This window comes from Arthrobacter sp. R4, from assembly GCF_051365025.1.
GTDB lineage: Bacteria > Actinomycetota > Actinomycetes > Actinomycetales > Micrococcaceae > Arthrobacter.
The window spans coordinates 1-56109 of the sequence record NZ_JBLWIJ010000037.1 but is presented as its reverse complement, the minus strand read 5'-3'; the positions used below and the strand labels follow the sequence as shown (position 1 = coordinate 56109).

Genomic DNA, 56109 nt, shown 5'->3' with positions numbered 1-56109 from the left:
GCGCTTTCGCGCCGGTCGCGCAACCGCTGCGCGACGTGCAGAAGTTGGTCAGGTTCGTCCATGATGACCGATTCGAGCTCGGCCGAGGCCTCTTCATCGGACTCAAACTCAGCCATGATTAGCGCTTCTTCGATGGTCCATCCTTTGCCCAGGGCGGCGGCTCCCGCATCCGAGGACTTGGCCTTCAAGGCGCTTTCCACGGTCGTCTTGGTACGCCCGGTCTTCTTCGCGATCGCGGCCGCCGAGACACCGATCAGGGACAGCTGGTGGTAGGCGTCGGCTTCGTCCGCTTCAGTCAGTTCAGCGCGCTGAATGTTCTCCACCACCTGCGTCACGATACGTTCGGCCTCCTCCGGGGATTCGATGATCATCACCGGGATCAGGGGCCGCTGCGCTTCCACGGCGGCGCGGGTGCGGCGCTGGCCCATCAGCACGTGCACGGTGCCGTCGTCTTTGCGGTGGGCGATCACCGGTTCCATCACGCCATGTTCGGCGATGCTGGCGATGAAATCGGAGGTCAGGGCGGCATCCTTCCGGACGTTGACGTCGACGGTCAGAGTGGCCGGGTCGAGCATTTCAAGCGTGGGTGCTGCGTTCATGTGGTGTTGCTCCTTTTTTGCCGAAAGGGTTGGTGGGTGGGGCGGCTCAGGTGACCGGCCAGCTCCCCTCTCCCCCCGTTGTTTTTGGCTGCTGGCGAAGCTTGCGGAGCTGTGCCCGTGCAGGCCCGTCTACCCGCAGGGCAAGACCCGGAAAATCTTCGGAGGAAATAAGCGACGAAGGAGCGCCGGAGAAGACTTTTGCGGGGCGCAGGCCCCGACGCAGGAGGGGCTAGAGGGGCCGGAACGGGCACGTACAATCCGTCAGGACAGCAGCCAAAAAGCGTCGCAGACATATAGGTCCAGGGACGGCGGAGCCCTGCGGAGCCGGCACTGGACCCACCAGCCGGCCGCGCCAGCGGACGCCCAACACCTGGTTGCAGCGCAGCGGAAACCAGGGCGAGCCCCGCGAGCCTCGGCGAACATGACGAAGGGCCGGCACGTTGATGACGTGGCCCCGGCCCTTCGCGGTTTTCCTCGGCAAAAAGGAAACGTGATCCGGATGGACGCCCACTACAAGAAGATCAGACCAGCCGCCCTCTCACGGCAAATACTTGCCCTCACCGGCCAGCTCGAAGCCGTCACCACTGCTAAACAACCGGCCCTGACCAGCCCGCCGTAAACGAACGGTGGAACCACTCCGGCAGCCGGAGGATTTCATCTGAGGCAACGCCTAAACGTTCCCGGAGGTATTGACGTGAGGCAACAGAGATCCTGCTGCCCTCTTCATAGTCGCGGGTACGGGCAGCTCGGCACCATCGCGTCCGGGATTCTGCTTACAATCGAGACCTCAATCAACTACTGAGGGACCCATGAAGAAACTCGCCACAGCCCTGTTCGCTGCCGGACTTGTTGCCTCCGCAACGGCCTGCACCGGTTCGAACCAGCTCTCCACCGCGGAAACCTGCGAGCGGATCCAAAGCGTTGTGTCCAGCCCTGCAAACAACGCGGGCAAGACGGGGATGAACCGCCTAGCCAACCAGATTCGGCCTATCCATGCGGTGGCTTCCGATGAGCTTAAACCCGCCCTTCAGTCGATCCTTGAGTACACGGACGAGCAGGCAAAGGAAACCCCGGACGAGGCCAAGCTTTCCGAGCTCCAGGCCGGTTACGAGCAGGCTGGTAGTACCTACAGCCAGTTCTGCAGCTAAGCCTTTCCCTTTAAACCGGTCCCTGCTGCCCTTCCTAGAGAGTGGCCGGGACCGTGTTCGCTCCGCAGAGAACCACCGCGACGCGCTCCCCGGGCCTGGGTTCATACGCGCCCGAGGTCAGGGCGGCATACGCCGCGGCAGCACCGTGTTCCACCGCCACCCGGTAGTCGTTCCACAGGAGCGAACGCGCGGTGACGATGTCGGCGTCGGACACCATAACGCTTACGACGCCGGCGCGGACCGCGACAGAGAAGCCGATGTCGCCGCTGCGCCGGGCTCCCAAGGAATCGGCAGCGACGCCGGACACCGCCACATCGGCCGGCTCACCCGCTGTGAGGGCGGCATGGAGCGTCGGCGCGTTTTCGGGTTCATTAACGCCCACCACCTTCGCGTGGCCTTCCACGGCTGCGGCGATTCCCGCACTTGTGGTGCAGCGTCAGTGAGTGCTGCTTCGTTTACATCTCGTAGTGACGGTGGTCTTTCCGAGGCCGGTCCACTGGTCCGGTTGATGGGCCTGCGGTGAGCAGGCTCAGTTCCAGGATGTCTTCAAGGGGACTTGCGTCAGGGGCAACGGTATCGTCCTCGGTCATGCGGAATTGATCTGCCACGCTCGGGACTCCTTGGCTGGACGGGACGGCGGTGTCCTTTCACAGTATCGGCAGTTCCTGCGCGCGGGCTGGAAGTCGCGGCGCCCGCGCAGCGTTTACGCGGCCGGCGGAGCGCTAGCGGGGGAGGCCGCCGCCGCGCACCTGGGGAGGGTCCAAGAGGAGGGCCGGACCCCTTTTGTAGTGGAGTCCGGCCCTGTCGAAGCTAGCGCTTCAGGCGGCGGTCATAGGCCTTTTTCGGGTCCCGGCTGCAGTCTGCCAGCAGGCCGCGGTTGACCAGTTCGCCCAGCAGTTCCGCCAGCCGGTACCCGGTGGTGTCCTCCAGCGCGAGCTTGAAGTACCGGGCAGCGAAGCTGGACTGTCCTTTGAGCCATTCGAGCCAGCCGATCAGGCACAACATGGGGGCGCGCTGCCCTTCCGGGGTGGCTTTCATCAGCTCGAACGCGACTTCCTGTGCCGTGTCCACGCGCGCCCAGTCGGGGCGGGTGGGGAACACTCCGAGCATGACGGAGGTGAACTGCTCGGGCGCGTGCGGGACGATGTCGCCCATCATGTAGTCCCGGATGGTGGGGTGCTGCAACGCTCCTGCCAGCTGATGCGCGGTCTCGGTCGTCAGGCTCTTCGGATTGTCGAGCACCTTGGCCCAGGCAGCACGGCTGGCTTCGAGGTCTTCGGGCCAGCCGTCTGGCTTGTGCGCTGCGATAGCCTCGCGGGCCGTCTCGTCTCCCGTGAACGGTGCCGGTGCGATGAAGCCGGTCACGGCGCTCCCCCGGTAGATCAGGGCGGCGTTGCCGTTGCTGGTGATGATGGTGTCCAGCGACTCATCGGGGCAGCAACTGGTGTCTGTGCAGTGGTAGTTCCGCCACAATTCCGAGGTGACCAGCCATGCGTCCTGCAGGGGCATCCCGGCGGTTTCCAGTTCGGTGCGCAGTGCCTGCACGTGCCCGGCGTAGGGACGGCCGCCGTCAGCGGGGTTCTCCTCGGTGTAGATGACCAGCAGGCTGCCGGTGGCGGCCTCGTCAGCGGTCAGGTAGCTGACGATGGTTTCGGCGTAACCAATCGGCTCCTGCCCGAACGGGGCATCCACGCGCAGGGTCGCGCCGATCTTGTTGCCCTGCATGGTCAGTGCGACAAAGGACTCCGTGGGGGTCTGTCCCAGCGTGTGCGGAATGAAGGCCAGGACGTCGGCCGGGCCGGTGAATTTGATGAAGTCGTTCATGGTGTTGCTCCTTTTTTGCCGAAAGGTTTGGTGGGTGGGGCGGCTCAGGTGACCGGCCAGCTCCCCTTCTCCCCCGTTGATTTTTGGCTGCTGGCGAAGCTTGCGGAGCTGTGCCCGTGCAGGCCCGTCTACCTGTAAGGGCAAGACCCGGAAAATCTTCGGAGGAAATAAGCGACGAAGGAGCGCCGGAGAAGACTTTTCCGGGGCGCAGGCCCCGGGAGGAACGACAGGGGCTAGAGGGGCCGGAGCGGGCACGTACAATCCGTCAGGACAGCAGCCAAAAAGCGTCGCAGACAACACAGGGCCAGGGGGTCCGGAGCTCTGCGACGGCGCCACCTGGCCCCAACAGCCGGCCGCGCCAGCGGACGCCCTTCAACTGGTTGGAGCGCAGCGGAAACCAGGGCGAGCCCCGCGAGCCTGCCCTTCCACCCCTGGCCACGGACAACCAACGACGCCACCAGGCCTGGCTTGCCGCCGGCGGCCGCCGCCCGGCACCTGTTGATTGCGGGATGGGCGGTCCGCCGCCGCCAACCACCAGCGAAAGCCGGCCGCGACGGCGGACCGCCCACGGTGACCTGCCCCGAAAGACCGGTCACCATCGGCCTATTCGCGACGGTCGTGCAGCGGGACGGCTCCGTAGTGTCCGGCTGCGCGGCGGAACCTGGCGTCACTGCTGAAGATGAACGTTCCGCCGAACATGTACCAGGGTGCAGGTTCACCTGTCGGGGCGACGGGCTCGGCGTGGACCACTGTCTCGCGGAGGAAGTGCTCGTTTTTGACGAGCCGGACGGCGGGCCGTTCCTCGGTGGCCTCGAAAACCGGGTCGACGCCCTCACCAATGACGGTTACTTCCATGACACGGGCGGAGATGCCCCGGTTAGAGAAGTCCGTACCCAGGGAGTCGCGGTAGATCAGGGCGGTGATTCCCTTGGGGGCGGTGGTGTCGTTGCTCATGTGCTGCTCCTTTGAAGTCGTTCGGCCGCTGTACTGCCCGGCCCCGGCCGGGCAGTACAGCGGCAGATCAGCGCTGATTAGGCCGCTTCCGTGAGGGTGCAGGGCATCCGGTAACGGCTGGGCAGTTCGGCGGCGGCTTCGGGCAGGTCGTCCGGTCCGTGGGCCTGCCCGTTCTTCCAGTGGAAAAAGGCCTGCTCACTTATCGCGGTCCAGAACCTCGCCTTGGTCCGATAGAAGGTCGTTCGTACGTCGCCTTCGCAGTAGGTGGCCATGCCGAACAGATTCCCGATCTCGTCGGCGGTACGGATCCCGGCGACCATGACGTACGGCCACTGGCCCAGGTCCCACCCGTCACACCCCCAGCTGGGGATCACGACCCAGCCGTGTTCACTGATGACGTCCATCCAGTCGTAGCCGTCGTTCATGTGGTAATCGACGAGCACGGGCACATCGTGGACCGTTTCGCCGGTGTCGACGGTGGTCACGGTCCTCTTAGTGACTGCGTTCATGCGGTGTTGCTCCTTTTTTGCCGAAAGGGTTGGTGGGTGGGGCGGCTCAGGTGACCGGCCAGCGTCCCGTCTCCCCCGTTGTTTTGGCTGCTGGCGAAGCTTGCGGAGCTGTGGCCGACGGAGGCCTGTCTACCCGTGAGGGCAAGGAGCGGGAAATTCCCGGAGGAAATCAGCGACGAAGGAGCGCCGCAGGGACATTTCCTGCCCCGCAGGCCCCGACGAAGGAGGGGCTAGAGGGGCCGGAGCGGACACGTACAATCCGTCAGGACAGCAGCCAAAAAGCGTCGCAGACAACACAGGGCCAGGGACGGCGGAGCCCTGCGGAGCCGGCACTGGACCCAACAGCCGGCCGCGCCAGCGGACGTCCAAACGGGTGCGAGCCCTGCGAGCATGCACCATCACTACCGGTGTGGCATGCTCGAAGGCGTAAGCAGCAGGATGTTTACACCCCAGGGCAGAGGGCCCATTCCCACCGGTTGCGGCCCTCTGCTTTGCCCTGGACGGTCATTGGAGTGTTGATACGAAGGGAATCCCGATGGGTCTGTGGAGCTGGTTCGCCCGTCGGCGCAAGCCGGCAACGACTGCTGGTCACTCCGTCTTCGCAGCGGCCACTGAGCCGAAGGAGCAGGAGCCGTTGACTCCTGAGCAGGTGGCAGATCTTAAAGCGGCGTGGGCCGAACTCGCCGAGGCGGCAAAAGAGTCATCTGCCACCGGTTTTCATGCCTGCTCACGGGGCGCGAAGCCCTGGCAGGAAGACCCGGCAGCTGTGCGGACCGTGGCGGCATTGCTCCGCCGCGCCGACGCGGCGGACGCTGCAACGGAAGGTCCTACAGCCAAGTAAAAACCAGCACGGACGTTCGTGCTGGTTTCTCCTTTAGGCTGGGCCCATGGCCGAGTCCCTTCCGCCGGCACTGCACCCACCGGTCGCGGTTGCCCTGGCGAAACTCGTCAAGACCTTCCCCGGGGCGAACGCACTGCCCGGCGGCCTATGGGCCGAACCCAAGTTCGACGGTTTCCGCACCACCGCCTTTAATGACGGCGGCACGGTGACGCTGTGGTCCAGACAAGGGAAGGAACTTACCCGAATCCTGCCGGACGCAGCTGCCGCCCTCGCAGAGCAGGTGCCTCCCGGAGTGGTCCTGGATGGTGAAACCGTCATTTGGAACCGGGACCGGCTGGATTTCGATGCGCTGCAGCAGCGCATGGTCACCTCCAGGGCCGCGCTTCCGGCCTTGACCAATGAGCTGCCCGCTTCGTTCGTTGCCTTCGATGTGCTTGCCGTTGCCGGGCAGGACACCCGGGGTGTGCCGTTCACCGGGCGCCGGCAGCTGCTCGAGGAGCTCGCCCGGGACTGGGCGGCGCCGTTGCACCTCTCCCCCATCACCAGGGACATGGACCTGGCGAAGACCTGGCTGCGGGATCTTCCCGCGACAGGAATCGAAGGTCTCGTGTTCAAAGGCTCCCAGCCCTACGAGGCCGCCAGGATCTGGCTGAAGCTCAAGCACAAGGATCTTTGGGACGTGGTGTGCGCGGCCGTGATCGGGTCCGTGGCCCAACCACAGGCCATCATCGCTGGCCTGCCCATCGGCGGCGAACTGAAGATTGTCGGCCGCTCGACCGTCCTGTCCACGAAGGCCGGGCGTGAACTGGGCCGGCACCTCCACCCGGCCGGACCCAGGCATCCCTGGCCCGAAGAGATCAGCGAATCCTCCCTGAACAGATTCAGCAAGGACAAAGGTCCCGTCCGGCTGACACTGATCGAACCAGTCGTGGTCGAGGTATCAGCCGACGTCGCCTGGTCCGGCACGTCCTTTCGGCACCCCGTCACTTGGAAGCGTGTCAGGCCGGAGCTAGACCCTGCAGAGGTCAGGGTGCCCCCTGAACTGAACAACAGACACCGCTGACGACGGTGCTGCGGCGGGTTATACCCAGTGTGGACAGCTTTGAGATTCATCCTCCGGTCTCCACCTGCCCACAATGGGCATAACCCGCTCTGGTACTGGTGCGTCGGCCTTTGTCGTACCCCCACCTCATAGTTGATGGAAGCGGCACCCAGTGGATGCCGTTAAAATTTTCCGGTGTCGTTCGAACATATATTCTAGTAAGCGTGGTAATGGGTCCTGAGCAGGCCAAGGCGCTGCACGCGCGGTACGCCAGACGTGCGCAGCCATTCGGGCTCACCCTGGAAGAGCTTGATTTCAAGAACTTCCCGGTCCACAACGTCTACCCGGGGATCCCGGTCACGGCCTGGCTGCGGTTCCCGAGCTGCGCCGAGCTCGTTGAGGGCGAGGTGTTCGCCTGGACGGCGAAGGCCGTCGAGGTCAGATGGAAGGACGGACCCCTGACCTATCGCACATGGGTCTGGGCGTCCGCGGTAACCCGCCGTGCCGGGGCAAACAACAGGAACCTAGGAGAGCGCATAAAACGTGACAACAACAGCCAATGAAACATCCCTGAAGGTCCCGGTCGATGTGCGGTTCAGCCCCACCGGCGGGCCCCTAGCCGTCCGGTATGACGGGCGCCTATGGGTCATCACCGAAGAACCAGTGCACTGGTTCGAGCGGGACTCCTGGTGGCAAACCCGCACCAGCGCACCCGTCGGTATCGGGAACATCGTTGACATCGAGTTCTGGCGCGTGCAGGTCCGTCTCTCCTCCAACTCGGCACTGCGGACCTTCCTGCTGCGCCGTGAACCAGCCTCCACCCAATGGCTGCTGGACGCTATCACTGATGCCAGCTGACCCGTACTGCTCCCCCCACCCCGCCGTAGCTCTTTGGACGCGGGCCGCAATGAGTTGGGCCTGCCCACGCTGGACCGGGCCTGGGAACGGCTAGACACCGGGCTCCGTTCGCTGAGTTCCCTGCTGACTCGTTGTCGTTAGGTCTGGGTGCCGGGCCGGGGCCTGATCCTTGCGGCAGTCCTTATGTCCGCGATAGCGACGTCACGGGCTTGGAGAGATCGTCGCATCTGGTTAAAGACGGGGGCTTCTCCCCAGGGATCGCAGATCGAAAGAACCGCAGAGAATGGGATTCCTTGGGGCGGAAGCGCGAACCCGCTTCTGGATAGAGATTCCACTACCAGCCGGAACTGCGATGATTCTCCCACCCCCTGTTTTTGCGTACGTCGCGTCCATTTCTTCACGGCGCCCCATTTTTGGCCTTCCTTCACTCTTTCTCGTTCGAGTCCGGAACTGGACTTCGAATTGAAGAACCCGCCGTACGAGAGCTCACCGGTTTCGTGGTTGACCTTTTCCTGCCGCAAATAGGCTTCGAGGTTGACGCGGACTGCTTCGCTGCCGTACCTCAGATCGAGAGGTGGGCGGTACACCAAGGTAAGCGTGGCTTCGCCAGCGCATCGTCCCTGGGCTCGTACCAGCGCCTGTGGCCATTGAAAGTCGAAGGTTAGGGCCTTCTTGTTTTTGAGTCGTCCTTCGAAAACCAGAGTTATGGAGTGGTCGTCGGTCAGAAGCGTGTCTTCGGAGATTTTAGGCAGCCCGAAGCCGACGAAGTCTTTCGATACATGCGCCAATTTTCGATGCGCCATATGAGTTGGGGAAGATGCTCCATGGATAACCAGCGCTGTAAGGGTTTCCCTCTGAACATCACCAGCAATCTTGTGCTCTATTTGTCCCAGGGTCTTGGCAACCAGCGGGGCAGCGTAACTGGTGCCGCAGTCTTTTACGGTTTGTCCCTGGCTGCCAAGTGAAATGAGCTGGTTAGCGGGGTCTGCCGCCCCACCTAGGTGACAGAGATCTGGCTTGGTTCCTAATGCCAGTCCCGGCCCACGACGGGTGTAGACACTAGGCACAAGGTGCCCGGTCGGTGTCGTTTTCGGATCCAGCGCCGCAACCACCAGGGCTCTGATGCTGTCAGCGGGCTGATGCATACGGTCCATTCCTGAGTGCCGGTAGTTGGCCAGCATGGCCAGGGCGTCATCGGCTTGGGTGGGCCACGCAGGACGAAACTGCAGCTGGGGGAGGTTGCCAGTGGGAAGCACGAAGAGGACGTCGTGCTTGTCGGCTATTGCATCAAGGCGGGCTGCGAAGGGGCTGTAGGTGTCGTCCCGGACCAATTCATGAACAACCAGCGACATGTTGAAAACACGGGCACCTGCTTCTACGGCCGCCTCGATCTCGAAGTCCAGCTGTTCAAGAAAGTCCATGAATCCATTGGGATACGCCTCCCCGTACCCCTGCCCATCCGTGATGTGAAGGCCAAGGTCGAAAAGCTTGCAAGGACTCTCGCTAAGTTCCTCATGATCGTTGAGCGAGTGCGTGTCTGCCACCAGCGCTCCGACAAATGTGCCGTGACTGGTGTCCTGGGAAGCGGGGTCTCCTGCCATGGTCCGGCCAACCACCCAGGGTTCCAAGGCAGGTAATGTTGCCACTCCAGTGTCAATCACACCAACCACGGGATAACTTCCCCCGTTGACCGGCAGTTCAAAAGAGGGGCTGCCCAGCGGCCCATCCATCGCCGTAGCGCTCCGTGTGGGTTCAATGATTGGCGGAAGCCAAACCCTTCGAACAAAAGGTTCGTCCTCCACCACTCCCAAAACTCTCCGAATAGTCCCAACGTCGGGAGTAGCACCCCGTTCTGCCACATTCAGCCGCAGGAATCCCCTGTCACTCCACCACGTCGTAACCTCTTCGAGCACCAGAGACGAATCGATTGCCTTAAGCCTTCGCTCAAACTCTTTGAATTCCTTGGCACGCCGGGTGGAGGTGCCGCTCCTCAGCTCCCCCACTCCAACGAACATCTGAACGAGAAAATACTGTCCCGACCGCGGGTTACTTAGCCAGGTGACAGCCTCATCCAGCGAAAATTTGCGCCGGTCACTGGCGTCATAGGGAACGACGTTGGAAATTGCTCCTACTTCGCTGCGAAGACGGCTGGGGTTGGCTTTCAGTTTCCCGCTCTTGTCCGCCTTCATTCTGGTCTCTGGCTCGGCTTGCGCTATGTTTCGAATCACGCTGTCCATCGCACCGGCCGTGAACTCAACCAGCAGTTCACCAAAATCCGAAACCCCGCAGACGGGAGCAACTTCCGGTTTCAAAAGCGCTTGCGTAGGACGGTGAGACTTCGCCAAGGCAGTCGTCCTCAGGGCGACGCGGGCAAACCCCGTCGAGCGGCCGGCTGATGCCATGGAAGCCCTGACGCCACCAAATTGAGTGATCAGGTCGGCTTTGTGATTACCGAAGTCTTCGTCCCGTTGCGCAAAGAAGTCTGTCTTCGATCCACCGGGATTGATCTGCATGTCATCGACGTACGAGGCGCTGTTCAGGACAATTTGGATGGGATTGTTGTTGGCCATGACGACTTCCTACTTCCTTAGCCAGCGACTGATCGTCGACTGCGTGGTGTTGAAGAGCCGGGCCATCGATTCCTGCGTGAACCGTATCTCCTCGTCGCTGCTAAGTCGTCGCGCCAGGGCCTCCGAGCCTTCCGCAAATATTGCTTGTCTTGGAGAACCGGAGTGGTCGGCGCTCAGCAGGGAGTTCACGCTTAGCGCTTCCAATAGCGACTTACGGCCAGCTCCGTTCATCACGAGATACCGCTTTATCGAACTGCAGAGTGTCTCGATTTCGGCGCCGCTTCTCCCGTCCGTCAACCAAGCCAAAAGACTGATATCGACTTCCTCGACAGGAACTCCACTCAAGAAACGGCTGACCATCCGCACCCGCGACTCGGCACCGGGGCGTGGTATCGCAACGCGTGAATCGAACCTCCGCCAGATGGCGGCGTCGAGGAGATGCTCGTGATTTGTGATGGCAATCGTGAATCCACGCTCACGACGCTCGTCAAGGCACTGCAGGAGGGTGTTAACCACTCTCTTGATTTCCCCGAGCTCGTGGGGATCATCGCGCACCTTTGCCACCGCATCGAACTCGTCCAGCAGCAGGATGCAATCGTATCGATCAGCAAATTCGAACAGATTCGCGATGTTTCTCGCCGTCGTTCCTAAGAACGACGAAATCAGCCCGTCGAGGCGGGCAGTCACCAATGGCAATTCCATCTGGGCAGCAATAACCTTGGCCAACGCAGTTTTACCGGTTCCTGGTGCACCGTACAGCAACAAATTCAAAGGTGGACGGATCCCTGCCTCGATCAGCATTGAAGCGCTTTGCCATTCAGCGACCAGAGCCGCTATGGCCTTGCTCAGCGCAACCTCAAGAATCGGTTCCAGCCCTGTTTCCGCATCCTCGGGGAAGACAATGGAAGCCAACGGCGCCCCTGATTCTTTATCCACTGGAGCGTGTACCGAACGGGACATTCGCTCACGTGTGGCAGTTGCCAAGGCCACACGTGTCGGCGCAAGTGTATCCGTAGCTTGTTTGGCTTTCAGGACCAGCGAAAGTGCCTCCGCCTGGTCCTCTAAACCCTGTTTGGAAAGCGCGTCACGAAGCTTTCCGATGTTTCGCGTCAGTGTCGGATTGGGAGTCCTCATTGCTGTTCGGCAGATGGCCAGGACTGTGGGGAAGTTGTCCACGAGATACTCTTTCACGCCGTTAGGAGACTAAATATCAGACAGCCTAGCACGAATAAATAGTCGACAGACTGCATGGTAGTGGCATCTTTGTGCATAATCTGCCGCGCCTGCGGGTAGCCGCGGTTGGCTTTCCCGCTCCGGACAGCGATAATTTGAGGCATGACATCCAAAGAGAGCAGCAACAGCGCAAAGCCCGGTAAGACCGCCAAACTCAGCGAAGGCAGCCGAGGGTCATACATCGTTGTCGCTGCACCTGGGCCTCGCCCAGCCAACCCGCCGAGGATCTCGGCGCCGGCAGCGGGCAAGAAGAAGTAATGCCCGGAGAGGCAGGAGCCTTCCTGGTACTGGTGGCCCTGATCCCTGGCTGGTGGTTTATTCGTCAGCGCGAACGGAGGACAGGGGACCAGCGGGCGTCGAATCTGGACGAACTCCTGCAAGTGCTAGTTGCCGGACTGGCGACCACCGGTATCTCACTCTCCGCCCTTATCCTTTGGCCCTGGGAACGATTGGCGTGGCTGGTGGACGTACCCCGCTTGCTGCGTGAAGGAGACAGCTATGTTCCGGACAACCTAGCTTCCGTGGTGCTTACCGCCGGGGCGGTCCTGCTTGTAGCCATTGCCATGGCTCATGGGGCCGCCCTATGGATGCCCCTGCCCAAGCGACGTCTGAACGACCGCTCCAGCATGTGGGTGAACGCCTTGTTGGCCGATGATACAAAAAACCACAAGTACATCAGCGCCGAGCTGATAGACGGCAGAGTCTTCGAAGGGTATCTGGAAGGCATTACCCCTGAAGGTGCTGCAGACGAGCAAGTAATGGCCCTCGGAGCACCCTTGTTTGTGAAGCAGAACCCGGCCAAGAGCGCCAAATCCTATTCGGCAGATCGTATCGCCCTGCCCGTTTCTCAACTGAAGTACGCGGCCGTTGTTCTTCGTCGTACCGACTAAACACACTCACACCAATAAGAACTCTTTGGAAATTTGACAGGTGATTGACCCCCACTGCTCTCTTCGCGGAGATGGGAGCAATAACCGGGATAGGTCACCCCGGGATGGTGCGGCTCGTTTGAGTCATGAAGGAGCAGAGAAATTTTCAGTGCGTGAGGGGTCCACCGGGCCCCTCACGCTCTTGCTTTAACCCCAGCCCAAAACCCGATCGCTGTCTAAACGGCACGAACACGACTCGACACTGCGGGGCAAGGCCGCCTCTGTAAGAAGCCGTCGCAAAGACAGGACTGGGCGGGGCCACCCTGCCCGGAACCTTTCCACCCCGCTACCTCGCCGCAAACTGAGGCAGTCCAAGCAGGGCGACATCAAGGAACGGACACACCCACCGATACGTGCGCTTCTTACCAAGAGACCTAGCCGAGTGCAGGATGATCGCGAACGAATGGCTTCACCGTATATTGCAGCAGTGCCCAGATCTTGCTCTCTTGCCCCTGGGTGATCTTGTCCTTGTGGCGCTTGTTGAACATGTCCAGAAGAAACTGGTAGTCATTCACGCCGTTATTGCCGTTGTACTGATTAGCCGGGAAAGCCCCATTTTCGTACAACCACCGCAGGATTTCACGTGAGAAGTCTTCGTCGAGGAAGACTTTCTCCCCCGCGAGGATCTTCTTCCTGAGATCGAACAGCCCCCGGAACACATTGACCTGAAGGTTCAGCTCGCTGCTCTGGAAGTGCTCTACGCATTTGCTGCCGATGTATTCCAGCGGCCGCCCGGTATACAGATTTTGGATGGTGTACATATACCGAAGATGCTGCTGGCCGCAGACGCATTCGCCCTCCTGGAGGGGATCCTCCTCCACCGCTGTCACAGTCCACTCGTGCACAGCACGGAAAAACTCACCCGCTTGTGAGTTCTCCTCGATGACCTTCTTCAGCGTTTCGAAACTGTTCACTGCCACTGCATTCCCCCATCTCCGGGAAAAACTCTACAGCGCTCTCTGAGGGGCCTTCTGCACCGCTGCCGCCAGCTAAACACGAAAATGGTGTCTTTTTACGGCATTTTGGCACTTGGAACAGCCGACAACCGGAACCCCAAGTCACACCGCTTCGGGGACAGATTCCAAAACATCGATCCTGCTTAGTGCTCGAGTGAGTGATGAAACGCTCACACTGAGCCGCTCAGCCGTTTCCCTCAAAGTCTTTCCTTCGTTGCGCAGCTGCCGAGCCGTTTCCAGTTTCCCCGGCGTCATCGACCGCGGGCGGCCGCCGAGCCGGCCCCGCGCCTTAGCCGCGGCCAGCCCAGCCTTGGTTCTTTCCGACAGCCGGGATCGCTCGTATTCCGCGAGGGAGGCGAACATGTCAAAGATGAGCTTGCCGTGGGCGCTAGTTGTATCCAGCCACGGTTCAGCCAGAGAACGGAAGCCTATCCCCCGCTGGCCCAGCACTGTGACGATGTCCGCAAGGTCGGAGGTGCTACGGCCTAGCCTGGTCAGGTCCGCAACCAAAAGCACGTTGCCCGGCTGCAGATAATCCAAGCAGTCCTTCCACCGTGCCCTTGCTTGGGTAGCGCCGGATGCGTACTCCTGAAAGACGCGGACTGCTCCGGCCGCTACCAACGCGTCCACCTGCGAATCGAGCGATTGACCACGAGTACTGACCCTCGCATAGCCGACTGTGTTCCTGGACATGTCAAAAACCCTCCCATCGCCCTTTTGACCGGTCTTCTTTTCGGCAACCAGTTTTGACTAAGACTAGGAGTGCTATTTCGACTTTTTCTGTGGACTTGTCCGTTAGGTGGCGGCGTTCTGTTTTCGCTCGGTGTCGCTAGTTCCCGATGACGAGGACGCTTGCTGCTGCGTCCACGACGTCATCGGTGATGGTTTCGAGTTGGTTGATCCTGAGTACGCGGGGTTCGCGATGTCCGCAGGGTGCCCTAAACGGACGCGGATGAAGGCTGAGGTCGGATCAGCAGGTCACCGGCCGCTGATGAATTCTCCGACTTTTGTTTCGCCCTCTTTGTCATACACCGGGATGGGCTTCCCCCGGTGCGAGTCGATCCAGGCCATAGCCTCTTCAGGACTGCTGAATGTTTTCCCCTCTACATTGCCGCTGGCTTCCTTGAGATCGTTTTTGTAGACGTAGCCGGACTGTCCTGTGGTGGCTGCGACGGCGATGAGGTCTGGTTCGCCGCGTTCATTGATCACGCCATAGGTTTCGCCTTTTGCGTTACGTGCCCACTCGATGATTTCCTCGTGGACGTACTTCGCGGTGAGTTTCCATCGTGTGTCCGGTTCCGTGACGATGGTGAAGCGTTCCATTCCAGCGGCATATTTCACGGTATATATGGCGTCGCTAGCTTCGCCGCCGATGTCTTTCTGGGTGCAATTGCTGGAGGCGCCGTCCGGGTACGTGAAATTGCCCGTGCTCAGGCATATGAGTTCCACGCGTACTCCGGTTGCTCCTTCCGGCGCTGTTCCGAGGTCGATGGTCGCTTGGCCAGTGTATGTTCCCTCAACGGTTGATCCCAGCGGGGTTACTTTTTCGCCCCCTGGTAGGACGAGGATCCCTGCTGCAGCGGCACCAACGCCGCCAAGGACGGCCACGCCGGCTACTATCCCGGCGCCCCACAGCCGAGCACCACTTCGGGATTTGCCGGGGGCGGCCTGTTGCACGCGAGTGACCAGCTCTGCCTCTAAAGCATCACTGAACCGTTCATCGAAGTGCAGTCCATTCATGACTGATTTCCTTCCATCGCGGGAACGTAAGAGTGCTCGACGGAGAGTTTCATCCGTTGACGGGCCCTGTGCATGCGCGTTTTTGCTGCCGAGGGCGTGATAGCCAACAACTTGGCAGCCGAGGCGAGGGTGTAACCCTCGAACACCACGAGACTGACGAGTTGCCGGTCCGTGAGGTTGAGTGATCGCAGGGCCTCAGACAGTTCCTTATTCAAGGCATCCTGGGGACTTCCGGCGAAGAATTCCTCCATCACATCCGGCGCGTCCTCCGACCGCGGAAGCGATTCAACGAGTTTTTGGTGTCGCCGGAGGGCTCGGCTGTTGTTCCGGGCCACGTTGACGGTGGTGACCAACAACCAAGGAAGTATCGACCCGTCGACCAGTCGGACTTTGTTTCTTAAACGCCATAGCTCAAGGAATGCCGTAGCCGTAACGTCCTCGGCAGTGTGGTGGCCTACGGAAATGCGGTACGCGTGACGAAAGACTCGGTCTCGGTGCCGACGGTACAGCGCGGAGAACGCGGCGCTATCGCCGGCAAGACTACGCGCCCATAGCTCTTCGTCCGCAGAATTAACTGTCCCCATGCACTGTATTGTCCGGGAACACCCAAAAAGGTTTCACCAAACCGAAAAACATCCCGAAAGTCTTTGTCCGCAAGTCGTCCCGTTAGCCGGTCCTCTCCGGCGGGCCGGAGGGGAAACCGCTGGCTCAGGAGACCCGTGTCATTCCGACTCTGGATGCTTCCCGTATGGCTCCCCCGAGAAACTGCCCGATGAGGTGCGGCAAACGGACGCCGGCCGCAGCTCTTAGCTGCCTAGTGTCTTGAAAATCAAAAGCTTTTCAAGACATTGGTATGGACCTGAGGAGGGTTAGCAGCTGGCTGAGAAGCCGGGCTCGCCTATGTCTCGGAAACGCGTCTCACTATAAATCGTCTCAGCGGTGGCCCGTGACGGACTTTCTGAGCCAGAATGGCCTAATGAGGCAGTTGGGTTATACGCGGGTGAGTACGTCGAGCCAGGATGCCCAGCTGCAGCTCGACGCACTCGTCTCCGCCGGCGTGCAGAAGCGCGACGTTTTCGCCGACGTGACCTCCGGAAGTAGGACGGCGATCGAGCGGCCCGGGATGAAGAGGCTCCTCGAGTACGCAGAGGAGGGCGACACCGTCGTGGTGTGGCGGGTCGATCGGCTGGGCCGGTCATTGATCGACGTGCTAAACACCGTGAACCTGCTGAGAGAACGCGGCGTCCAGGTCCGATCCATCTCAGACGGTATTGACCCAGCGACCTCGACGGGCCGGCTGATGCTTAACATGCTCGCCACGTTGGCCGAGTATGAGCGCGAGCTGATCGTCGAGCGAGTCAATGCCGGCATCGCCGCTGCCAGGCAGAACGGAACACGCTTTGGCCGGCCGCTGACGGATCCGCTTGTCATTGCGGACAAGCTGGCGATCGCGCAGGATGCCCGGGAGAAGGGACGCACCGCCGAGGACGCGGCCCGCCTCGTGGGCTGGAGCCGTGCGACTCTTTACCGCCACCAGCAAGCCTTCGCCGCGCGCGAGGGCATCACGATGTAGGTGTTCCTGACCGGCGAAGAGCGCTGGAGAGTCCTTCGACTTCACGTCGAGGACCAGATTCCCCTTGCCGCCCTCGCCCGTGAAACCGGGATCAGCACCCGTACTCTTCAACGTTGGCTTCGGCTCTACCGGGCTGGTGGTGCGGGTGCTCTCGACCTGGGACCGCGCGCCGATGCCGGCACGCGGCGCTTAGACCCAGGAATGGTTAGGTTTATCGAGGGACTTGCACTGACGAAGCCCCGCCCGAGCATGGCAACGCTGCACAGACTCGCCGTGGCCGAAGCGGGCAGAAGAGGTGCGCTGGCGCCGAGCTACTCCGTTGTCCGCGGGATAGTCCAAGCACTCGACCCTGCCCTGGTGACCCTGGCTCTTGAAGGTCCCGCATCCTATCGGGACCGGCATGAACTTGTCCTTCGCCGCCGCGCCGACCGGCCCAACCAGATATGGCAAGCGGACCACACCCAACTCGACATCCTCATTAGCGGCGCCACCGGTAAACCCGACCGGCCATGGCTGACGACAGTGATCGACGATTACTCCCGGGCGCTCTGTGGCTACACCATCTTCACCGGTGCACCATCAGCACTGAACACGGCCCTGGCACTCCGGCAGGCCATCTGGCGCAAGAGCGACCCCAGCTGGGCAATGTGCGGGCTGCCCGACATCCTGCACGTGGACCACGGCTCCGACTTCACCAGCCACCACCTCGAACGCACCGCCATCGAGCTGCACGTCCGCATCATCCACTCGACCATCGGCCGTCCCCAGGGCAGAGGAAAGATCGAACGGTTCTTCGGAACCATAAACACCGAGGTTCTTCCTACCCTCCCCGGGCATCTGGGAGCGGGCAACAGGAAACCACAACCCACACTCGATCTCCCGGGACTGGATCGCGCCATCGGAAGCTTCGTCGCCGCCTACAACGACCGGCCCCACAGCGAACTTGGTGTCTCACCACGCGATGCTTGGGTCGCGGACGGTTGGCTTCCCCGGATGCCCGAATCCCTGGAGGACCTCGACGGACTCCTCCTGACAGTTCCAAAGAACCGAACCGTGCAACGCGACGGCATCCACTTTCAAGGCCAGCGCTACCTCTCGCCCACTCTGGCGCCCTTCGTGGGGCAAACCGTCACCATCCGATACGACCCGCGGGACGTATCCGAGATCCGCGTCTATGACCACGACACCTTCGTCTGCGTCGCCATTGACGAAGATCACCCCAACCTTCGTTTGAGCCTGCGTGACATCGAGGCCGCACGCAGAGCGCGCCGGAGAGAACTGCGCCGCACCATCAACGACCGCATTCCATCAGTCACCAGCCGTGACGAACCGCGCATCACTGAACCAGTACGGCGAAGGCGCCGACTGCGCACCTACGAAGAGGACTAATGATGAACCCCACATTCATCGTCACCAAGGAACACCGACGCTTCAACGAGTTCGCCAACGCAGTCCGAAAAGAACGAACAATAGGAATCTGCCACGGGGACGCCGGGGTGGGTAAAACACTCTCCGCGCGCCGCTACGCAAACTGGGATGACCTTGAGCCGTACATCACCGAGTGGGGACCACGCGGCGATCAGGACGAAAAGCACTACAGCCTGGCCAACCGCTCCCGCACCGTCTTCTACACCCCGGACGTACTCTGCCGTCCCAAAACACTCATGGAAGACATACACCGATACCAGGTGAGAATCGGCTCGTGCATCGACGAACACCTACACAAACTCGATGCCGCACCACGCTCAATGAACAGAGTGACCACGCTCGTGGAGCTGCTCATCATCGACGAAGCCGAACGCCTCAACGCGACAGCCCTTGAACTCCTCCGTGACAACCACGACCGAACCCACCTGCCGATGATCCTCATCGGCATGCCCGGCATAGACCAACGATTCCGGCACTACCCCCAGCTATACAGCCGCCTCGGCTTCTCCCACCGATACCGCGCCCTCGGCAGAGACGAGCTCCTCTTCGTTCTGGACCGACACTGGAAACGCCTCGGCCGCACCCTCGACCCGGACGACTTCACCGACGCCCAGGCAATCGCCGCAGTAGAACGCATCACCCGCGGCAACTTCCGGCTCCTCGAACGGCTATTCCCACAGATCACACGCGTCCTAAAAATCAACCAACTCGAAACCATCACCGACGACGTCGTAGAAGCAGCAGCAAGCATCCTCGTCATCGGCAACTAGCGACAAAGAGCGAACACAAAAAGCCGCCACCTAACGCCAACATCCACAACTTTTTCCGGAGGCTTGCCGGACATCGGTCAGAAACGGTCGTTTTCGACAACTACCTGTGGCCCTGCGATAAATCCCTTACAGCCAGCGGATGGGGGGTTCGTTGTGACGCTGTGGGCCCATTTGCCTTCCAGATCCTGATGCATCGGGACTGCGCCGGCATCGATTTCCACGAGGCGATTGGGTTGCTGCCATGGGGTTGTGGCCGACTTCAGCACGCCAGGCCCCTCGCCTATCGTGAACGGCCAAGTTCAATAATTACGTCTAGACATAATTATTTTTTAAGGCGGTCCCTGACTGCTTCATCCAAGAAGTCGATGATCGAAAGTCCATGCTCAGCCACATAGTCATCCAGCTCATCTCTTAGCTCGATTTCGATCTTCGAGGAAAATGGTTCCATCCGGCGCTTGCTCCGAGGACGGCCCGGACCGGGACGCCTGGTTGAGGATGATCGAGGAGCATCCTGTGCCAATTCTGATGACTGAGCTCGCAAAGGTTCCATAGACTGCGCTTGGCCGCTGTCGCTTCGGGAGGTCAGAACATCGACTACGTCCGCAGCGGGTGCCTTGCGGATTGCTGATTTTCTCTCAAGTGGCATCAGTTCACTCCATCGATAAAGCGAGCATGCTCGACGAATTTTTCGGTCATGATTACAGCTCCCCTGCTGTTGAGCTTTGTAAGAGGCGATCTCGAACTAACCGAGTCCTGCATGGCGGTCCTCAGCGGAAGGTGAGGACTCCTGACATCCTGGCCATAGGCAGCCTCCAGTTCCCCGATTTGGAAGGCATGCTCTCCTGTGAGGGGCGAACTCGTCTTATTGATGATGATTCCCAGGAACTCAAGTGCCGGATTCAAGTGCGGTAACGACTGCACCTTCTTCACTGTCTCCAGGAATTCCGTGACGCCTTTAACAGAGAAGGCCGCAGGCTCCGTTATGGCCAGGACTCGATCAGCCCAGATAAGGCCATTGAGCGTAAGACGACCCAACGCGGGAGGAAGATCCAGAAGAATGTGATCGTATGCCTCCAATTCCTCAGCGCCCCATGCAGCGGTCTTCAACCGCAACTCAGGAGTCATGATGCTTTCCGATTCCAGCCGCGCAAGCGACTCTGAGCTGGGGATGAGATCAATGCCAGGCCAAGAGGTTTCGGTGATGGCCTGACCCAAGGTGCCGGCATCTCCCCCGTACAGAACGTCGAAAATGTCGAACTCGCCTGAGCCTTCAAGTGCTTCGGTGACGTTAGCTTGAGGATCCAGGTCAATTACCAGCACCTTTTTGCCAATCAACTTCAGACCCGTAGCGAGACCGAGCGTCACAGAAGTCTTACCGACTCCACCCTTTCGGTTACCTATCGCAGTTACTTTCACAAAGTCACCTCAATCGCAATTAATAAATCTTTCCGTCTGCCCGTCTATCAATCCATCAATCTTTACGTCATGACGTATTTATTAGTGCTTGACTAGCACCCGCAAGTGCAAGTGAGTCGAAGCGGGGACAACCGCCTATCAATCTATCCGTCTATCTTTACGTCATGACGTATTTATCCCGGCGCGTCGCCCGCCTGAACACCGCCGCACGGGGAAGATTATCCCTACATCACGTAGACCCGGTGCCACGCTGTCAGACGCTGCATGAAGCCAGGGCCGCAAGTTCCAGCATCGCGATCCCGACACGACCGATAAATATGTCTGGATTTATTCGACGGCCGCCATCGTGGAGAAAGCTGATGGCACCTCCGGTATTTGAGGCGCCGAGCCGCAGGGGTAGTTACGTCATGACGTATTTATTGAGCTCGTACTGGAGCGGCCGCCGTTTGGACGGGGGACCGTTTCTAACTCACCCTCCCCTTCCAATCACGGCGTCTCCGGACTCAGAAACCTACGTACAAATCCGGTTTAGAGAGAAGTTCCGTCATACCCCCAGGAGGAACGGCAAATCGAATAAATACGTCAAGATTTATTCGGCCTGCGCCTTTTCTCGCCACAAGATCCAACTTCCGACCGTAAGAATCCAGGAAGCTTAGGCCGCTGTCCATAAGACTGCATCGTCGTCCGGGGGCAGCCAATATTGTTCCCGTTCAAGATCGTAGAGATCCGCCTCGCTCAGGTTCAGAGTGCGGAAACGGTCCAGGTAGGCGTGCCAGATCGCTCGATCCCGCCTATTGCGGCTGACTTGAGCTTGGTAGTCCTCGAGCACTCCCAGTCGGTCGGCAATGGCGCGGAGGTTTGCGGTGGCAGTTACTTTCCATTGACGACCATCCCGATGGATCATTCCGAGGTCTTCCATTGTTCGCAGTGCCTGGTCAACAGCTGACCGGCTGACGCCGCTAGCGCGCACAACATCAGCGGTAGTAGGGGAGCACCGCCCTCGTTCTATTGCTTCATATACAAGGGCGGACACATCACCAAGGGCCCGGAATACTGGCCGTATAGCGTGTATTTTGCCCTTGCGCCATGCCAGTTCACGAGCGAGCTGCTGGTAACGCACAGGTAGCTCGATGAGATAGACATCGGCTGCTTTATGACGTGCATCGGCCACCTTCGAAAGAATTCCGTCAGAGGCTTCAACTAGGACTGGCAGCAGCCTAGCAACAGTGACGTGATGCTTTCCCATAGCAGCGGCAAGAGTGCGACAACCGACGTCCAAGAAGTTTGTCTCTTTAGCACGCATATAGCTAAGCAAACCGCGGATAAGAATCCTTAGCCCGAGACCTTCGCGTCCACGAGTCATCAAGCGGTGATCAAGCACCGCGTACAAGATGTTTTCCAGATCGTTGACGAGCTGGTGGATGACCGCAGGGCTGCTTTTGATTGCCCCCCCCGTGGGTTTTGGGAGGCTTGTGTTGTTAATAAGGGCATTCTTTTCCCGGGTTCTAGGAGACGGGCGTTTTTGAGTGTTTCCGTCAGAGGTGTATGCCAGGGCTTTGGCCCATTCGGTGGGTAGGAGCCGTTCTTGCTTGGCCGATGTACCGTAGAGTGCCGCGAGGCCGGGGAACTGTCCGGTGAGTTCCTTCTCGACGTGATGCAGGGACCAGCCGCAAGCGCTGAAGTGATTTAGGACAGCCATTCGAGCCTCGGACGCGCTCTTGTACCTGGCCGTGTCATACAGGCCAGTCCGTGCCACTCTGCGCAGCGGAGACTCACTGGCCATGGTCAGTGAGAGCTGCGGCAAGGAGCCGGTTCGCTGCGCGGCCACAGTCCTAGCAGCTCTGGCTTTGAGTGCACGCTTACGGGTTAGCTCCGGAGCAAGAGCGGCCCGGAGCTCCACCAGCGCAGAGACCGGGTTGCGGCGGCGCAAGATGTCGTAGGCCTGGGAGAGTGGAGTGACTAGAGTTTGATGGCCCCCGGCCTTGTGCACCGATCCAGGAACACGGATACAGCCGTCCGTAATGTTCTGGTGCGGGCTCGGATCCAGGCTTGTCGCCGTCAGCGCCAGCGCTTCCACCAGCTCCCTGGCTTCGGCTGCGTCCATACGTTCCCGCAGCGGGATGTAAAGGTGCCGGCCGCCACTGGGGGAAAAGTCCTGAACAAAAAACACTCCGCAGGCCGACAACAATCGGCCCACCCGGGCAGCGTCCGCATCAACCACACCCTTGAGGGCTTTGGACGTGTCAAAGTCCAAGCACAACGTGGCAACGCTGCCATCCGGCCCATGCACCATCACCGCCGCAGGACGCGCAGGAAGCGACTGCGTGATCTTCGGGCTGTCCCGCGGCCGTGGGTATTGGAACCGCGAGCCAACCCACCGACCTAATCGGTACGAAGGTGCACCAGCAATCATCGGAGCAAGGCTCCATGCATCTTCTGGCTTCACATACGGCGCGACACCCATAGGGGCATGCGTTGACGCCGATACCGGTTCCGGTACCATGGTGTGCAGTAGTTCCTTTCGAGGTAACACAAATGGCACCCACAGCGTGGGTGTTGTAAAAGTTCAGATCGTGTCCCGCCAAGAACTGGATCTGGACTTAATGCTTCCGAGAAGGCCCGCCTAGTGCGGGCCTTCCTCTTTTAAGAGGCGATACGGCCGATAGGCAGTTCCTCCTGGCCGCTAACGAATGTCATGTCGATAGCGGCGAGCTTTTCAGCAACGGCATGTGCGATGAACTCACTAGCCGACTGCCCTTGGTGATCTGCAACAGCGAACAGCTTTTCTGCATCTGCAACGGGGAGCCGGGTAGTCAGAACATGACGGTCCCCTTTAGAAGGGCGTCCTCCGCGTGCGCGTTTCTGAATTGCCATGCCCCTCACGTTAGTTTCTGAAACGCTGTGGGCTGGACATAAAGTACGGCGTGTCGGCTTCATCTCTTCTAGAAGCCTTTTGCGACGGCGGCGGCTGCGGCTAGCCAGGCTCGTTGGGTGGCAGGCTGGAGGGCGTCGTAGCGGATGGGTCCGTTGACCAGGGCGGGGTCGTAGGGGATCCGGACCACTGCTCGTACATGCGGGGCGAAGCCGTCAGCGATCCGCCGGGCCTCGTCCTTGGCGCGCTTGAGCCCATCACCGCTCATGCTGCGCTTGGCGTCGGTGGACTCGGACACGATGACGACGGCGTTACGGGCCAGTTCGGCGTCGTGGCCGCCCCGGGATTCCAGGGTTTGGAGGGTCAGCCGTGCGGCTTCGGCGCGGTCTTCGATGGCTGTCACGGGGACCACGAGCTGGTTGGTGTGGTGGATCATTCGCCGCCAGTTGGCGGCGCGGGCCGTGTTTCCGGAGTCCATGACGATGAGCCTGTAGTAGCGGGTGAGTACCTGGTGGGCGATGTCCACCTCCTCTGCGGTCACTTCGTGGTCGCCCTCCTCGTTTTCGTCCGAGCGCAGGACGTCGAACTTGTCGGAGGTCTGGTGGTGGACGAACTGGGCGATCTCGGCTGCTTGGGCGCTGGGGGAGAGCAGCGCCTGGGATGAGTCGATGAGATCCAGGACGCTGTTGTTATGGCCGCCCTTTTCGGTGCGCCAGCCGAGCGTGCCCTGTGATTCGTTGTTGTCCCACGCGACCGTCGCTGCGCCGCTGTAGCGGGCCAGGATCGCGCTGAGCATGACGACGGTGGGGGTCTTGTTCGCTCCGCCCTTGCGGTTGACGACAGCTACGGTGCGGGGGCCGGGCCAGTGCTGGCTCACTGTGCGGATGTCTTCGCGTTCGGCCAGCTCTTCAGGCGAGGGGTCCATGCGGAAGCCGAGGCGGCTGAGAGCGCCGCGCCAGCCGCGCGTGGCCGGCTGGAGGACGGGTGCGCTGATGAGGAATGAGGTGTCTTTGAGGCTGCGCCGGGTGCCAGACTCCGCTGCGGCTGCTGTGGCGGCCGGTGCGGGTCCTTGGGCGGCCGCGTGTGTAACAGCTGCACCGAAGGTCACCGATGCATCGTCGGCAGGATGCGCCGGCACTTCTTCGGCCGGAGAGGCATCCGGAACCGAAGCTGGCGTAGGAGCGGGGGCGGCCGTAGTCGTGGCCTTGGCCGTTTTGGGCGAAGGGGCAGCCGTAACGGACAGGGTGTCCTGCTCCCGCTTCGGGGTGGGCTTGATCGGTGCGGCCTCGCTGACGACACCTTCGGGGGAGACGATGATCAGGCCCTGCCCGTCCGGATCGGTGGTGCTGACGCGGACGGGTCTACCGAGCTGAGCAGCGGTTTCAGAGATGAGGCGTAGCGCCTCGCCAAGGACGGCGGCTTCGTCGGCGGCCTCGATCGCGTGGGAGGTTCCGTTGATGGTGACTTCGCCGGTTCCGTTGGTGCGTAGAACGGCGTTGATCTTGGGGAAGTCGAGTGCTTGAGTTTCCATCATCTGTCCTTACTTTGTGCCGTTCGGGGGTGTGAAGCGGTTGACCTGCCAGGGTTTGTCGGCTGCGCTGCGGAGCAGCTGCACGTCGTAGTCGCCGGCATCGGTGGGAAAGACGACATGGCAGCCGAAACCGTTGTTCTGATCGATCCTGAGCTGGCCCGCTCCGGTGATTCTGGTGACGGGGATGTTGGCCGGGTCAACGTATTGGTAATCAGCGGTTGCTTGGGGGGTCAGGAGCTGGCCGAGTTCCTGGATCCATTGCTTGTCGGTGACCGTGGGACGGGCATACAGCGTCATGGCGTTGGTCGCGGTTTCCAGCGCGGCTGTTTTGCTTGCTTCGTCCCAGGCGATGCCCAGGGTGGCCGGTGCTGTGCCGCCGGGTGCTTGGGGCTTGCCACCCGCGCTGAGCGTGGCTGGGCTGGCGGCGGAAGCACTGGGCGATGGTTCCGCGGGTGCTGAGCTGGATACCGGCGCGCAGGCCGTGCACACGAGCAGGGCCGCGAGGGCTGTCAGGGCGCGTTTCATGGTTCCTCCGGTGAGTCGCTGCCGGGCAGGTAGAGAAAGGCGCTGGGAGTGCTGTTCTCTACGGTGCGGGTGTAGTAGGTGTGGTCATTCGGGGCGGGGTTGCCGTTGTAGCCCTCTTCCAGGAAGCTGCCGTCACCGTTGACGGCTTTGACGACGGCGACGTGGCCGTAGGTGCCGTCGGCGCCCCCGGTGCCGGGGGAGTACCAGACAACCGCCCCGACACGGGGTGTTCCACCGGTGGGCCAGCCCTTGGCGTCCCAGCCGTCTTTCCAGGTAAGGGCCGAGCCGAGCACGGCACCGTCAGGACGGAAGGTGCCGTTCAGGACCTTGTAGGGGGCGGTGGTGCTGCCCAGCTGCTGGTTGACACGCCAGAGGGCGAAGTCCACGCATTCGCGGTTGTACATGCCCAGCGGGGAGGGCTCGTAGATCTTGGCTGTGCCCCAGGGCAGGTCATCGTCTTTGCCGGATTGGCCGGGGATCCCGCAGGAGCTTTCCCCGCCGGCATCGGTGATCTGAACGTCGGCCAGGGCGGCGACGACCTCGACGGCGGCCGCCCAGTAGGACTGGTAGTGGAACGGGTCGGCGTTGCGCTGGACCCTGTGCGCGGCCGTGGTGGGTTCGAGCTGTTCCCACCCGCTGACCTTCTGCAGGGCGGTGAAGAAGTTCGTGGCTGAAGTCGTGGGGTTCATGCGGTCCGCGTAGGACCCCCACGCGCCGTTGTCGCGCTGTTGAAACAGTCCCCGGGAGTCAGGGCCTGGGCCGTCGCCGTAGTCCAAGACACGCAGCCCGGATTCGCCCATGGCCGTCATGACACCGATCGTCTGCCCCCGGGCAGACAGGCCGAGGGCTTTGCCTGCGTTGATGACCAGAGCCGCGTTCTTCAGCTGTTCGCCCTCGTAGCCGGCGACAGCGACCTTAGGCAGCTGGCTTGCGTCAACGCTGACGCTGGACCCGGTCGGTGAGCAGACATCGGCAGCGGCCTGGGAGCCCCCACCGAACAGGATGATGGACAGTACCAAGCCGACCGGTGCAAGGACGGCGCCGGCGACCAGCGCAGGCGCGCTCGTTCGTGATTGCATGTGTCCCCCTCACATCTGCTCGTCGGCTTTTTCGCCTTAGGGCTGGTCCTCGTCGTTCACTTCTGGTGTCTGGCCCTTCCTGAGCGTGTTCCGGTTCTCCCAGACCCAGTCCTTGACTTGATCTCTGGCGATCAACCATGTCTTCTCGACTTGGTAAGCAGGAATCACTCCGGTTTGGAGCCAGCGGTAGACGGTGTTCCGGGACAACCCGAAGATCTCCTCGAGGTCCTGAGGCGTAAGACGCTCCGGGTACTTGGCGAAGAGTGCCTCCAGGTACTTGGGGTCCACGCTCAGTCCGTCCCACCGCATAGAGCCATCGTAGACCACAAATTGGTACTGTGATGTACTGGAAGTGACTGAAAGGTACTAAAGCTGTTGTTGGGGGTCACTTTTGGCCTTTCGTGTCGGATGGTACCGATACGATCTTTGCGGACATTAGTAGGGGATGTGAAATGCCGGTCTCAAAGAATCGCTGGGTGACGCTCGGCGCAGAAACTATCGACGAACCCGTTCCTGCTAGCCCGGAAGAGCCGCCTTTCATCCCTACGGGGGCGACCAGGCCGCAGCTGAGTGTTCCGCAGCCGGACCACGCGGACCGGCTTCCCCGAAGGAACGTTGCAGGGAGGGAACCGGGCTTTTGGTGGCTTGGCGTCCACGGCGGCGCGGGCGAAACGTCGCTTGCACGCCTGGACAAGACAACCAAAGCCGCCGAGCATCAGTGGCCTTTGACGGCAGCCGGATCCGTGATCGTCCTGGTTGCCCGGTCCAATATCCCGGGCCTTCGTGCAGCACGGCTGGCTGCAACTGAATGGGCTTCCCGTTCTCTCCCCGGGATCCACGTCGCCGGCCTCGTGGTCATGGCTGACACTCCCGGACGGCTCCCCAAAGAGATCCGCGACTTCGCCCGCGTCGTCGGCGGGGGAGTGCCCCACATGTGGCATTTCCCCTGGGTGGACGCGTGGCGCTACGGCCACGACGTCGCCACCGAGGAACTTCCCAAAGAAGCCCGCACCACCCTTGAACAGGTCCAGATCGCAGTAACTGCCACTGCCGGACTAACCGCCAAGTAGAAAGTAGAAACTCATGTTGTTCTCCAAGGCCATGGAATGGTCAAGCTTTGCCATTACCGAGATACCGAACCCGGGCACCGGTGAAGCGCCTCCCGGCTCTGAAGGATTGCTGACAATCCTCAAATGGGTCGCATGGATCGTCTTCGGCTTGGCAGTCGCGGGCATCCTGATCACAGCCGGAACGATGATGATCAACAACCGACGCGGAGAGGGGGGCGAGCATGCCGGCCGTCTGGCATGGGTCCTCGGCGGGTGCATCCTGGCAGCCTCCGCAGGCGGCGTCGTAGGCGCCCTGGTCTAAGGAGCCGAGCCATGACTGAACCGACAGTGAACGAAGACCAGAATCCGCTGACCAAACCTAAGTTCATCATCTCGGCCGTTGTCGTGGCGATCATTGTCGCGCTCGGGGTAATCCTGGCCCTGGTTCCCAGAGGTGGCGGAACGGCATCCCCTGAACCGGGCACCACCAGCACGAGCACCAGCAGCGGCCAACCTACGTCGGTGTCGGGGGCCAGCGTGTGCGGCCTGCCATCCGGTGACCAGGCCAAGCCGGCCACTACGCCCGCCGAGACCAAATGGGAATTGGTCGGCAAGATCGCCGCACCAACATCGCCCACACAGTTCGGCCCCGGCAAGACCGAAGCCAATGGCCTTCGCTCCTGCTTCGCACACTCACCGACCGGTGCGTTGTATGCAGCGGCAAACATGACTGCGTTGTCCGCAGCTGGAAAAGCTGACCTCGTTTATCAGCAGTTGGCTGTACCAAGCCCGGAGCGAGATGCGGTGCTGAAGTCATCCCCAACAGCCGCCCCAAACTCCGTGACCGCCCAATTGGCCGGCTTCACATTTCGTTCTTACGAGGCTGACCGAGCCGTTATTGATCTTGCATTCAAGGGTGCAAACGGAACCTTCGTCTCCATTCCCGTTCCGCTCCAGTGGTACGAGGGAGACTGGAAGTTCGTTGTGCCGGCTACAGGGGACACAGGTGCGCGACAGCTCAGTGACCTCAGTGGTTACGTTGAGTGGGCCGGTGTCTAATGGCTGACTGCTCCGGGTTGAATGCAATAAATCCCTTTTGCCAGGCAGGGGCGGCCATCGAAGATGTCGCCAATGATGCCGTCAAGAACATGGCGAAAGCTATTGCCGATGCCGTTGGACAAACAGTCCAAACACTCGGGACATTTTGGGTGAACGTGGGAACTCCCGCTCTAACCGCAGCCCCGGGAGGATCTACCGCGAGTGACCCGGTGTTGTTCCTGCAGAACAGTCTCTACTTCTGGACGGCTTCCCTGGCTGTGATGTCTGTCCTCGTGGGTGCAGCCAAGATGACGATTGAGCGCAGGGGTGCACCCTTGCGGGATCTTGTGCGTTCGCTGGCGACCCTAATCGTCGTCTCCGGCGCCGGTGTGGCAGCAGTGGGACTGCTGACAGTCGCGGCAGATCAGTTCTCGGCCTGGATCATCACTAACTCCACGAACGGGACCTCGTTCAACGAAAACATCACAGCCCTATTGGCGCTTTCGGCCACCAGCCCGATCGGGTCGATCATGATCATTCTCCTGGGGCTCATCGCCATTCTGGCCTCCGTCATGCAGATCGTGCTAATGATCATCCGCGGTGGCCTGCTCGTCATCCTGACAGGGATCTTCCCTACGGCTGCCGCTTTCAGCAACACCGAGGCCGGCAAGGGTTGGTTCCAGAAGTGCACAGCATGGCTGATCGCTTTCATCCTCTACAAACCCGCGGCCGCCATTATCTACGCGACGGCCTTCCAGCTCAGCGGCACCAAGATCTTCGGAAACGTTGGTGACGGCAAGGACTTCGGCTCCGCGCTCCTGGCAACGGTCACCGGACTGGCTCTGATGATCATTGCCTTGTTCGCCATGCCAGCCCTCATGCGGTTCGTCACCCCGATGGTTGGCGCTGTCGCTGGCGGCGGTGGCGCTCTGGCAGCAGGGACGGTCGGCGCACTGGCTTCCGGCGCCATCAGCATGGGCAGCGCCGGACGCGGCGGCGGATCATCCACCAGCTCGACGACAACCAGCAGCACCTCGAGCCAAAGCCCCGGATCGCAGGGCCCCTCGGGCACTGGCAGCCAGGGAACGGCAGGAACGTCCGGCACAGCGGGGAAGACAGGTACCCGGAGCGCCGGAGCCACTGGCGCGGCAGCATCTACCGGTACCGGTAGTGCTGCGGCAGGCAGCGGAGCAGCTGCCAGCGGTGGCGCTGTGGCGGCGGGCGCGGGCGGTGTCGCCGTACTGGCAGCACAGAAGGGCATTGAAGCAGGCCAAGCCGCTTCCGGGGCCATCAAAGACATGAGCGAAGAATCCACGGGGGGTGCCTGAAATGGCCGCTATCGAGAACACATACAGGGAACCGACCTACGGCAACTGGCGGCGTCCGCGCAAAGCGGGCATCGGCACCCTTGGTGGACTGGCAACAGCCGGTTTGTTTGTTGGCCTCATCATCACGGTGATCTGTCTCTTTGTCGGCGGCTGGTTCGCCGGGCTCGTTGCTCTGTTCATTCTTGGGCTGGCGCTGGCCGTCATCTCGGTGACCGACAAGCACAACAAGTCTGTAGGGGAGCGGGTCTTCGCCCGGCTGGCGTTCCGCTCAGCACGGCGCAAGAAGGCCAACATCTACCGCTCCGGTCCGTTGGGACTGACGCCTTGGGGCGAGTTCCAGCTGCCGGGAATCTCTGCCGGCTCCAAGCTGTACGAGTTCACCGACTCCTATGGCCGCCCGTTCGCGCTGATCCACCTTCCCTCCACCGCGCACTACACCGTTGTCTTCGGCACCCAGCCCGACGGTGCGTCGCTGGTCGATCCCGAGCAGATCGATGCCTGGGTGGCTAACTGGGGCGGTTGGCTCGCCTCGTTGTCGAATGAACCTGCCGTCGTGGCTGCATCCGTCACGGTCGAAACCGCACCCGATTCCGGGGCACGGCTGCGCCGGGAAGTTGAATCGAACATCCATGACGACGCCCCTGCCATCGCCAAAGCCATGCTCCGGGAGGCCTTGAACACCTACCCGCAGGGATCCGCCACGATCCGCGCATGGGTCGCGCTGACGTTCAGCGCCGCTGCCCGGGCCGGCGGCAAACGACGCACCCCAGAAGAAATCGCAAGGGATCTCGCCTCGAGGCTTCCCAGCCTGACCGAGCGTCTGGAATCGACCGGCGCCGGGGCATGCGCACCGTTGAACGCCCAGGAACTGTGCGAGGTCGTTCGGGTCGCTTACGACCCTGCAGCAGCCCGGCTCATAGACGAAGCCCACTACCAGGGCACACCCGTTGACCTGGACTGGGGCGACGTCGGACCGTCCGCCCATCAATCCAACTGGGACGGCTACCGCCACGATTCCGGGCACTCGGTGTCCTGGACGATGACGGGCGCCCCGCGCGGACACATCCTGGCATCAGCGCTGGGCCGCCTCGTCGCACCGCACGGGGAGATCGACCGCAAGCGCGTCACCTTGCTGTACCGGCCGATCGAAGCCGGCCGCGCGGCCGCCATCGTGGAGTCGGATCAAACCAGCGCATTGACCCGAGCCTCCTCGACCAACCGGCCCACTGCCCGCGCCCTGGTCGATGCGCGCGCTGCGCAGGCCACCGCAGCGGAGGAAGCCAAGGGTGCCGGGCTGGTCAACTTCGGCATGGTGGTCACGGCCACGGTACTGTCCGCCCGGGACCTTGAGGACGCCGTCGCCGTCGTGGAAGGCAACCTCGGCCCGTCGGCACGCCTGTTGTTGCGCCGCGCTTACGGCTCACAGGATTCTGCCTTTGCCGCGTCCCTGCCACTGGGGCTGGTCCTGCCCAAGCACTTGAAGGTTCCCGAAGAGATCCGCGAGGCCATGTGATGTTCGGCAGCAAGACCAAGCACCAGCGCACACCGCCCCCTGCCACGAAGCTCTCCGCCGCAGTTGCCCGCCGCCCCGGCCTGCGGGGCTGGCGCGGCCGCGGACAGGGCGAAGCCGTCTACATCACGGCAGCCGACGAATGGCGCGGAACCTCGGTCCAGGTCTGCGGTCTCTGGCCGTTCGTGGGCGGATCCGGAACCCCGATCCTGGGAGTGCCAATCGGCGTTCACACCGACACCGGAGCGCCCTTCGGCGCCGATCCGATCAGCTGGTTTATGCACGGCATGATCAACAACCCCTCCATGTTCGTCCTCGGCCTGCCGCACTACGGCAAGTCCACCCTGGTCCGGCACATCGTCCTGGGCCTGGCAGGCCGGAGCATCAACCCGTTGATCCTCGGTGACCTGAAGCCGGACTACGTTGACCTGATCGAAGCCCTCGGCGGGCAGGTCATCAGCCTGGGTCCAGGCCGCGGCCACTTGAACGTCCTGGACCCCGGCGAAGCCACGGGAGCAGCCGTAAGGCTGCTCGCCTCGGCCGAGGAACACCGGGCCAAGGCGAACCGGACCACCGACTCCGCCTCGGCCGCGCCGCTGCTCGCTGCCGCGGTAAAGGCGGAGAAGCTGGCCGAACAGCTGTTGGCCGACTCGCACAACCGGCGCTTGAACATGATCACGGCGCTGATCACCATCGTGCGGAACGCCAAGCCCAGCGCCCACGAGGAATCCCTGATTGACCGGGCACTGCACATCCTGGACGAGCGCCTGAACCGCGTTCCCCTGATCGGGGATCTTATCGAGGTCATCAAAGACGCCCCCGACGAGCTGCGGGCGATCGCCCTGGACCGCGGCGATATGAGCCGCTACCTCGACGCGACCGACCAGCTGCGCCAGTCGCTGTACTCCCTCGACGGCTCGGGCCGCTTCTCGGACATGTTCTCCCAACCCACCGACCAGCCGATGGACCTGACCAAACCCGTGGTCTTCGACCTGTCAGGGATCTCCGACACCCAGCGCGACATCCAAGCGGCCTGCCTGCTGGCCTGCTGGTCAACCGGGTTCGCTACCGTCCAGGTCGCTCACACCTTGGCCGACGCCGGCCTCGAACCGCGCCGTAACTACTTCGTCGTCATGGACGAGCTGTGGCGGGCCCTTCGCTCCGGTGAAGGCATGGTCGACCGGGTTGACTCGCTCACCCGCCTAAACCGTACCGAGGGCGTCGGGCAGGCCATGATCACGCACACCATGAGCGACCTCGAAGCCCTGCCCACGGAATCCGAACGGATGAAAGCCCACGGCTTCGTCGAACGCTCCGGCATGGTCGTCTGCGGCGCGCTCCCCGGAGCAGAAATGGAAAAACTCAACAAAGCTGTCACCCTCTCCCGGGCCGAACAAGCCCGCCTCATCTCATGGGCTGACCCGGGGTCATGGACCGACGTCGGCGGATCCCGCAAACGGGTACGCCCGGGCCTGGGCAAGTTCCTCTTCAAAGTCGGCGGCCGCCCCGGGATCCCCGTCGCCCTCAAACTGACCAGCGTTGAGAAGTCACTGCACGACACAAACAAGCGCTGGACGATCAGCAGGAACGGCGAAGGGGAGAACTGATGGGTGCACCAAGCAGCGGCAAACGCTCCCGGATGGATGCCGAAACCATCCTGCTTTGGGTCTTTATCACCGTCGTGGTGCTCGGTGTCGGCTCGGTGGCCGGCGCCGTGCACATGGGGTCAATGCTGTCTGGTGATGGCCAGACGCTGCCCGCGAACCCGTTTGAACTGGTCTTCGGTCTGCTCTCGCAGAAGATCACGTGGCCCGCGGCCGCCACATGGGTACTGATCGGCTTCGGCGTCCTCATCATCCTCGTGGCCGTTCTGGTGGTCCGCGCGGTGCTGCGCCGGCGGTCCAAGCGTTCGCGTGTGGATGCCGCGGCCCAGCACATGGCCAAAGGCCGTGACCTGCGTGCCCTGAGCCTGCGCGGTGCCACGGCCACGGCCGAACGTCTCGGGGTGAAGGGCTCACCCGGCGTCCCCGTCGGCAAGACCGTTCTCGGCGGGCAGATGATCTACGGATCCTGGGAAGACATGCACATCGACATCTGGGGACCCCGCACGGGCAAGACCACCTCCCGGGCCATCCCGGCGATCCTCGCCGCACCGGGAGCTGCGCTGGTGACCTCGAACAAGCGGGACATCGTCGACGGAACACGCGACGTCCGCGCCGCCGAGGGGCCGGTATGGGTCTTCGACCCGCAGTCCGTCGCACTCGAGGAACCTTCTTGGTGGTGGGACCCCCTGTCCTACGTCACCGACGAAGTGAAAGCGGCACGCCTCGCCGACCACTTCGCGGCTGGTTCGCGCGGCCCGGATGCCAAGACGGACGCCTACTTTGATCCCGCCGGCCAGGATCTCCTTGCCGGGCTCCTGCTCGCGGCGGCCCTCGACGGCCAGCCGATCACGCAGGTTCATACCTGGCTGACCCGCCCCGCTGACGACGAAGCGGTGGATATCCTCAAGGCCCACGGCTTCACCCAGACCTCCAACGCCGTCGGCGGCGTCATCAACGCACCCGAGAAACAACGCGGCGGCGTATACGGCACGGCACTGCAAATGGCCTCCTGCCTCACCAACCGCCAAGTGGCCCGCTGGGTGACACCCCAGGGCGAAAACGACCAGCGGCCCCAGTTCGACCCGGCGGAGTTCGTCCGGTCCAAGGGAACGCTGTACAGCCTTTCCAAAGAAGGCAAGGGCACCGCCGGCCCGCTGGTGACGGCGCTGACCGTGGCCACGGTCGAGGCCGCCGAAGAACTCGCCGTCCACTCGCCCGGCGGCCGGTTGGCCACGCCCATGGTCGGTGTTCTGGATGAAGCAGCCAACGTCTGCCGGTGGCGCGAGCTGCCGAACCTCTACAGCCACTACGGCTCCCGGGGCATCGTCCTGATGACCATCCTTCAGTCCTGGTCCCAGGGCGTTGAAGTGTGGGGCCGTGACGGGATGCGCAAGCTCTGGAGCGCTTCCAACATCAAGGTCTACGGTGGCGGTGTCGCCGAAGCCGAGTTCCTGAACGAGCTCGCGCAGCTCGTGGGTGAATACCGGTACTCCAACATGACCAGAAGCCGCTCCAAACAAGGCACGTCCTACAGCCACGACGACGACCGCAAGGAACGCACCCTGGACGTGTCGGACTTGGCCGCGTTCCCTCGTGGCCGAGCCATCATGTTCGCCTCCGGCGCCCCTGCTGCATTGCTGGAAACAGTGCCCTGGATGAGCGGTCCGCAGGCTGAGGCGGTGCGGGCCTCCATCGCCGCACATGACCCCGCTAACAAGCCAGATGCCGTGGCCGGGAGCCGGTGGATCGCTGCGGGTGCCTCTAATGACTGAAGGCCTGGGGGAGTGGGACGACGAACCGGACGGCACTCTTGCTGACGCCACCGAACAGGCCGAGGACGACGCAGACCAGCCCGAGCTGTTCTACCCGAACGTGGCCGAATTCGTCAGCGGCAAGCTGGCCACCAGCTACCGCCGGCAGCTTAACGTCCAGGGCGGTGTGACCTGGTGCCCGCAGTGGTGGAAGCACGCCGAAGCGATCAGCCGCCTCGAAGCTCTCTGGCGAGCCTGGGAATTCCTGCGCCTTGACGGCACCACAGGGATGAGCGTGTGGTGGCGCGACCACGCAGACCACCACATGTCCGTTCTGCTCTCAACAGATGGGCCGTTCAAGGGCTGCACCCCGGACGACGGCCACCGCTCCAAACTCAACCCTCTACCCTGCGAGGAACCGCCCCCCGGGCTCTTCTAAGCCGGCTGTTGTTAGCGGACGCTCGAGGTGACCACGCGGGCTGTCCATAGTTGGGGTCAATCCGGGTTATCCACGGCTGAAGAATTGGGAGCCATCGGGAAAGCTCCCTCAGCAGCAGTAGCGGTGGATAACCCATCAGGATTGTCCCCGGCTGTGGGCAGCGGAACTGTGCATGTTCACGGAGGTGATGCAGCTCATGTGTGCGGACAGTCGGGCCGGACTCACCGGAGCAGAACATCTTGCAGCAGGTTAGGAGGGGCTGGCACCAGGATCCCGGGCCAGCGACATGCGAAGACGCTCTACCCCGTCCGCCCCCTCGGGAACAAGGTCCAAAAGGGTGGGATCAAGCGCCAGATGCCCGAGCATGTTCGCCAGATGGTTCCGTTCGGCTGGCTGATACTCTGGGTTCCTCAGGTCTGAGGCGCGCACGACGGCGGCCAGAGTCAGGAAGTCCGTGAAGTGCCGCTCCCGGCCTTTGTCGTTAACGATCACCAACGCAGCAGCCTTTCCGATCAAACAGCTCAGCAGTGAGGGCCTATTGACCTTGCCGGAGGACTGGCCGGCCGTCACCTCGACAGTCTCTGCCCGGTCGAGCGCCTGTTGCGTTGCAGGAGCTTCGATAGTGCTTCCCCCCGTCGCCCCCTTGAGCTTGTCGGAGTGTTCCCCAAGGTGCCGTGGGATGAGGACGTCCAGCTGTGCCTGTCCCCGTACCCACCGGTGCTGCTGCCCTTTGAAGGTCTCCCCGTCCGACTGGAAGCCTAGCTTTAGGAGAAGGTCGGTGAACTTGTAGAGCATTTTCGAATCGGCCCGGATGTCCAGGGCAACATCGGCGTCCTTGGTGGCTCGGACGATGGGGGCCCCTCGTTCAACGGCGTGCAGGTAGACAGATTGGCCGCCGATCATTACCCAGCCTGTGGGCATGGCCTCGTGGATCTCGAAGACGGCCTGCCACGCCTCCTCCTGTTCGGCAAGCATTGCGGGTAGCTCAACCGGCATGGAGGACGCTCCTCACGATGAGATCGCGTGCCGCCTGCCGTTCACGGACTCCGGCGCGCTCGGCAAGGTCCGCAGCAATGAACAGGGCAGGAAGACTATGGGGGAGATGCTCGGCAACGTGGAGCAACACGTTGGACCGCTGGCCTGGTCGAGCTTTGACGAGGAACCACTCACGAACTAGGGAGTCCAGGTCTTCACGGTTCACGTACCCTTCGATCTCCGAGTTGGACAGCAGCCCGGAGTCAGGATGAGAAACCCCTGAAAGGCGGATCCGCGGGTCGTCCCGGAGATCGGCAAGGTCTGCCGGGCTCACCGAGTACTCCGCCTTGTCGGCACGGCGGGCAAGCAGCGAGCAGAGTTTCGCGGCCGGGTCGGGCGCCTGCCGCAGGGAGGCAAGGTGTTCGCGGAGGCGGGAGCGCTCCATCGGGTGCGCGTCGGGGATCTGATCGCCCGAGGAGTAGAGCGCCAAGCGCCATGCGTTCACCGCGGACAGCGGCCGGCCCATACGGGGCTGGTACTTGGCTGCTTCAGCTTCGTCGATCACCCATTGGTTGCCGACCCGTTCTCCTTTGATTACCCCGTGCGCGACCAGAATGCGTGCACGGTTCGGGGAAACGCCCAACCGTTCGGAGAGCTGCGAAATATTCAGTGCCATCACACTACTGTAGTGAGTCCACAACGGAAGTGTGAAGGCCCCCGATCCCGTCTCCGTCCTCGCCGGAATACTTGTCGTCGTCGCCGTGCTGGTGGTGATGATCATGATGATGACGGTGACGGCGGGTACAGCTCGTTCACAGCAGTTCCGGGCTAACTGAGACAGAAGCCGCTACCTTCGCAAAGTCCTCTGCACAATTTTCGCCTGGCTGTCGGCGTGTGCCATCAGTTCTGGAAGCCCCGGTCAAACTAAAGGACGGGGCTTCGCCGGCCTGGGGCCGGTGTTAATCGGTCAGGCGCGCTAATGGACCACGTTGGCCAATAGCTTTGTGGCTGAATGGCTTTCTGTCAGGTTGGAATCTGAGACCAAGTCATCACGGCAGTCGAGTAAGTCCGTTTTGAACCCTATCCTGACGCATTGGGCCGACGTTCCTGACGTCCGGTTGGGGTGTAGTTCACTTCTTGTTCGTTCACCTATACCGGATGCCACTCACGGGAAGATACTGGCTACCCCAGATGCGCGGAGACGTCCCCTAGCTTCGGTCGTCCCTTCTTTGTTGCAGGCGGATTCGGCAAGCAAGCTGTACAGCCAGCCGATTGTCGGGGTCGTCTATGTCCATGCGGAGGAGTTCAAGGGCCTTGTCGATGCGGTAGCGGACCGCTTTTGGATGAATGTGGAGCTTTGTTCCAGCCGCGCTAAGCGAGCCGCCGTGATCAAGATAAGCGCTTAGCGTATCGATTGCTGTGGTGGCTTTTGCCTTGGGCAGGGAGTCGAATGGGGCCAGCAAGTCATTGGACAGTCGTTGTCCCGCCCATGAGTCGGCGAGGGCAGTCAGTGCACGATTCAAGCCCGATTCATCGAACGCAGTAATGCCCCCATGGCGACCGCGAGCCTTGGATCCAGCGGCCGCTGATCGAGCTTCAAGCGCCGATTGCCGCATGCCTGTTACACCACGCTGCACTGTGCCTAGTCCGCAAAGGAGCTCAATTTCAGGCCTTTTGGATGTTGCCAGGGCGAGGAGACGTTCGAGCATGCCAACCATGTTGGCAGATGCAATTGCCCGCGCATCGGGGTCTGAACGGAGAAGGAGGACATCGTTGCCGACGCTGCAGACCAGCCATCCGGAAATCTGGCCGACCTCATCCACGAGTACGCGGGCGAGCCAGTTGCGTGTTGCCTGGAGCGTGACTGGGTCTGAGTCAGTAGGCGGTGACAGTCTGAAGACCGCCGCGCAGTGTGCGCCGTCTATCGGGATTCCAAGTCCCCGGGCCCGTTCGGCAACTGAGGAGATGCCGTTGTTGTCAGTCACGAGCAGCTCTGTTATCACTTCCTGTCGTGCCCGGCGGGGCCCTTCCCTTCGGTGAAACTCTTCCTCCCTCACCCCGGACAGATACGAGGCCAACGCAGGTATAACGAAGGCCGCGACGTCGCTGAAATCGTGGATTGTCACCCATTCCACGGCGCGCCCGCTGACTAGGATGGGTGCTGACTTTCCCACAGCCTCGGGCGGAAACGAGGAGAGGGTGATCTGCATCCCGAGTTCCGCGCTCAGGACTGTGATCATCTCATCGGGCAGGGATTGATCATGCTCACTGAGGATTCTGAGTGCGGACAGCGTCCGCGCGACAGTGTCCGCAGGGTCTCCTCGGATGACGGAGTCGACGTGGACCAGGAGGTTGGCCTCGGTAACTTCGGGATCGCTGCCCAAGACCGTCACACCGTTTCGATCTGCGAGGAGCTTGGTCGTTGCAGGGAGGGCTGCGAGCCCTGCAAGCACGACGACGACGTCCGGTTTGTCCGCCACAATGCGCACAGCAACGTCGAGTTGATAGGACGCCGCGCGCTCGATTGCCTCCCGAGCGACCACGACAACCGTGTGTGCAGGTACTGAAGCTAAATCCGGCAGGGCAGCCACCAAGGCAACTGCACGGACATCTACGTCCGCCTTGCCGGCCAGCAACCAGACCTTCGGCCCTCTGGCCCGCTCAATCAGTCGAGAAAGTACATCCATAGGCAGGACACTACTGAGTAAATTTTCCTTTTGGGATAGATTCTTCTGTTTTTCTTCTTCCTCAGGCTATTACTGCATGATCCACGTCACGAGACCATGGTTGTACGAACTACCCCTCAGTGCGATCACTGAGAACCAGCAGTCCATGCATCGTCCGGTAGGGCCGGCAATTCCGAGGCCGCCCGATTCCGCTCTAATGAGAAGAGAACCAGTGGTACCCGTCAAGCAAGCCAGGGCAGTACATCTCACCGCCGAGGAGGTCGCCCTACCCGAGAAGATCCGATGCATCAGCGCAGACGACCTCGCTGCGCTAGCAATCGGCTGCGCCATTTACGGCACCGGAGGTGGCGGCCAGACCCAGTCGGCTGTGTTGTTCGCCGGCCGGGCCATCCGCGACAACGGCCCCGTCCGCTTGGTTAGCTTCGATGAGTTGGATCCGGAGGGTTTGGTGATGCCGCTGGGCGGTATCGGCGCACCTACAGTTTCCGAGGAGTTGCTGCATAGCCGCGGGCAGGCTCAAGCACTTGTGGAAGCTTTGGAGCGCCGTACCGGACGGAAAGTCGTCGCAATCATGCCCACCGAGATTGGCGGTTCCAACGGCGTTGAACCTGTGGCATGGGCGGCTGAATTGGGTCTGCCAATAGTTGATGCAGACGGCATAGGCCGCGCCTTTCCGGAGATCCAGATGGTGTCGATGAATGTCGCTGGTCTTGAACCTACGCTGGCTGCTGTTTCCGACGTCCTGGGCAATGTTGTGCTCATCGATCCAATCAGTGCCAAGTGGACTGAGAACATCGCGCGAGCCGTAACAGTGGCGGTGGGAGCAACTGCACTGCTCACGATTTATGTGTACCCGGCTTCTGTCTTGAAACCGGCGACTGTTCTCGGCTCGATCTCACGGTCACTGGCTGTCGGCCGCGCCATTCTTGGCTCGCCGACCCCGATTGCCACTGCATGTGAACTTCTCGATGCGACGATCCTCCTTGCTGGAAAGATCATCGATATCGAACGGTCCACGGCCGGTGGTTTTGTCACTGGCAGCGTGGTGGTTGCAGGCCTCGGCGAGCACGCAGGCCGCATGCTCCGCATCGAAATCCAGAACGAGAATTTGATCGCCTTTGAAGACGGTGTCCCTGTTGCGATGGCTCCCGATCTGATCAGTGTGATCGACTCACACACCGGGCATGCAATTGCCACCGAAAACCTGCGCTTCGGCCAGAGAGTTACAGGAATTTCGTGGGGCTGCGATCCGCTGTGGCTCACCGACACCGGCCTCCAGGTCGCAGGTCCCCGCGCCTTTGGTTACCCGTTCGATTACTCAGTTCCGGAGGTACAGGCATGAGTGCTGCGCATGGTTCCTACAAAGTCGGCATCGACGTTGGTGGCACAAACACTGATGCAGTGGTCCTCGACCAGAACAACAACGTCCTGACTGCTATCAAGCGTGCCACGAGCGAAGATGTCATTGAGGGGATCCGCGCCGCTCTCTCTGCTGCTCTGGATTCCGTTGATGACCCTCGTCTGGTCGGGCGCGTCATGCTCGGAACCACCGCTGCCACTAACGCCATTGTCGAGCGACGGAACCTGGGGCGTACTGCCGTCATCCGCCTTGGAAGCCCAGCTGGCGATGTGGTTCCACCAATGGAGGGGTGGCCACTTGAGCTCCGTGACGCCGTTTCTGCCGGCGTGCTGATGACCAGTGGTGGGCATTTTGTTAACGGGGCCGAAATCATGCCGCTTGATGAGGAGGCCGTAGAGGATTTCCTACAGGAAGTCCAAGGGCAAGCGGACGCGGTAGCTATCACCGGAATCTTCAGTCCCATGAACACTGAGCATGAACAGCGTGTAGCAAAAATTGTCGAGCGGTTTCTGGGGCCGGAAGTTCCGGTGTCGTTGAGCTCTGAAGTTGGTCAGGTCGGCCTGTTGGACCGTGAGAATGCCACCATACTGAACGCAGCCCTTAGCGATGTGATTGGGATCGTGACAGCAGCTCTCACCTCAGGTATTGCAGAACGCGGCATCGCGCCTGAGCTATACATCGCCCAAAACGACGGCACTCTCATGACGGTCGATTTCGCCGCCCGGTTCCCTGTTTTCACTATCGGCTCCGGCCCCGCGAATTCAATTCGCGGCGCTGCCTTCCTGTCAGGGCTTGCCGATGCCATCGTCGCCGACGTGGGTGGAACGACAACTGACTTTGGCTGTATCGCCGGCGGCTTCCCGAGAGAATCCAGTTCAGCGTCGGTAATTGGCGGTGTACGCACCAACTTCAGAATGCCGGATGTGCTAAGCATCGCCATCGGCGGCGGCAGCATCATTGATGGTCCAGTCCCAGTGCCGACCATCGGCCCTCAGTCAGTCGGACACACCATTGGACAGCATGCCCTCGTCTTCGGCGGCATGACCCCAACGCTCACAGACGCAGCCGTCCACGTCGGCCGCAGCACACTCGGCACTCACCGGATCCCCAATGCCCAGGGTGCACGGCTGGCAGCGGCACTGGAACTCAGTGCGGCAGAAATTGCAGAAGCAGTCGATGCCATGCAATCCGGCAAAGGCTCCTCACCTTTGGTCGCTGTGGGCGGAGGCTCATTTTTGATCCCCGATGATCTGCCCGGAGTATCCCGGGTCGTTCGGCCGCCGTTGGCGCATGTCGCCAACGCCGTCGGCGCCGCCATTGCCCTCGTCAGCGGCCGTGCCGACTCCATCGTCCCAGCCACTCAACGGAACGCATCCATTGAAGGCGTATGCGAATCCGCCAAGCAGCGAGCCATCGCCGCCGGAGCAGATCCTGCTTCGGTTGAAGTCATCGAGGTGCTTGAGATTCCGATGAGTTACCTAACCGAACCGACCATCCACATTCACGTCAAGGCGGCTGGCCCCCTCACCGCCACCGCAAACTAGGAGAAAACCGTGAAACAAACACACGCCCTGGCAGGGGCACTCGTAGCGACCGCCCTGCTGCTCTCCGGCTGTACCCCTTCGCCCCCCAACACGAACGCAGCTGTAGATGACACATTCGTATACGCCGCCAGCTTGGAAAGCGTGACCGAATGGGACCCAGCAGTCGCATACGGGGCCGAAATCCAGGCGTTCTCGAACATCTACGACAAGCTCACCCGCTACAACGCCGAAACCGAAGAGGTCGACCCCGAACTGGCGACAAAATGGGAGCACTCTGAGGATGGCCTCACCTGGACGTTTACACTCCGCAACGACGCGAAGTTCCACAACGGCCGCCCTGTCGATTCTGCAGCGGTAAAACAGGCAATTGAGCGCACGATAAAACTCAACGGCGGTCCGGCCTACATCTGGTCCGCCGTAGATTCCATCAGCACCCCTTCAGCAGACACCGTGGTGTTCAACCTGAAGTATCCCGCGCCGCTGGACCTCGTCACGACCTCGGGCTACGGAGCCTACATCTACGATGTCCAAGCCGCCGGAAGTGAGGACCTCGCCAAGTGGCTTGCCTCCGGCAAGGACGCCGGAAGCGGACCTTACACAGTATCGAAGTGGAACCCAGGCGAAGAAGCCTCCCTCCGCCTCACCGCCCAAAGAGAATATTGGGGCGGCTGGAAGGACAACTCCTACAAGAACGTCGAATTCAGGACCGTCCCCGAACGCACCACCGCTTGGCAGCTCATCCAAGCCGGAAAGATCGACATGGTTCAACGGCTCACCCCGCAACTGTTCGCCGAAGCGGAAAAATCACCAAGCGTCGTCACACTCAACAAACCGCTGTTCCAGAACGCCCTCGCCTTCTTCAATACAAAGTCCGGACCAATGCAGGACGTGCGCGTCCGCAAAGCGGTCCAAGCCGCCATCGACTATGCCGGGACCGTAGAGGCACTCGAAGGCTCAGCCGTAGCAGCCAGCGGAGTCATTCCCGAAGGTATCCCCGCCTACACACCAGGACTCGAGAAAACACAGGATCTTGACCAGGCTGCAAAACTTCTCGCTGAGGCGGGATACGGGCCCGGCGGAAAGCCGCTGACACTCAAACTGACAATCACCAGCGGACTCACAGACGAAGAGCTCGCTGCAACCCTGATGACCTCCGCCCTCGCGAAGGTGAACGTCACCCTCGACGTGCAGGTCCTGCAGTGGGAAGCCCAGTGGAATAAAGCGAAATCAGAAGACCCCGCTGAAGTGCAGGACATGATGATGTTCTACTACTGGCCTGAGTACCCCACACCGACCGCATGGCTGACCAAGCTCTTCCGCACCGAGGAAACCATCGGATTCAACCTGGCCTACTACTACAACCCTGCCGCCGACGCCGCCATCGACAACATCGACAAACTGCTGGCAACCGACAAAGCAGCCGCTGAACGCGCCGTCGCCGACCTGCAAAAGACCATCCTCGTTGACGACGCCGCGGCAGCACCACTTTGGGTGCAGACCTCCCAGTCCGTCATAGCTAAGAGCGTGGAGGGCTACGTCGAAAACCCTGCCTATCCGGAAACACCGGACATTCACGCGCTGACCCGCACTTCCTCTGATGACTAAGTTTCTCTTCACACGGATCTTTCAGGCCCTCCTCGTCGTGGCGGGAGTACTCGTGGTGACATTCCTTATCACCCGGGTACTCCCCGGCGACCCGGCCGTTGTCTACGCAGGAGCCCGTGCGACACCGGAACAACTCGCAGCGGCCCGCCTCCAGCTCGGCTTGGATGACCCGCTCACCACCCAACTCGCAAACTACATCGGAAACCTGTTCCAAGGTGACTGGGGCACCAGTCTACGAACGAAACGAGCCGTGTTGGAGGGACTTTCATCAGTGGTCCCACAATCCATCCAGCTGGTAACCGTGGCCCTGATAATTGCCATCATCATCGGCATCCCGCTGGGAGTCATCGCGGCTCGATTCAAGAGCCAGACCGCGGACCGTTTCATTCAGGTCGGATCGATGGTCTTCGTCGCCTTCCCTACCTTTCTGCTCGGTCTTATCGCTCAAACGGTACTTGCTGGCAGACTCGGACTCTTCCCGATATCCGGTTCCTACGATTCAACCCTCGACTACAGCTACCCGCTGACCACAATCACCGGGTCGCCCATGGCCGACGCACTCATCACCGGCAACTGGCCCGTCTTCGGAAGCAGTATTTACCACACGCTGCTTCCTGCGCTCGTGATTGCCGTCTACCCGGTCGGGGTCATCACTCAAATGACCAGGGCATCGCTGATCGAGGAAGCAGGACTGGACCATGCACGATTTGAACGGGCCCTTGGATTCAGCAGATTCCAGATTCTGACACGTTTCTCCCTCCGGCCTGCGCTGAACCCGGTCCTTTCCCTGATCGCATTGGTCTTCGCATTTGCGCTCGTCAACACGTTCCTCGTGGAGTCGATCTTCAATTGGCCGGGACTCGGGCGCTATGCAGTAGCCGCCATAACGGCACTGGATACCCCAGCAATCGCCGGCATCACCATCATCGTCGCTTTCATTTACGTAGGCCTCAATGTCTTGGTAGACCTCATTCAAGGCCTCAACGATCCCCGGGTAAGGTCACGATGACTACCTTAAACGCACTAACGCAACTGCGAGCCGCAACGCAGACATTCAAAGCCAATACATACGTCCTAATTGGCGGTTCAATACTCGCGCTAATAACACTGGCAGGATTGCTCGCCCCATGGCTCGCACCCTACCCGGAAGATGCTCTCGGGAACGTCAACACCGCCCAGACCCTTCTACCCCCCAGCGCCGAACACTGGATGGGAACCGATCAAGCTGGCCGGGACGTGCTGTCCCGGGTACTCTTCGGTACCCGAACCTCGCTCACAATCGTTGTCGCAGTGATAGCAGTCGCCGGCACCATCGGGACCATCCTTGGCGTTGTGGCCGGTTTTGCCGGCGGCGTCATCCGGGACATTGTCATGCGTGTCACTGACATGTTCCTAGCCTTTCCGGCACTCCTGCTGGCGCTGGCCCTCGCCCTCATCCTCAGACCCAGCATGCCAACTGTCATCCTGGCCATCGCCGTCACCTGGTGGCCGTGGTACACCCGTTTGACCGCCAGCGTGGCGTCCTCGATGCGCAACCGCGGATATGTCGAAGCTGCCAGATGCCTTGGGGTTTCCGCTCCCCGCCTTGTTCTTCGACATGTTCTGCCAAATTCAATGACTCCCGTCCTGGTGCAGTCATCCCTGGATGCGGGCGGAATCCTGATCACCTCGGCCGCCCTGTCCTATCTGGGTCTAGGAGCAAACGGACCAACACCAGAATGGGGTCTCATGGTGTCCGAAGGTCAGCAGTTCTTTACAACCGCATGGTGGGCAGCGCTTTTCCCAGGTCTGACCATCATGATCACCGCTCTGGCATTCAACCTGCTTGGAGAGGGCCTACGATCCTCGCTCGATCCCCGGAGGACAGCCAGATGAACAGTGAAAGTAGTAACAGCGAGGGGCTCCCGCTCAGAGTAAAGGATTTGCGTGTCAGCTACGGGGATCGAGTCGTCTCGCACATCCCCTCATTGGAACTGGCTGCCGGCCAGAGCATCGGAATAGTCGGTGAGAGTGGGTCCGGCAAAAGTAGTGCACTGATGGCGATGCTGGGCCTGTCCAGCACCACCGGAGCACAGCCAACCGGTCTCGTGACGGTGAGCGGGGTAGACATGCTCGCCGATACGCCGCAGGCACGGTCGATGCTTGGCTGGGACATTGGGCTCGTCATGCAAAGCCCACAGTCCTCCCTCAACCCCACGATGAAGCTTCGCAACCTCGCCCGAGCAGCCCTTCGCCGGCACGGCGTGAGCAAAGAAGACGCGGACAAACGCATCACTGAAGCAGCATCAATCGTGCGCCTGGACGAAAGAGTCCTCGGCCGCTATCCCCACGAAATCTCCGGAGGGCAGGCACAACGCTTCGTCATTGCCCTTGCCGTCGCCCAAAGAGTGCGATGCATCCTCGCCGATGAGCCGACCAGCGCTCTCGACGTCACTGTACAGGCAGAAGTCATCACGCTTCTCAACCGGCTCCGCCATGAGGAAGGAATCGCCATGCTCCTCATCAGTCACGACCTGCCAGTCGTGTCAGAGCTCACCGATTACGTACTCGTCATGCGAAACGGCGAAGTTGTCGAAGAAGGGAAGACACCCCAAGTGTTCGGTAACCCGCAGAACGAATACACCAAGTCCCTGCTCGCCAGCGTGCCCGAATGGCAAACAGAAAGGCCAAGGAAAAACGCATGGACATCATGACGGTCAAGAACCTCCGGTTGGGCTACGGGCGGGCTACCGTGGTCCACGATGCAAGCTTCGCCATTCCGGAAGGACCAGCAGGCCTGGCACTGGTAGGAGAATCCGGATCCGGCAAATCAACTCTTGCCCGCGGTCTCCTAAGGCTGATGAGCCCACAAAGCGGGGAAATAGAATTCCAAGGGCAAAATCTCGAACGCCTTGACCGGGCCGGAAGAACCGAATACCGCAGGTCCGTCCAGCCAGTCTTCCAGGACGGGGTCGAAACCCTGGACCCGAGGTTAACGGTGCGCAAGGCACTTCTGGAAGCGATCAACAAACGGCGCGACAAGCCCACCCCCCGCACGCGCGAGAATCTCGTCAAAGAGGCCCTTGATTCTGTGAGCCTGCCCTCCGAAATCGGCAAGCGGTTACCGCACGAGCTCTCCGGAGGGCAGCGCCAACGAGTATCGATCGCGCGGGCCCTCGCAATCCAACCTCGCCTCGTTCTCCTGGACGAACCCACAAGCGCACTCGACGCCTCCGTCCAAGCGAACATTATCGAATTGCTCGTCCGACTAAGACACGAACGCCAACTCTCCTATCTGCTGATCACGCATAATCTCGCCATCGTCAGCAGCCTATGTGAAACCACCATGGTTATGTCCGGCGGTCACATCGTGGAGGCAGGCCAGACATCGGAAGTACTCAGTCACCCCAGTCACCCCTATACCCTCCGGCTCATCAATTCGGTTCCGAAACTCCAACGAACGCATTAGTTGTTGACGGCCGCCAACCCTGCAGGAGCCTCGACTGCTGACAGGAAGAGACTGTGACGGTAGGACAGGAAGTCCTCTCCACTGCCATCTGGAATGAGCGGTCGTAGCAGAATCCGCAGGATCTGCTATGACCGCTGCAACAGCACCCGCTTTGCCCACGAGAAGGAAAAGAATGAAAAAAATCCATAGGGACGCTGCACTGAGAATAATTGCTACCGACCGTGCCAGCATGGATAACCTACTGGCGCAGGCCGAGCAAAGGCTTATACACCAAGCCACCAAAACAGGCACAGGCGGCATCCTGGTCACCCGGGAAAGTCCCTCCTCATTTTCCATGGTAATCAGCGAAGAGGTACCTCACGGCCTTACCCAGGAGCACCAATCGTGGCGCGACTAAACGGAAACATCGTCCGGACCAACACAAAGCGCGGACTTGATCCCAAGAATCAGCGCGGAGGTGGCCATATGCCGTCTCGACAGAGAAGCTCACGACATTCGCGGGTGTGCGATCACATCGGAGACACGCTAGCGTGACATACCGGCGCAAGATCAGGGCCCTCGCCATCAACAAATCCACACCGGCACCAGTCCGCTTCATCGAATACCCCGGACCTGTGGGACAACCCGTGGAAAGTTGGTCCGACCTGCGCATCGGAGACCTACTTGAAGTCCAGGCGAAAACAGGGTTCATCACCCACGCCCGCGTCGAAATGCTCAGTGCCGATAAAACCTTACTGTGGCTGAGAACCGACGGAACCGGGCATAGATCACTTCATCTGGACTCAGACCACCTAACCCTATACAAACCATAAAACAGCACCAGCGGCATCACCTTTGTCGCATGAGAGTTCGGTGCAAAGTCACCTACTGGTGTTCCATCATGCGCGGGCTGTCAAGGCCGGTTGCGTCGTTGGCAGAAGGATCTGCGACCATGCCCACACTTGGATTGTGAAATGAGGGCGCCAATGAGCACTCGGCGATGGGTCTGATTCTCAATGGCTTCAGCCGTACAAAGGGTCCTGCCGGAAGCCTCGTCCATGAAGACGGGTCCAAAACCTGGTCTTCAAGTCGGCGTTTCTCGTTTTGGTCCAGCATGCTCACGCGCACGTACACAACAACCCGGTGTCAGGCCACTGCTCCTCCAATCCCTTTGCCTGCGAGGTTGAGTTCTAAAGCCCGTCCTCTAAGGAAGTCGAGCTCCGGACATGCAGTGTCAGATTTGGGTGTAGTCCAGCTGGGCGTGCGGAGCGGATCGGCCGAATGACAGTCTTTAGGGAGGTTGCCTGTCTAGGACTGGTTACCGCGAGGCCCAGGCCAGTCCCTGCCGCATCAGGCGTGTCACAGGAGGAGAGGATAGGTCATCTAGGTAATGGCCGATGGCACTATAGAAGATCCGCCCGGACCCCCAAGTTTTTACCCATGCCTGGGGCATTCGCTGGCCTTGCAGCCAAGGCATATGTTCTCCGTCGAATACCGTCTCTAGCAGGACGTGGTTCCGAGGGTCAACATTCATGTAGTACTGCTCGCTCGCAACCGTGAAGTTCTCGATCCCCTCCGTGACCGGATGATCTGAATCGGTTACTTCCAGGCCATAGGGGTGGCGTACCCCTTCTCCCGCAGGGTGGTAAAACACGTCCGCCCCGAGCATCATGTGGTACATAACGCTTCCCCTGAAGGCAGCACCTCCACCGTGCCAGGACGCGAAACCGACGCCGTCCTGCACGGCCCCAAGGAGGTGTTGCTCCTGAGATGGCGTGAGGGTCTCGCTGAGCAGTGCGTTGTTCCAATTGTTGACGATTAAGTCGAAGCGCCGCAGGTCCTGGTCTAATACGAAAATGTCATTGGACTCCTCGACTTCGAAACCGATGTCTTCGAGGACTTCGCGGGCCCAACGTCCTACGCCGTAGGGATTGTGTCCAGGCCAGCCGCCGTAGAGATATAGCGCCTTCTTAGGTGTCTGGTTCATTTATGCGTCCTTCCAGCGTTGGGTGTTCATTTCAGAGGATTAGTGGGCGTTCGCTGTGATCTTCCTTGGGAAGGGTCCACGACAGGCAGCGTGTCCGAAGAGCCCTCCTCGTCCCTCGCCTCAGACGTGGCGCGGCGGACTTCGTAAACCTCGCAGGGCACCAAAACGACGATCGAACAAGGGAATGCCATATATTCGGTACTTTCCAAAAGTAAACCCTATGTTGCCCCTGCCTCTCAACCTACCCATAGCTTCAGATCTGACGTCAAAACCTCAGCGGTTAGTCGAACAGGGAACGCTACCCAGCTGCGGCCGAACCCAAAGTGGGATCACACCAACGGGCCTTCTGCCATGTGTACCCTTGTCCACATGGCACTCGAGTACTTCCTGGGCGACAATCGAAGCAACCATGAGCGGATGCTTGCGGGGGATTTGTATATATCTGATGACCCGCTGATCATGGAGCAGCAGCAGCGGGCCGTGCGGTTAGCAGGGGAATATTACGCTGCCTACTTGCGAGACATAGAGGGATCTCAATTGCTTATCAGGGATCTGATCGGCAACCTTGACGACACTGCTCACATCCGGCCCCCACTGTTTGTGGACTACGGAAGCCGGATTTCCATCGGCGCAGGAACCTTTATAAATTACGGCCTAACAGCGCTCGACGTCGCAGCCATAACAATCGGGAAGGACTGCCAGATTGGGCCGAATGTTCAGCTTTTGACACCCACCCACCCGATCGAACCAGGGCCAAGGCGTGCCAAGTTGGAGGCCGCGTTACCCATCGTCATTGAGGATAATGTTTGGCTGGGCGGAGGGGTAATCGTGCTCCCTGGGGTTTCAATTGGAGAAAATAGCGTTATTGGCGCTGGCTCCGTCGTCACAAGAGACATCCCGGCCAACGTCGTTGCCATGGGAAACCCCGCTAGAGTTTCACGTCCCATACAGGAGTAGCTAACATGCCGGCACGACGCTTTGATCCTGAACGGCGTGATCGCATTATCGAGGCGACGCTGCAGCTGATAGCCGCGGAAGGCGTAGCCGGAACGTCACACCGCAAGATCGCGGTGATGGCCGACGTCCCACTTGGCTCCATGACCTATCACTTTGACGGCATGGATGACCTGCTACATGAAGCATTCACCCGATTTGCTACACGCATTAGCGATCGATTTGAGCGAAGGATGCAGGAAGCCACGACACTGGATGACGTCAAGGCTGCGGTTGTGGAAATGATTGTCAGTGACACATATGGAGACAACGACTCCCTGGTGCTGACACTCGAGTTGTACACGTTGGCTGCACGCCAAGAAAAGTTCCGCCACCTTACCCATGACTGGATGCTGCGAAGCCGCCAGGCTTTCGGCCGCCACTTCGACCCGACCGTATCGCGGCAACTCGATGCTCTAGTGGAGGGCCTATCGATTCACCGGGCATTCGAGCCTGGCGACTACACCTTGGCGCTGGTGTCTGAGGCCGTTGACAACCTGTTGGCCAAAAGCCGGCTAGTCAAAACCGGCCAAACGGCCCTTCCCTCTGAGAAAGACGCAACCGCATCGGACAATGGTGGCCTTGTCGGCCAATTGCGGTTCTCTCATGGAGCCGTAGGTCCCGAAGGGGTCGACTAACCTTCCCGAGTCTCTTACCGAAGTGAGACCCCGGGAAGCTATGTCTTTGCGACTGATTTGCGCGCCCTGGCCATATTCTCCAGCTCAGTGCTGACCGCTTTGAGAGCTTCGAGGCGCTTGGATGCTGGGTCCCTTTGACGCTCTGCGCGTCGCGAGTCTCGCGGTGCATCTCGTTGGGCAGCACCGGTGGGCTCGATACGACCCGCAAATGGGTCGATAAAAAGAATCGTCGCAGAGCCGGCATTCACTGGCGCTTGCCCCTCCGGACAACATTTAGGCTGCATCTTCTGGCTGTTTCTTTCGCATTGGTGGTAGTTGCATAGTTATATGAATCTTGGAGGAATTGCCTTTAGATCCGTCTTACCCGAGGCGGGCTACGACCAGAAGCCGGCTCCCTTCCCCCACATAACTCTTAGTTGGTGGTGCCTGCGTCATTCAGGGCTTGACATGGAGCGAACGTGCTGTTCGGTCGAGGGAGATCGACGCCGATTCCACCTGATCTTTGATGGAGACGATCCGCTCAATAACCTCGGTCGCGAGATGCATTGTTTTTGGTGATGGGTCAAGAGCTATCCGCGATGCCAAGCTGTCCATCACGGCTCCTACGAGGGCCGCAGTATGCGGGTCATAATAACGCTGCAGAGAGCGGGTATTTTCGTCCCTCAGGGCCTGGAGTGGCTTTCGCCATTCGGGCCTTCTCATCGCCAGGGCGTGTAGCTCGGAATAGAGGACAAGCCCTTTGCCATGGGTGAATCCTTCCGACTTGATCATCTGCAGGATGAGCGGAGCATTCGACGACTCATCGTGTAAATTGCTGAGCTGGCTCCTGAAACTCTGGGCGGCTCGTTCAATGAACCTCGAAAAAACTGCGCCCAACAGATCGTCGACGCCAGAAAAGTGGTACGTGAGAGATCCGAGCGGAATGTCTGCTCGCACCGCTATTTTCCGGTAGGTGGCTCCGGCCACTCCGTCCTCGGCGACAAGTTCCAGAGCGGCCTCAATAATCCGGTCCCTGCGTGAGGGATCAAAACGTCGAGGTCTCACATAATCCCTTCCCATTCCTCGTCGTCGTGCCGGTGCAGAAGGAACTTCCAAACGGAGCCTATCCCCGCGGCCCCTGCATCCGGGGGCATATGCACACTAGCCGAAATGTACGGTCGTACACCCTTTACTCCGCGGTGCGTACGATCGTACACTAGACCGTGTGCGGTGAGAAGGCTCCGAGATTAGGCCGCGGCCCGGCCACCCAGATGCTCTTCATTTTCAAAGTTACCCAAAGCTTAGGCTTGAGTAAATCAATATACTGTGTACTCTTACTTATGGGTGATGCGGCTCTCAGTACGCTTCGCTACGACTCTTTACCGACGCAAGTACGCAGTTGTTGGCCATCCACTCAACCCGGGCTGCAACCGAGAGGTGTTAGAAATGACCATTGAGACCCCAGTCCGCCATCCGGGGCCCGCCAAGGACAGCTACGACGTGGTCATAGTCGGCAGCGGCATGGGCGGTGGAACTCTCGCTTATGCATTGCGCGATTCCGGATGCAGCGTCCTTCTCGTTGAAAGGGGTGGGTTTGTCCCCCAAGAGAAGGCGAACTGGAGCCCAGAAGCTGTTTTTGAAAAGGGCCGCTACAAGAACGCTGAAAAGTGGTACTCAGAAAAAGGGGAGCCCTTCTCACCTGGAACGTACTACTACGTCGGCGGAAACACTAAGTTCTATGGCTCATCCTTAGTACGCTTCCGGCGTGAGGACTTCGAAGCCGCCGAACTCGAGGAAGGCACCTCACCGGCCTGGCCATTTGGCTATGACGAACTCGCGCCCTACTACAGCCGCGCGGAGCAGGCATACCGAGTCCACGGAGATCACGAGGATGACCCGACGCTGCCACGTAAGGAGCCCTTCCCCTACCCTGCGATCGGACACGAACCGGACGTCCAGTGGGTTGCCGATGGCCTTCGTAAGCAGGGGCTGACCCCTTCGAACATCCCGTTGGGCATTGACCTGCGCCAAGGCGGCACTTGTATCCGCTGCCGCACCTGTGATGGATTCCCGTGCCGGGTTTTAGCCAAAATGGATGCCGACGTCGCATGCGTCCGGCCAGCCGTTGCAACCGGAGCAGTTGAACTCATCACCGGCGCATATGTGGATCAGGTCCTGACTGACGGAACCGGGGAACGCGCGACAGGGGTGAAAATCACCCAAAATGGCGAGGACTTTGTCATCGACGCCAAAACCGTTGTCGTCTCTTGCGGTGCAGTCAATTCCGCTGCACTGCTGCTAAGGTCTGCGAACGATCGGCACCCTGAGGGTTTAGCCAATTCATCTGGGATGGTAGGACGGAACTACATGGTGCACAACAACAGCATCATGATCGGAATACACCCAAATCGGAACAAGGTCGAATTCCAGAAGACGCTCTACATCAATGATTATCTGCTCAAGGGCACCAAAGAATACGCTTACCCGCTCGGCCATGTTCAACTGATCGGGAAGCTCCAAGGTTCCATGCTCGTGGGCCAGAAGCCGCTGATCCCCAAGTGGGCCCTCAATGAAGCTGCGAAACACAGCATGGACTGGTGGCTGTTCACGGAAGACCTCCCCGACCCCAAGAACCGCGTTACTCTCCGCCCTGACAACGGGATTCAGATCCGGTGGGTCCCCAACAACGTCCGCGCGCACAAGTTCCTGGTGAAGGAGATGAACCGTGTATTGCACAAGCTTGGATATCCGCTGGTCTTCAGCGAGACGACAGGCATTGAAGTCAATTCGCATCAGGCAGGCACCATCCGCGCGGGAGAAGACCCGACTACCTCGGTGTTGAATCCAAACTGCCGCACTCACGACATCAGCAACCTCTTTGTCGTTGATTCCTCGTTTTTCCCGTCCCTGCCGGTCATGAATCCGGCATTGACCATTGCCGCCAACGCCTTCCGCGTCGCAGAGCACGTCGCGAGCAGCGTTCAGGAAACCTCCTATTCCCGAGCTACCCAGCTCGGCGATTCCTAACCACTAAGCACTAAGCACTACAGAAAGTTACAACCATGACAGATCAGCAGCTGACCGGCGGACAGATGATTGTCGACTGCCTCATCCGAGAGGGCGTCGACCGCGTTTTCGCCGTGCCTGGGCACGGAAACACGGCGCTTCTGGATGCCTTCGTTGACCGTGCAGATGAAATTGAAGTGATTCCTGCCATGCACGAACAGGGTGCAGCCCACATGGCGGACGGATACTACCGGGCTTCGGGCAAAATCGCTGCCGTGTGTACCTCCATCGGCCCCGGAGCCACGAACACCCTGACGGGCCTGGTCACAGCATTCGCCGACTCGCAGCCCTTCATTCTCATCACCGGTGCCGTACACACGTACATGGAGAACCGCGGCGTGCTCCAAGAAATCGACCGTCCACACGGGAACAACTTCCCCCGCATGGCCGAGCCCGTAGTCAAGCGCTGGTGGCAGCCCAGCCGCCTCGAGCAGATCCCGACGGTCATGGCTCAGGCCTTCAACACCATGAATGAAGGCCGAAAAGGCCCCGTTCTCGTTGATGTTCCGCAGGACCTGCAGGCCGAGTACGGGAACTATGTACACATTCCGGGTGACAGGCGTCCCCGGAAGCGCCCCACCGGCGACGCAGCAGCCATCGCCGAAGCCGCAACCCTGCTCGCTGCGGCGAAACGACCCGTCATCCTTGCCGGCGGTGGAGTCATCGCCGCGGAAGCCAGCGGTGAGCTGCGGGCCATCGCGGAACGACTCGGCGCACCTGTTACTCATTCCTTCATGGGAAAGGGGGCATTCCCGGCCGACCACGACCTCTACGCCTGGCCGTGCGGAGACATGGGTTCGATCCCGGGCAACAGCATGACGACCAAGGCTGACGTCATCCTTGCCGTAGGCTGCCGCTTCAGCGACCGCATCACCTCCTCGTACAAGGAGGGGATAACCTTCAACATCCCGTCAAAGACCAAGCTGGTGCACATCGACATCGATGGCTTTGAGATCGGACGAAACTACCCTGTCGAAGTGGGCATCGTAGGTGACGCGAAGAGCTCGCTGGCTCTGCTGCTGGAGCACCTCGGCGAAGGCCCCGACTACCACGACACCGAGTACTTCGCAGAACTGCAGGAATACAAAGAACGCTGGGAGAACCACCTTGCTCCCATGCGCGAAACCGACTATCTGCCCATGACCAACTCCAGGGCCATGGTCGAGATCCGGAAGGCGCTCCCGCGCGAGGGAATCCTGGTCACCGACTCCAGCAACCCCGCAAACCAAGCGTTCAACGAGTTCCCGATCTACGGTCCCAAAACCAACATCGTGGCCGGAGGCATGTCCGGAATCGGCTTCGGGCTCCCTGCGGCCATCGGAGCCCAGATCGCCGTACCCGAAACGCCGGTCTTGGCGATGGTGGGTGATGGCAGCTTCCTCCAAACCGGAACCGAGCTCTCAACCGCCGTGATGCTGGGAACACCCCTCGTCGTCGTTGTTCTGAACAACGGAGGCTGGGAAGCAATCAAGGACCTGCAGATCAACCTCTTCGGGTCAGACCGCAGGCTCATCACGAACTGGACCACCCCAGACGGGAAGCCCTACTTCGCGAATATCGCCGAATTTGCCCGTTCTCTCGGGTGCACCGCCGAACGTGTCGAGGATCCGGCGCGGCTCGCGGAGGCGATCGAACGCGGCTTCGCTACGGAGGGACCGGTCGTCATCGAAGCCATGAGCGCGCACGAGCTGCCCTGGAGTGAGATGCACCCAACCGGTTGGTGGGACATCGCCGTTCCGGCATACCACGGTGAAACCCGCGACGAATACGTCGCTAAACGCGGTTTCTAACCGGGAGACGTGTCATGGGCGCAGTGAGGCTAGGGCTCAACTTGGAGTTCGCAAGGTATGAAAACGGCTCCTTTGACTGGGCCATGGACCGTGCAGCGGACATCGGATACAAGTACGTCGAGCCGATGGTCCACTGGGGTCGAGAGCTACTCAGCGAGGCCGGCTACTTCCATAGTCGGTCGATGCTCGATGATCCTCTCATCCTCAAAGAGGCCGCCGAAAGCCGTGATTTGCAGATTTCTTCGCTGTCGAGCCACGCCCCCTTGGCAAAGCCTGACATCGCAGTCGACTACCTGAAGCAGTCCATCCGTTACGCGGCCGAATGCGGCGCGCCCATGATCCAAGTCGACGACGGACCGGTCCCCACCTGGACCACCGAAGAAGAGAACTACGGCCTGATGCGGTACACCCTGCAAGAGGCCGCCTATGTCGCCGAACGCAGGGGAATCGCCATCGCGATAGAAACCCATGGCCCGTACACAGCGACCCCTGCCGCCCTGGACCTGCTGCTAAAGCTGGTCAACTCACCCGCACTGACGGTCAACTTGGACACTGGCAACAGCTTCCTGAGTGAGAACGACCCGCACGAATGGCTCGAAAATATCGTCGCCAATGTCACCCACGTGCATGCCAAGGACATTTCGTTGGCGGATGCCGCCAAGTATCGCGGCAAAATCCGCGGAATGCTTGGCTGCACGTGCGGTGAAGGAGTCATCGACTGGGAGCGGATTGTGAGGACGCTTGCAGCCGCTGACCACGACGTGGTTCTGTCCGTGGAATGCGGGTCCTTGGACGCGGCCACGAAAAGTTATCACTATCTGAGCGAAGTCATTCAACGAGTTGGTGCGCCGGCTCTTCAACCCTCAGCTATTGCGAAGGAATCGTCATGAATAAGAACACCCCGCTTGTTTCGGGCATGTCCCGGCGAGGATTTATTTCCCT

General features: G+C 60.8%; 55 protein-coding genes and 2 pseudogenes (1 of these 57 only partly in view). 32 read left to right on the top strand and 25 right to left on the bottom strand.

Going from position 1 to position 56109, the window contains the following annotated elements; all coding sequences use genetic code 11:
* A protein-coding gene (locus tag ACLKOZ_RS20295) for a ParB/RepB/Spo0J family partition protein (RefSeq protein WP_436477805.1) crosses the window boundary here: on the bottom strand, window positions 1-599 show its start. Its footprint begins 754 nt before the window's first position; only the first 599 of its 1353 coding nucleotides appear in the window; it begins with the start codon at window positions 597-599; its stop codon lies off the left edge, out of view.
* Window positions 600-1089: 490 nt separating this feature from the next.
* Between ACLKOZ_RS20295 and ACLKOZ_RS20290 the strand changes: the two genes are divergently transcribed.
* On the top strand, window positions 1090-1218 hold the full coding sequence (locus ACLKOZ_RS20290) for a hypothetical protein (RefSeq protein WP_436477803.1): 129 nt from the start codon (window positions 1090-1092) through the stop codon (window positions 1216-1218).
* A gap of 190 nt (window positions 1219-1408) precedes the next feature.
* Window positions 1409-1747 (top strand): hypothetical protein, encoded by a 339-nt coding sequence (locus ACLKOZ_RS20285; RefSeq protein ID WP_436477801.1) that lies wholly within the window; start codon window positions 1409-1411, stop codon window positions 1745-1747.
* Between the two features lie 34 nt (window positions 1748-1781).
* On the opposite strand, the pseudogene ACLKOZ_RS20280 reads toward ACLKOZ_RS20285, so the two are convergent.
* From ACLKOZ_RS20280 to ACLKOZ_RS20260, 5 genes and pseudogenes are all read right to left on the bottom strand, one after another.
* Window positions 1782-2168: pseudogene (locus ACLKOZ_RS20280) on the bottom strand (pyridoxal-phosphate dependent enzyme); the annotation flags it as partial.
* A 34-nt stretch (window positions 2169-2202) separates the two neighbouring features.
* Window positions 2203-2355 (bottom strand): hypothetical protein, encoded by a 153-nt coding sequence (locus tag ACLKOZ_RS20275; protein ID WP_436477799.1) that lies wholly within the window; start codon window positions 2353-2355, stop codon window positions 2203-2205.
* Window positions 2356-2557: 202 nt separating this feature from the next.
* Window positions 2558-3571 carry a DUF4192 domain-containing protein gene (locus tag ACLKOZ_RS20270; protein ID WP_436477797.1) on the bottom strand — a complete coding sequence of 338 codons (1014 nt, stop codon included), beginning with the start codon at window positions 3569-3571 and terminating at the stop codon, window positions 2558-2560.
* 603 nt (window positions 3572-4174) lie between these two features.
* On the bottom strand, window positions 4175-4525 hold the full coding sequence (locus ACLKOZ_RS20265; RefSeq protein ID WP_436477795.1) for a hypothetical protein: 351 nt from the start codon (window positions 4523-4525) through the stop codon (window positions 4175-4177).
* Window positions 4526-4602: 77 nt separating this feature from the next.
* Window positions 4603-5034, bottom strand: a complete 432-nt coding sequence (locus tag ACLKOZ_RS20260) for a hypothetical protein (RefSeq protein WP_436477793.1) — start codon at window positions 5032-5034, stop codon at window positions 4603-4605.
* 535 nt (window positions 5035-5569) lie between these two features.
* Here ACLKOZ_RS20260 and ACLKOZ_RS20255 point away from each other — a divergent pair.
* The 4 genes from ACLKOZ_RS20255 to ACLKOZ_RS20240 all read left to right on the top strand — a co-directional run bounded on the left by ACLKOZ_RS20255 (window position 5570) and on the right by ACLKOZ_RS20240 (window position 7775).
* Window positions 5570-5875 (top strand): hypothetical protein, encoded by a 306-nt coding sequence (locus ACLKOZ_RS20255; protein WP_436477791.1) that lies wholly within the window; start codon window positions 5570-5572, stop codon window positions 5873-5875.
* A gap of 46 nt (window positions 5876-5921) precedes the next feature.
* The gene (locus ACLKOZ_RS20250) at window positions 5922-6938 is read left to right on the top strand and encodes an ATP-dependent DNA ligase (protein WP_436477789.1); all 1017 of its coding nucleotides are present in this window, start codon (window positions 5922-5924) and stop codon (window positions 6936-6938) included.
* Between the two features lie 209 nt (window positions 6939-7147).
* The gene (locus ACLKOZ_RS20245) at window positions 7148-7480 is read left to right on the top strand and encodes a hypothetical protein (RefSeq protein ID WP_436477787.1); all 333 of its coding nucleotides are present in this window, start codon (window positions 7148-7150) and stop codon (window positions 7478-7480) included.
* Window positions 7461-7775 (top strand): hypothetical protein, encoded by a 315-nt coding sequence (locus ACLKOZ_RS20240; protein ID WP_436477785.1) that lies wholly within the window; start codon window positions 7461-7463, stop codon window positions 7773-7775. Before ACLKOZ_RS20245 ends, ACLKOZ_RS20240 begins: the two co-directional genes overlap by 20 nt.
* Window positions 7776-7912: 137 nt before the next feature.
* Here ACLKOZ_RS20240 and ACLKOZ_RS20235 read toward each other — a convergent pair whose 3' ends face one another.
* Window positions 7913-10345, bottom strand: a complete 2433-nt coding sequence (locus tag ACLKOZ_RS20235) for a S8 family peptidase (RefSeq protein WP_436477783.1) — start codon at window positions 10343-10345, stop codon at window positions 7913-7915.
* 9 nt (window positions 10346-10354) lie between these two features.
* Window positions 10355-11521 carry an AAA family ATPase gene (locus tag ACLKOZ_RS20230; protein ID WP_436477781.1) on the bottom strand — a complete coding sequence of 389 codons (1167 nt, stop codon included), beginning with the start codon at window positions 11519-11521 and terminating at the stop codon, window positions 10355-10357.
* A gap of 159 nt (window positions 11522-11680) precedes the next feature.
* Between ACLKOZ_RS20230 and ACLKOZ_RS20225 the strand changes: the two genes are divergently transcribed.
* Together ACLKOZ_RS20225 and ACLKOZ_RS20220 are read left to right on the top strand one after the other, a co-directional pair.
* On the top strand, window positions 11681-11836 hold the full coding sequence (locus ACLKOZ_RS20225) for a hypothetical protein (protein ID WP_436477779.1): 156 nt from the start codon (window positions 11681-11683) through the stop codon (window positions 11834-11836).
* Window positions 11836-12468, top strand: a complete 633-nt coding sequence (locus tag ACLKOZ_RS20220; protein WP_436477777.1) for a DUF6338 family protein — start codon at window positions 11836-11838, stop codon at window positions 12466-12468. The genes ACLKOZ_RS20225 and ACLKOZ_RS20220 overlap by 1 nt, the downstream gene beginning before the upstream one ends.
* A gap of 413 nt (window positions 12469-12881) precedes the next feature.
* On the opposite strand, the gene ACLKOZ_RS20215 is transcribed toward ACLKOZ_RS20220, so the two are convergent.
* From ACLKOZ_RS20215 to ACLKOZ_RS20195, 5 genes and pseudogenes are all read right to left on the bottom strand, one after another.
* Window positions 12882-13421: a hypothetical protein gene (locus ACLKOZ_RS20215; RefSeq protein ID WP_436477775.1), complete on the bottom strand. Its 540-nt coding sequence runs from the start codon at window positions 13419-13421 to the stop codon at window positions 12882-12884.
* A gap of 144 nt (window positions 13422-13565) precedes the next feature.
* Complete coding sequence (locus ACLKOZ_RS20210) at window positions 13566-14156, bottom strand: recombinase family protein (protein WP_436477773.1); 591 nt, start codon at window positions 14154-14156, stop codon at window positions 13566-13568.
* Window positions 14157-14292: 136 nt separating this feature from the next.
* Window positions 14293-14376: pseudogene (locus tag ACLKOZ_RS20205) on the bottom strand (AAA family ATPase); the annotation flags it as partial.
* A gap of 65 nt (window positions 14377-14441) precedes the next feature.
* Entirely contained in the window at window positions 14442-15203 is a 762-nt protein-coding gene (locus ACLKOZ_RS20200) for a hypothetical protein (protein ID WP_013603065.1), read from the bottom strand.
* Complete coding sequence (locus ACLKOZ_RS20195) at window positions 15200-15787, bottom strand: RNA polymerase sigma factor (protein WP_141002454.1); 588 nt, start codon at window positions 15785-15787, stop codon at window positions 15200-15202. Before ACLKOZ_RS20195 ends, ACLKOZ_RS20200 begins: the two co-directional genes overlap by 4 nt.
* 392 nt (window positions 15788-16179) lie before the next feature.
* On the opposite strand from ACLKOZ_RS20195, the gene ACLKOZ_RS20190 reads away from it, so the two are divergent.
* Genes ACLKOZ_RS20190 through ACLKOZ_RS20180 form a run of 3 tightly spaced genes read left to right on the top strand, consistent with a single transcriptional unit; the run spans window position 16180 to window position 18974 of the window.
* Entirely contained in the window at window positions 16180-16776 is a 597-nt protein-coding gene (locus tag ACLKOZ_RS20190) for a recombinase family protein (protein WP_013603067.1), read from the top strand.
* On the top strand, window positions 16777-18165 hold the full coding sequence (locus ACLKOZ_RS20185) for a Mu transposase C-terminal domain-containing protein (RefSeq protein WP_013603068.1): 1389 nt from the start codon (window positions 16777-16779) through the stop codon (window positions 18163-18165).
* A 2-nt stretch (window positions 18166-18167) separates the two neighbouring features.
* Window positions 18168-18974 carry an AAA family ATPase gene (locus ACLKOZ_RS20180; protein WP_436477770.1) on the top strand — a complete coding sequence of 269 codons (807 nt, stop codon included), beginning with the start codon at window positions 18168-18170 and terminating at the stop codon, window positions 18972-18974.
* 645 nt (window positions 18975-19619) lie between these two features.
* Here the strand turns inward: ACLKOZ_RS20180 and ACLKOZ_RS20175 are convergent.
* From ACLKOZ_RS20175 to ACLKOZ_RS20145, 7 genes are all read right to left on the bottom strand, one after another.
* Complete coding sequence (locus tag ACLKOZ_RS20175) at window positions 19620-20390, bottom strand: ParA family protein (protein WP_436477768.1); 771 nt, start codon at window positions 20388-20390, stop codon at window positions 19620-19622.
* Between the two features lie 652 nt (window positions 20391-21042).
* Entirely contained in the window at window positions 21043-22854 is a 1812-nt protein-coding gene (locus ACLKOZ_RS20170) for a hypothetical protein (RefSeq protein ID WP_436477766.1), read from the bottom strand.
* Between the two features lie 179 nt (window positions 22855-23033).
* A complete protein-coding gene (locus ACLKOZ_RS20165; protein ID WP_155854532.1) occupies window positions 23034-23264 on the bottom strand; it encodes a hypothetical protein in 231 nt (76 codons plus the stop codon).
* A gap of 68 nt (window positions 23265-23332) precedes the next feature.
* Window positions 23333-24796, bottom strand: coding sequence for a MinD/ParA family ATP-binding protein (locus tag ACLKOZ_RS20160; protein ID WP_436477764.1), 1464 nt, complete (start codon window positions 24794-24796; stop codon window positions 23333-23335).
* Between the two features lie 6 nt (window positions 24797-24802).
* A complete protein-coding gene (locus ACLKOZ_RS20155; protein WP_436477762.1) occupies window positions 24803-25318 on the bottom strand; it encodes a hypothetical protein in 516 nt (171 codons plus the stop codon).
* Entirely contained in the window at window positions 25315-26397 is a 1083-nt protein-coding gene (locus tag ACLKOZ_RS20150) for a CHAP domain-containing protein (RefSeq protein WP_436477760.1), read from the bottom strand. Before ACLKOZ_RS20150 ends, ACLKOZ_RS20155 begins: the two co-directional genes overlap by 4 nt.
* Window positions 26398-26433: 36 nt before the next feature.
* Window positions 26434-26706, bottom strand: a complete 273-nt coding sequence (locus ACLKOZ_RS20145; protein WP_011689726.1) for a helix-turn-helix domain-containing protein — start codon at window positions 26704-26706, stop codon at window positions 26434-26436.
* Between the two features lie 167 nt (window positions 26707-26873).
* On the opposite strand from ACLKOZ_RS20145, the gene ACLKOZ_RS20140 reads away from it, so the two are divergent.
* The 8 genes from ACLKOZ_RS20140 to ACLKOZ_RS20105 are packed head-to-tail and all read left to right on the top strand — an operon-like array spanning window position 26874 to window position 35116.
* A complete protein-coding gene (locus tag ACLKOZ_RS20140; RefSeq protein WP_436477758.1) occupies window positions 26874-27467 on the top strand; it encodes a DUF6668 family protein in 594 nt (197 codons plus the stop codon).
* 13 nt (window positions 27468-27480) lie between these two features.
* Window positions 27481-27768, top strand: coding sequence for a hypothetical protein (locus tag ACLKOZ_RS20135; RefSeq protein ID WP_009358107.1), 288 nt, complete (start codon window positions 27481-27483; stop codon window positions 27766-27768).
* A gap of 11 nt (window positions 27769-27779) precedes the next feature.
* Window positions 27780-28505 carry a hypothetical protein gene (locus ACLKOZ_RS20130; protein ID WP_436477756.1) on the top strand — a complete coding sequence of 242 codons (726 nt, stop codon included), beginning with the start codon at window positions 27780-27782 and terminating at the stop codon, window positions 28503-28505.
* Window positions 28505-29812, top strand: a complete 1308-nt coding sequence (locus ACLKOZ_RS20125) for a hypothetical protein (RefSeq protein WP_436477754.1) — start codon at window positions 28505-28507, stop codon at window positions 29810-29812. The genes ACLKOZ_RS20130 and ACLKOZ_RS20125 overlap by 1 nt, the downstream gene beginning before the upstream one ends.
* Window position 29813: 1 nt before the next feature.
* Complete coding sequence (locus tag ACLKOZ_RS20120) at window positions 29814-31325, top strand: SCO6880 family protein (RefSeq protein WP_436477818.1); 1512 nt, start codon at window positions 29814-29816, stop codon at window positions 31323-31325.
* On the top strand, window positions 31325-32929 hold the full coding sequence (locus tag ACLKOZ_RS20115) for an ATP/GTP-binding protein (protein ID WP_436477752.1): 1605 nt from the start codon (window positions 31325-31327) through the stop codon (window positions 32927-32929). The genes ACLKOZ_RS20120 and ACLKOZ_RS20115 overlap by 1 nt, the downstream gene beginning before the upstream one ends.
* The gene (locus ACLKOZ_RS20110; RefSeq protein WP_436477750.1) at window positions 32929-34698 is read left to right on the top strand and encodes a type IV secretory system conjugative DNA transfer family protein; all 1770 of its coding nucleotides are present in this window, start codon (window positions 32929-32931) and stop codon (window positions 34696-34698) included. The genes ACLKOZ_RS20115 and ACLKOZ_RS20110 overlap by 1 nt, the downstream gene beginning before the upstream one ends.
* Window positions 34691-35116, top strand: coding sequence for a DUF4913 domain-containing protein (locus tag ACLKOZ_RS20105; RefSeq protein ID WP_436477748.1), 426 nt, complete (start codon window positions 34691-34693; stop codon window positions 35114-35116). The genes ACLKOZ_RS20110 and ACLKOZ_RS20105 overlap by 8 nt, the downstream gene beginning before the upstream one ends.
* Before the next feature lie 249 nt (window positions 35117-35365).
* Here ACLKOZ_RS20105 and ACLKOZ_RS20100 read toward each other — a convergent pair whose 3' ends face one another.
* Entirely contained in the window at window positions 35366-36112 is a 747-nt protein-coding gene (locus tag ACLKOZ_RS20100) for a hypothetical protein (protein ID WP_436477746.1), read from the bottom strand.
* Window positions 36102-36767: a helix-turn-helix domain-containing protein gene (locus ACLKOZ_RS20095; RefSeq protein ID WP_436477744.1), complete on the bottom strand. Its 666-nt coding sequence runs from the start codon at window positions 36765-36767 to the stop codon at window positions 36102-36104. The genes ACLKOZ_RS20100 and ACLKOZ_RS20095 overlap by 11 nt, the downstream gene beginning before the upstream one ends.
* Window positions 36768-36798: 31 nt before the next feature.
* Between ACLKOZ_RS20095 and ACLKOZ_RS20090 the strand changes: the two genes are divergently transcribed.
* The gene (locus ACLKOZ_RS20090) at window positions 36799-36927 is read left to right on the top strand and encodes a hypothetical protein (RefSeq protein ID WP_436477742.1); all 129 of its coding nucleotides are present in this window, start codon (window positions 36799-36801) and stop codon (window positions 36925-36927) included.
* A gap of 372 nt (window positions 36928-37299) precedes the next feature.
* On the opposite strand, the gene ACLKOZ_RS20085 is transcribed toward ACLKOZ_RS20090, so the two are convergent.
* On the bottom strand, window positions 37300-38778 hold the full coding sequence (locus tag ACLKOZ_RS20085) for a PucR family transcriptional regulator (protein ID WP_436477740.1): 1479 nt from the start codon (window positions 38776-38778) through the stop codon (window positions 37300-37302).
* A gap of 211 nt (window positions 38779-38989) precedes the next feature.
* Here ACLKOZ_RS20085 and ACLKOZ_RS20080 point away from each other — a divergent pair, with 211 nt between their 5' ends.
* Genes ACLKOZ_RS20080 through ACLKOZ_RS20050 form a run of 7 tightly spaced genes read left to right on the top strand, consistent with a single transcriptional unit; the run spans window position 38990 to window position 46735 of the window.
* On the top strand, window positions 38990-40120 hold the full coding sequence (locus tag ACLKOZ_RS20080) for a DUF917 domain-containing protein (RefSeq protein ID WP_436477738.1): 1131 nt from the start codon (window positions 38990-38992) through the stop codon (window positions 40118-40120).
* Window positions 40117-41682, top strand: a complete 1566-nt coding sequence (locus ACLKOZ_RS20075; RefSeq protein WP_436477736.1) for a hydantoinase/oxoprolinase N-terminal domain-containing protein — start codon at window positions 40117-40119, stop codon at window positions 41680-41682. The genes ACLKOZ_RS20080 and ACLKOZ_RS20075 overlap by 4 nt, the downstream gene beginning before the upstream one ends.
* Window positions 41683-41691: 9 nt before the next feature.
* The gene (locus ACLKOZ_RS20070) at window positions 41692-43287 is read left to right on the top strand and encodes an ABC transporter substrate-binding protein (protein ID WP_436477734.1); all 1596 of its coding nucleotides are present in this window, start codon (window positions 41692-41694) and stop codon (window positions 43285-43287) included.
* Complete coding sequence (locus tag ACLKOZ_RS20065; RefSeq protein ID WP_436477732.1) at window positions 43280-44296, top strand: ABC transporter permease; 1017 nt, start codon at window positions 43280-43282, stop codon at window positions 44294-44296. Before ACLKOZ_RS20070 ends, ACLKOZ_RS20065 begins: the two co-directional genes overlap by 8 nt.
* Window positions 44293-45162, top strand: coding sequence for an ABC transporter permease (locus ACLKOZ_RS20060; RefSeq protein WP_436477730.1), 870 nt, complete (start codon window positions 44293-44295; stop codon window positions 45160-45162). Before ACLKOZ_RS20065 ends, ACLKOZ_RS20060 begins: the two co-directional genes overlap by 4 nt.
* Window positions 45159-45980: an ATP-binding cassette domain-containing protein gene (locus ACLKOZ_RS20055; RefSeq protein WP_436477728.1), complete on the top strand. Its 822-nt coding sequence runs from the start codon at window positions 45159-45161 to the stop codon at window positions 45978-45980. Before ACLKOZ_RS20060 ends, ACLKOZ_RS20055 begins: the two co-directional genes overlap by 4 nt.
* The gene (locus ACLKOZ_RS20050) at window positions 45968-46735 is read left to right on the top strand and encodes an ABC transporter ATP-binding protein (RefSeq protein ID WP_436477726.1); all 768 of its coding nucleotides are present in this window, start codon (window positions 45968-45970) and stop codon (window positions 46733-46735) included. The genes ACLKOZ_RS20055 and ACLKOZ_RS20050 overlap by 13 nt, the downstream gene beginning before the upstream one ends.
* A gap of 1297 nt (window positions 46736-48032) precedes the next feature.
* Here the strand turns inward: ACLKOZ_RS20050 and ACLKOZ_RS20045 are convergent.
* Entirely contained in the window at window positions 48033-48701 is a 669-nt protein-coding gene (locus tag ACLKOZ_RS20045) for a ThuA domain-containing protein (RefSeq protein ID WP_436477724.1), read from the bottom strand.
* A gap of 369 nt (window positions 48702-49070) precedes the next feature.
* On the opposite strand from ACLKOZ_RS20045, the gene ACLKOZ_RS20040 reads away from it, so the two are divergent.
* Together ACLKOZ_RS20040 and ACLKOZ_RS20035 are read left to right on the top strand one after the other, a co-directional pair.
* Complete coding sequence (locus tag ACLKOZ_RS20040) at window positions 49071-49658, top strand: sugar O-acetyltransferase (protein WP_436477722.1); 588 nt, start codon at window positions 49071-49073, stop codon at window positions 49656-49658.
* Window positions 49659-49663: 5 nt separating this feature from the next.
* On the top strand, window positions 49664-50332 hold the full coding sequence (locus tag ACLKOZ_RS20035) for a TetR/AcrR family transcriptional regulator (protein WP_436477720.1): 669 nt from the start codon (window positions 49664-49666) through the stop codon (window positions 50330-50332).
* Window positions 50333-50767: 435 nt separating this feature from the next.
* Here the strand turns inward: ACLKOZ_RS20035 and ACLKOZ_RS20030 are convergent, their stop codons facing one another.
* Window positions 50768-51376, bottom strand: coding sequence for a TetR/AcrR family transcriptional regulator (locus tag ACLKOZ_RS20030; RefSeq protein WP_436477718.1), 609 nt, complete (start codon window positions 51374-51376; stop codon window positions 50768-50770).
* A 381-nt stretch (window positions 51377-51757) separates the two neighbouring features.
* Here ACLKOZ_RS20030 and ACLKOZ_RS20025 point away from each other — a divergent pair, with 381 nt between their 5' ends.
* Genes ACLKOZ_RS20025 through ACLKOZ_RS20015 form a run of 3 tightly spaced genes read left to right on the top strand, consistent with a single transcriptional unit; the run spans window position 51758 to window position 56057 of the window.
* A complete protein-coding gene (locus ACLKOZ_RS20025; RefSeq protein ID WP_436477716.1) occupies window positions 51758-53338 on the top strand; it encodes a GMC family oxidoreductase in 1581 nt (526 codons plus the stop codon).
* Window positions 53339-53373: 35 nt separating this feature from the next.
* The gene (locus ACLKOZ_RS20020; RefSeq protein ID WP_436477714.1) at window positions 53374-55167 is read left to right on the top strand and encodes a thiamine pyrophosphate-binding protein; all 1794 of its coding nucleotides are present in this window, start codon (window positions 53374-53376) and stop codon (window positions 55165-55167) included.
* A gap of 14 nt (window positions 55168-55181) precedes the next feature.
* A complete protein-coding gene (locus tag ACLKOZ_RS20015; RefSeq protein ID WP_436477712.1) occupies window positions 55182-56057 on the top strand; it encodes a sugar phosphate isomerase/epimerase family protein in 876 nt (291 codons plus the stop codon).
* The last annotated feature ends 52 nt before the right edge of the window (window positions 56058-56109 follow it).

Coding starts and splice junctions, on each gene's coding strand:
- ACLKOZ_RS20285 (WP_436477801.1), top strand. CDS start 1,409: ATGAAGAAACTCGCCACAGCCCTGTTCGCTGCCGGACTTGTTGCCTCC.
- ACLKOZ_RS20245 (WP_436477787.1), top strand. CDS start 7,148: ATGGGTCCTGAGCAGGCCAAGGCGCTGCACGCGCGGTACGCCAGACGT.
- ACLKOZ_RS20085 (WP_436477740.1), bottom strand. CDS start 38,778: ATGGATGTACTTTCTCGACTGATTGAGCGGGCCAGAGGGCCGAAGGTC.
- ACLKOZ_RS20200 (WP_013603065.1), bottom strand. CDS start 15,203: ATGAATGGACTGCACTTCGATGAACGGTTCAGTGATGCTTTAGAGGCA.
- ACLKOZ_RS20260 (WP_436477793.1), bottom strand. CDS start 5,034: ATGAACGCAGTCACTAAGAGGACCGTGACCACCGTCGACACCGGCGAA.
- ACLKOZ_RS20035 (WP_436477720.1), top strand. CDS start 49,664: ATGCCGGCACGACGCTTTGATCCTGAACGGCGTGATCGCATTATCGAG.
- ACLKOZ_RS20060 (WP_436477730.1), top strand. CDS start 44,293: ATGACTACCTTAAACGCACTAACGCAACTGCGAGCCGCAACGCAGACA.
- ACLKOZ_RS20220 (WP_436477777.1), top strand. CDS start 11,836: ATGCCCGGAGAGGCAGGAGCCTTCCTGGTACTGGTGGCCCTGATCCCT.
- ACLKOZ_RS20145 (WP_011689726.1), bottom strand. CDS start 26,706: ATGCGGTGGGACGGACTGAGCGTGGACCCCAAGTACCTGGAGGCACTC.
- ACLKOZ_RS20135 (WP_009358107.1), top strand. CDS start 27,481: ATGTTGTTCTCCAAGGCCATGGAATGGTCAAGCTTTGCCATTACCGAG.
- ACLKOZ_RS20125 (WP_436477754.1), top strand. CDS start 28,505: ATGGCTGACTGCTCCGGGTTGAATGCAATAAATCCCTTTTGCCAGGCA.
- ACLKOZ_RS20055 (WP_436477728.1), top strand. CDS start 45,159: ATGAACAGTGAAAGTAGTAACAGCGAGGGGCTCCCGCTCAGAGTAAAG.
- ACLKOZ_RS20015 (WP_436477712.1), top strand. CDS start 55,182: ATGGGCGCAGTGAGGCTAGGGCTCAACTTGGAGTTCGCAAGGTATGAA.
- ACLKOZ_RS20075 (WP_436477736.1), top strand. CDS start 40,117: ATGAGTGCTGCGCATGGTTCCTACAAAGTCGGCATCGACGTTGGTGGC.
- ACLKOZ_RS20180 (WP_436477770.1), top strand. CDS start 18,168: ATGAACCCCACATTCATCGTCACCAAGGAACACCGACGCTTCAACGAG.
- ACLKOZ_RS20020 (WP_436477714.1), top strand. CDS start 53,374: ATGACAGATCAGCAGCTGACCGGCGGACAGATGATTGTCGACTGCCTC.
- ACLKOZ_RS20165 (WP_155854532.1), bottom strand. CDS start 23,264: ATGGCAATTCAGAAACGCGCACGCGGAGGACGCCCTTCTAAAGGGGAC.
- ACLKOZ_RS20025 (WP_436477716.1), top strand. CDS start 51,758: ATGACCATTGAGACCCCAGTCCGCCATCCGGGGCCCGCCAAGGACAGC.
- ACLKOZ_RS20150 (WP_436477760.1), bottom strand. CDS start 26,397: ATGCAATCACGAACGAGCGCGCCTGCGCTGGTCGCCGGCGCCGTCCTT.
- ACLKOZ_RS20225 (WP_436477779.1), top strand. CDS start 11,681: ATGACATCCAAAGAGAGCAGCAACAGCGCAAAGCCCGGTAAGACCGCC.
- ACLKOZ_RS20105 (WP_436477748.1), top strand. CDS start 34,691: ATGACTGAAGGCCTGGGGGAGTGGGACGACGAACCGGACGGCACTCTT.
- ACLKOZ_RS20195 (WP_141002454.1), bottom strand. CDS start 15,787: ATGGGGACAGTTAATTCTGCGGACGAAGAGCTATGGGCGCGTAGTCTT.
- ACLKOZ_RS20255 (WP_436477791.1), top strand. CDS start 5,570: ATGGGTCTGTGGAGCTGGTTCGCCCGTCGGCGCAAGCCGGCAACGACT.
- ACLKOZ_RS20265 (WP_436477795.1), bottom strand. CDS start 4,525: ATGAGCAACGACACCACCGCCCCCAAGGGAATCACCGCCCTGATCTAC.
- ACLKOZ_RS20095 (WP_436477744.1), bottom strand. CDS start 36,767: ATGGCACTGAATATTTCGCAGCTCTCCGAACGGTTGGGCGTTTCCCCG.
- ACLKOZ_RS20270 (WP_436477797.1), bottom strand. CDS start 3,571: ATGAACGACTTCATCAAATTCACCGGCCCGGCCGACGTCCTGGCCTTC.
- ACLKOZ_RS20170 (WP_436477766.1), bottom strand. CDS start 22,854: ATGGGTGTCGCGCCGTATGTGAAGCCAGAAGATGCATGGAGCCTTGCT.
- ACLKOZ_RS20115 (WP_436477752.1), top strand. CDS start 31,325: ATGTTCGGCAGCAAGACCAAGCACCAGCGCACACCGCCCCCTGCCACG.
- ACLKOZ_RS20045 (WP_436477724.1), bottom strand. CDS start 48,701: ATGAACCAGACACCTAAGAAGGCGCTATATCTCTACGGCGGCTGGCCT.
- ACLKOZ_RS20210 (WP_436477773.1), bottom strand. CDS start 14,156: ATGTCCAGGAACACAGTCGGCTATGCGAGGGTCAGTACTCGTGGTCAA.
- ACLKOZ_RS20110 (WP_436477750.1), top strand. CDS start 32,929: ATGGGTGCACCAAGCAGCGGCAAACGCTCCCGGATGGATGCCGAAACC.
- ACLKOZ_RS20040 (WP_436477722.1), top strand. CDS start 49,071: ATGGCACTCGAGTACTTCCTGGGCGACAATCGAAGCAACCATGAGCGG.
- ACLKOZ_RS20190 (WP_013603067.1), top strand. CDS start 16,180: ATGAGGCAGTTGGGTTATACGCGGGTGAGTACGTCGAGCCAGGATGCC.
- ACLKOZ_RS20155 (WP_436477762.1), bottom strand. CDS start 25,318: ATGAAACGCGCCCTGACAGCCCTCGCGGCCCTGCTCGTGTGCACGGCC.
- ACLKOZ_RS20250 (WP_436477789.1), top strand. CDS start 5,922: ATGGCCGAGTCCCTTCCGCCGGCACTGCACCCACCGGTCGCGGTTGCC.
- ACLKOZ_RS20100 (WP_436477746.1), bottom strand. CDS start 36,112: ATGCCGGTTGAGCTACCCGCAATGCTTGCCGAACAGGAGGAGGCGTGG.
- ACLKOZ_RS20160 (WP_436477764.1), bottom strand. CDS start 24,796: ATGATGGAAACTCAAGCACTCGACTTCCCCAAGATCAACGCCGTTCTA.
- ACLKOZ_RS20065 (WP_436477732.1), top strand. CDS start 43,280: ATGACTAAGTTTCTCTTCACACGGATCTTTCAGGCCCTCCTCGTCGTG.
- ACLKOZ_RS20235 (WP_436477783.1), bottom strand. CDS start 10,345: ATGGCCAACAACAATCCCATCCAAATTGTCCTGAACAGCGCCTCGTAC.
- ACLKOZ_RS20050 (WP_436477726.1), top strand. CDS start 45,968: ATGGACATCATGACGGTCAAGAACCTCCGGTTGGGCTACGGGCGGGCT.
- ACLKOZ_RS20130 (WP_436477756.1), top strand. CDS start 27,780: ATGACTGAACCGACAGTGAACGAAGACCAGAATCCGCTGACCAAACCT.
- ACLKOZ_RS20120 (WP_436477818.1), top strand. CDS start 29,814: ATGGCCGCTATCGAGAACACATACAGGGAACCGACCTACGGCAACTGG.